This window comes from Paenibacillus naphthalenovorans, assembly GCF_900099895.1.
GTDB lineage: Bacteria > Bacillota > Bacilli > Paenibacillales > NBRC-103111 > Paenibacillus_G > Paenibacillus_G naphthalenovorans.
Map to the genome: position 1 here is coordinate 53473 of NZ_FNDY01000007.1, position 56344 is coordinate 109816.

Consider the following 56344-nt stretch of genomic DNA (forward strand, 5'->3'; position numbering starts at 1 on the left):
ATTTTCGGCACCCGGCCGGCATGCGCTTTGCTTGTTTGTCCCCTTAATCTTTGATCTTAGCATAAACTTATGCAGAACAGCTTTCAAGAGTCTGGTCCCGATCGGGAATACAAAAAAAGCATAACTGCGAAAGCCGCAACAGCTCCCCGTTATGCCCCATGTATTAATAAAAGCCTGATTCTGCTTGTTATTTACCCGTTAACAATGCTTAACCGGTGGGCCGTCCGGGAAAAATCGGTCGATTGGTATCCGGCCTTTTCATAAACCGGAAGCACTACTTCGTTATGCACATCAACCGTTACCATAATACGGCGCACCTTGCGTCCCAGGAATCTTTGCCGGAGCGACTCGATCAGCGCTTGACCGATTCCACGCCGCTGATGCTGCTGCTCTACCGCGATCCGGTAGTAATAGCCATTGTCATTGTCGATCGTTCCTACGATCACTCCGACAATCTTGCCCTCTTCCTCGGCCACCAGGACGAGTTCGCTATCCCACGACAACTGCCGGGCGAAAGCTTCCATCGTCTCCTGATAACAGGGTTCGGACAATACATTCTTGAAAAGCTCGGTGACCGAAACGTAATCAGACAAATAAAAAGTACGAACCTGATAGGAATTTACAAGCATATTAAACTCCCCCACCTTGTGTGCTATTTATACAGAATACCACAAATATCGCAAAATTCCTTCTAAAATTGTATAAAAAGACACATTTATTTTCATTTTCTCGGTAAAGCGCTTTATATTAAGCGGTTTCAAGGAAATAAACAAGAAGATTAACATATTTTTACTTTCATTTCTTACTACGATAGATATGCCGTTCATAGGATTCGTATTCAAAAGAATAACAAGCCTTTCCGGCTCATTATTCCTTTTTTTTCTATTCCTTCCATAAGATTAAGGAGATTTATAGACATAACGAAATGAAAAAACAAAACCGTCCTCTGCCTATGCAAAGAACGGTCATTGACATTTCTTATCTTACCCCAAACAAAATTTCGCAAGTGAGCTGGTCCAGCCTCTCATACGGTATGCCTTCCGCGCCAATGGCTGTACGGTCCACCTGATAGCTCTGGAGAGCTTTGAGGCTTTCCGGCGAGAATTTGAAGTCGAAGTCCGGAAGCTCCAGCTTCTTGCCGTTCATTTCTGCGATGAGCGCTTGAATCTCCTGGTCCGCATTAAATTGCGCCACTTTTTCCTTGAGGATCAAGTAGGTTCTCATGCAGCCCTTGGCGAACTCAATGACGCCTTGACGGTCTTCTGTACGCAGTGCATGGGCGTCAAAATGCTTCATTCCGGTGTATTGATAATCCTCCAGCAGTTTCACGAGAAAGAATGCTTCCTTAATACCGTCGGATCCGAAGCGCAGGTCTTGGTCGAAGCGGCTCATCTTCTGATCGTTCAAGTCAATGTGGAACAGCTTGCCGGCCTCCAACGCCTGGGCTACCGCATGATAGAAGTTAAGTCCGGCCATGCGCTCGTGCGCCACCTCCGGATTAACGCCAACCATGTCCGGATAATCAAGTGTGGCAATCATGCCGAGCATAGCCCCCGTCGTCGGCAGATAAATGTCGGCGCGCGGCTCGTTCGGCTTGGCTTCAAGCGCAAACTTATATCCGTACTTTTGCGACAGGTTGTATTCACACAGGTAGTTCAACGCTTCACGGTAACGCTTCATAGCCTCGACGGCATTCTTGCCTGCATCGACCTCGGAGCCCTCACGCCCGCCCCACAGTACGAACACTTCCGCTCCAAGCTCGGCGCCCAAATCCATGGACTCTATCGTCTTTTGGAGCGCATAAGCGCGGACGCGCGGATCGTTAGAGGTGAAAGCACCGTCTTTAAAGATCGGATCGGTAAACAGGCTGACCGTAACCATCGGGACCTTCAAACCGGTTTGTTCCAAAGCACATCTGAATCCGCTTACAATCCGCTGCTTTTCAACAGGCGTCGCATCGATCGGAACAAGATCGTTATCGTGGAAGTTTACGCCGTAAGCTCCAAGCTCCGCAAGCATATGTACGGCTTCCACAGGAGAAAACCCATCGCGTACGGGCAGGCCGAACGGGTCGCGCCCCGGATTGCCGACAGTCCATAAACCAAATGTAAAGCGGTCTTCTTTGACGGGGATGAATTTACTCATAAAGCGCACCTCCGGATATACTTTGTTTATTTAATAAACAATCTTTCGGATTTAGTGTACCATCGAACATAAGAAAAGAAAAGAGAAAAAATTTGCGGAATTCGAGCTGATGATTCATGTATAAAAGCTGACGCAAGGTGAAACGATAATCCGGAAAACGCTGAGTATCCGAAAGGAGGAGACCGATGACGGAGCGGCTGACCGGCGGACCAGTACGCCGGATTCATGAATTGAATGACAGGAAGACGTCCGAGTGGACCTCTGAAGAACTGCATTACCATCAGAGGGCCATGAGCGACTTATCCCCATGGCTGAACGCGCAAGGTACGGCCATGCTCGGACAAATCATTACGGAAATCGAACATCGGGGCGGCGTGCAGTCTCAAGGGCCGTAACGAGACTGTAATCAATACTTAATATACATAAATGTTGATTTTATATAAAAAATAGGCGTATAATAAAACTTGGAAATTTATATATCCTAGGAGGTAGATTTGAAGATGGCACACCAATTACCGGCACTTCCTTATCCAAACAACGCGCTCGAGCCTTACATTGACGAACTGACCATGACGATTCACCACGATCGTCACCACAACACATACGTAACGAACTTGAACGCGGCATTGGAAGGGCATGCTGACCTTCAGTCCAAAAGCGTTGAAGAGCTCATTGCCGACCTGAACAGCGTACCTGAAGCTATTCGTACCGCAGTTCGCAACAATGGCGGCGGCCACGCTAACCACTCCCTGTTCTGGGAAACGATCGGCCCTAACGGCGGCGGCACTCCAAGCGGCAAGCTGGCTGACGCAATCAACAACGAGCTCGGCGGTTTCGATAAATTCAAAGAAGACTTTACCAAAGCGGCCACTACCCGTTTTGGCTCCGGTTGGGCTTTCCTTGCCGTATCCAAAGACGGCAAGCTGAAAGTATACAGCCTGCCAAACCAAGACAGCCCGATCATGGAAGGCGACACGCCGATCCTCGGACTGGACGTATGGGAGCACGCTTACTACCTGAAGTACCAAAACAAACGCCCTGACTACATTGCAGCATTCTGGAACGTTGTCAACTGGGCTGAAGTAGGCAAACGTTACGAAGCTGCTGTAAAGTAACGTTCTTTCATAATAAAGACCGCTCGGTATTTTCTCCGAGCGGTCTTTTTGCGCTGTCTTCATTTTTGGGCAAACATCAATCGCAAACCAATCACCGCATACAAAAGGGCCTTGGCCCTGTTGATCCATCGGATGGTTCCGGTTCGGGCACGCAGCTTGCTGCCGACAAAACCTGCGCCCAAGGACACCAGACTGAAAACAACGATGGCCTGGACCATAAAAATAACTCCCAATACCATCATCTGCAGAGCCGGATGGCTCCCGTCGGGCGTCACAAATTGAGGCAGCAGCGCCAGAAAAAAGAGCGACACCTTTGGATTGAGCATATTCATCAGAATGCCTCTGCGATACAGCGCTCCCGCACTTTGACGCGGCACCCGTTCAAGCGACAATTCACCTGCTCCTTCCTTAAGAGCCTGCCAGGCCAAATATAAAAGATAGGCAGCTCCCGCATATTTGACAAGCTGGAAAAGCAGCGCAGAGTTATAAAGCAAGGCAGAAATGCCCGCTGCTGCGGCAAAGGTATGGGCAAGCACACCGGTACATAAACCCAATGCTGTGGCAATCCCCGCCTTACGGCCGTTGGATACGCTCTGTGCGGCAACAAACAGAATGTCCGGCCCCGGCGCCAGCGTCAGAAGTATGGATGCCGCCGTAAAATACAGTACGATGTGAATATCCATAAGGTATGAGTCCTCCCTTAATCAGAAATCGTTTTATTCCGATATATACATCATGATGCTTCAGGGCAGCATGGACGAGTTGGCGCACAAGGCTAATCGTGCTATCATTTAGGCCGGCAATTCCGCCTATGGTGGAGAAATCAGGAAAACCGTATGAGAAAAGAGTGAGATAATGAATAGATTGATCTCTCTTCTGCAGAATGTGCCGTTGTTTCAGGATTTATCTGCAGCTGAGCTGGAGGAGATCTCTCCGTTATTTGCCGAACGCACATTTAAAAAAAATACTGTTCTGTTTGTTGAAGGCGATCCCGGCGAAGAATTTTTTCTCGTACAAACCGGGGCTGTCAAGGTTTACCGAATCGATAATGCCAAGGAAATTATCCTCTCCCTGTTCCGGGAAGGTGATTTCTTTGGAGAGATGGCGCTGATCCAGCAAGGGATGAGACGCTCCGCCAGCGTCGAAACGCTGGAGGATTGTTCCATGTATACGCTGACGCGATCCGATTTTCAACAATTCATGGAACGAAGTCCCAAACTGTGCCTGCGTCTGCTTGAAGTTACGATGGAACGACTTCGTAAAGCCAATGAGCAAATTTACGATCTGACCTTTCTCGATGTCCGTTCGCGCACCGTCAAAATGATTTGCCGGCTGTCAGAACAATACGGTACGCCGAAGCCGGGCGGCACGCTCATCAATATGAAGCTGACGCATCAGCAGCTCGCCAATATGGTAGGTACCGTGCGCGAGTCGGTCACCAAGGTCCTTCAGGATTTGCAGGAGGACGGAATCATCGCCATCGACAAGAAGTATATTCTGGTCAAAGAGCCCGAATCACTGAAGAAGCAGATTTATTAAAGAACAGATTGTCTTGAATGGAGGCTGCGCCGCTCTTTTTCTTTCAACTGGAACGTACCTTTAAAATAGGTGTTCAAAATACGAAGGAATACATTCGGAAACGCATACTGCTCCATCTCCTCGCGGCTGATCCAACGATAATGTGACGGCAGCAGCTCAGGCAGCTCCGAAAGCAGCGGCGAAGGCTCGGGCCGGCATACGTATACCTGCATATCCCAGCGGATATGGCTGAATACGTGCTCCGCCTGCATAAGCAGGTGAAGCGAGTCGATGCCCAGTCCGTCGGCGGCCAGATGCGAGGCCAACGCCTCATGCGCGGCGGCCGGATCTCCGGCAGCGCCAGTGGCAAGCGTATGCGGCAGCTCCCACATCCGGGCGAGCAGCCCTTCCGCCGGACGCTGGCGGATCAATACCTTGCCGGTATGCTCACCGGTACCCTCGACCAGCGCTGTGTATCTGCTCTCCGGACGCGGGGGCTTCGCCTTCTTTTTGATCGGGAGGGAGTCCTCCATTCCGGCGGCTCTTCCCGCGCAGTGCGCCATCACCGGACAGGTCAGGCAGTGCGGTGATTTGGGCGTGCAAACCAGCGCGCCGAGTTCCATGAGCGCTTGGTTGAAATCCCCGGCCTCCCCTTCCGGAATCAGTTCCTTTGCCAGCTTTTCCATAAGCACGCGGGTACTGCCTTTCATGATGTCCTCTTCAATGAGAAAATAGCGCGACAGCACACGCATAACATTGCCGTCTACCGCGGGCTCCGGTTTATTGTAGGCGATGCTGAGAATCGCTCCGGCCGTATAAGGTCCAACGCCCTTCAGCGAGAATACGTCCTCCTTCGTATCCGGCACGGTACCCCCGTAGCGCTCCTGTACTTCCCGTACAGCGGTTTGGAGATTGCGGGCACGCGAATAATATCCGAGTCCTTCCCACGCCTTGAGCACCTCTTCTTCCGGCGCTTCCGCCAACGCCTCTATCGTCGGGAACTTGTCCATGAAGCGTTCAAAATAAGGAATGACCGTGTCAACGCGAGTCTGCTGCAGCATAATTTCCGATACCCAGATATGATATGGATTACGGCTGCGCCGCCAAGGAAGATCGCGTTTATGCCGCTTATACCAGGACATCAGCTCTGCGCTGAAATATTGTTTTTGTTCTAAACTGTACATGATGTCTCCTTCTCTTTGCACACGTTTTCGAGATATAATAAATTTAAAAACATGAAAGGACCGATGCCGATGCTCACCCCCGGAGAGTTGGCCTCTCGCTTGAATAAGCTGGTGATATCCATTCTTATTGTCGGCCATAGAAAGTGCGAGACGGACTGGTACCAAAAAGCGCAGCCGATCAAACATCATTCCGTCTGGCTCATCATCAAGGGGAAGGGCACCTTCACCATCAATGGAACCCATTATCCGGCGGAGCCCGGCAAGCTCTTTTGGTTTGCCCCCGGTATGGTCGTGGAGCGCACCACCGATCCGGAGCATCCCCTGGAATACTATTTCATACGTTTTCATTATACGGAATGTTATGAGGATAAGGAACAGTGGGTTTACAACAACGCCTCGGAAACGCGTTTTCCCTTGGAGGGTATGTATACGGTAACCAACACCCCCCAGCTGATCTATCTGTTTGAGCAGCTGGATGTGCTGTGGAAGCGGCGGGGGCACATGACGGCGATGCGCCGCAAAATCTTGCTTCAGGAACTGCTGCTGACGCTCGTGACCGATTTTCGCGCACAAAAAATTGCGGGCGATACCACCGCCGCCATTGAGTTAACCCAGGATTATATGATAGGCCACTATCAGGAGCCGCTCACGCTGGAAGGATTGGCCCAAATGGCGGGGCTGAGCGTCAGCCACTATTCCCGGTTGTTCAAAAAATATATCGGCTACAGCCCCATCGATTACTTGACGCACCTGCGTGTTGACCGGGCCAAGGAGCTTCTCGTGCTTTCGGATTATCGTCTGAAATCGATCGCAAGCAGCGTGGGCTATACGGACGAGTTTTATTTCAGCCGCATCTTCAAAAAAGTGACCGGCGTCTCCCCTCGGGAATACGCAAAAAATCATCGGATTACTTCGGGGAACTGAGCCCTCGGAGCAACTGGCTCGTCAGGGTATACCGGCACGTTTGACTTCACTACCGAAAAAAGTGTACTCTCTCTTTAGAAAGCGCGAACTTACCATGATTGTTTAGCTGCCCTTATGACTTGTTGATCATGAGATGGCACTTCGTACGTGCGGCCGCCGGTTTTTTCAGGCGGCTAAAAAGGTTAAACCGGCTGCGGCCAAAGAGGTGTAACGATGAGTATTAATCAAGTGGAAGCCGCCTATCAAAAGGCTGCGCCATATACCGCTTTTCTGTATATCTGGGGCCTGCAATGGGCGCTGTCGGCCGGGTTGCGGTTTTTTGCGCAATGGCGGGATCTCGATCCGCTGCAGCCGGTCGTGATGTGGACGGCACTTGCGGCATCCGCGGTCCTGCTGTTTAGGACATTTCGCCACTATGGCGGGACAAGCCCTGCCTTAAGCGGAGCCGGTATAACCCTGTGCGCCGCAGTAGTGCTGGTTGTGTCGGGGCTCTATGCGCTGGCGCGCTGGAAAAGCATCGACCCGTTGGTTTGGCCGCTGTTTAAGGGCATACTGCTGACATTGGCTTACGCTTGGTTTAGCCGCTGGTTAGGACGCCCGCTGCTGTATCTAAGCTTATGGATGCTGGCTTTAACCGTAACCGTGGCTTGGTCATATTTAGGCTTTGCGCAGGTAGCTCTCGGAGTCTTCGGCGGACTCAGTATGATGGCTCTCGCATGGATGATCGGTATGTGGAACAGGGGGACGAGGTAAGAATGAAACGTATGAATACTTGGGCCGCTTTTTCAATGGCGTTAATGATGGCAGCCGTTCTCGGAGCATGCACGCCCCAAAATAGCCCTGCGCCGTTTGGCGGCGGTAAATCCTCCGGCGGCATGACGGAGGAGCAGGCGATGGCCGGAGCGAGCGATACGGTGCAATCGCTCTATAAGCAGAACTGTATGTCATGCCATGCCTCCAACCTGGAAGGAAAAGTAGGGCCAAATACAAACCTGCAGCAAGCAGGCGCACGACTGACCAAGGAGCAAATCGTCGAGCAGATCAATCGGGGCGGCAACGGCATGCCCGGCTATCAAGGCAAGCTCAAAACCGAGGAGATTGATGCGCTCGCCGATTGGCTGGCAAACAAAAAATAATCCGATGCCGGCCGACGTTAGACGGTTTTTCAGCGTAACAGCGACCTGAACGCTTAATCAAACAAGCAGCCCCTCTTAAGAAGGGACTGCTTGTTTGCTTTTACACTGCCGTTTTCATCCGGCCGCGCCCTCTCTGCGCTCCACAATCGCGTAAGCCATCGCGGTCGTCTCCGTATGAGTGACGCTCAGGTGAATCCAAATAGAGCCGCTTGTCCCCGCGCCCGGGAGTAATCCGGCCGCAATCATCCGCTCCATCGCTGTCTCCGATAACCGGCAAACCGGTTTGCCCTTCGGATCAGGCAGGATCTCTACATCCTGAAATGAGAGCTCTTTGCCGATGCCGCAGCCGATCGCCTTCGATACCGCTTCTTTGGCTGCAAAGCGGCCTGCCGTAAATTCAGCCAAGCGCCCCTGTTTGCCCTCAGCCAGCTCGCGCTCGCGGGGTGTGAGAACCCGCTCCAAAAATCTTCCGCCCGCGGGCTGCTCCAAAATTTTGCGCACGCGCGCGATATCCAGTAAATCGGTGCCGATGCCGATAATCATAGCGCTTGTTCCTTTCCGGTTTCGCGTTTTGCTTCTCTTGGTGGTACAATGTGGTGTGGATTAATAGATTAATCGTATCCGATCCGACCATGAAGTTCAAGGAGGATGCAGTGGATGAAAGCAAATGAAAAGCAGTTGCTTTTGCAAATGGACCGTCAGCATGTATGGCACCCTTTTACCCAGATGAAGGATTACGCTGATACGGATCCCGTTCTGATCGAGAAAGCGGAAGGCGTCTACTTATATGATGCCGACGGGAATCGTTACTACGATACCAACTCTTCCTGGTGGGTTAACGTGCACGGTCATGCGCATCCGCGTATCCGGGAGGCCATAAACCGGCAGCTTGCCCAAATGGATCACGTGATGTTCGCCGGCCTTACGCATCGGCCCGGTATTGAATTGGCTCATCAATTGGTTGAGCTTACTCCGCCCGGGCTGGACCGAGTGTTTTACTCCGACAACGGCTCCACTTCCGTGGAAGTGGCGTTGAAGATGTCGTTTCAATATTGGCAGCAAACCGGACGGACCGGCAAAACCAAATTCGCCTTCGTGGAGAACAGCTATCACGGCGATACGATCGGAGCGGTCAGCGTCGGCGGCGTAGATCATTACTTCTCCGTATTCCGGCCCCTGCTGTTCGCGGCCAGCGCGGTACCGTCGCCGGACGTGCGCAAGGGACCCAGCGCCGAGGCTTGTGTGGCGGAGGCGCTGGAGGGCGCACGCAAGCTCTTTGAATCATCGGCGGACGAGCTGGCTGCGCTGATCGTCGAGCCGATGATTCAGGCCGCGGGAGGAATGATCATATACCCCGCCGCGTATTTGCAAGGATTGCGTGAGCTGTGCACGCAATATGAAGTACACCTTATCGCCGACGAAGTGGCGGTCGGGTTCGGCCGGACAGGCCGGATGTTCGCTTGCGATCACGCAGGGATCTCGCCGGACTTCATGTGCCTGTCCAAAGGGCTTACGGCGGGCGTGCTGCCTCTGTCCGCTACAATCACGACGAATGCGATCTACGACGCATTCTATGACGACTACGTGAAGCTGAAGACCTTCACGCACGGTCACAGCTTCACCGGCAATCCGCTCGCTGCGGCTGTAGCGCTGGAATCGCTTCGCATCTTTGAGGAAGAACGCGTCTTGGACCACGTCCAGGATGCGGCGGCTCACCTTAAAGAACAGCTGAAGCGATTTGAGGCATTTTCCGGCGTAGCGAACGTGCGCAGCCTCGGCATGGTCGGCGCCTTCGAGCTGTATAAGGACCGCGCCGCCGGAGTTCGCTTCGATTTTGCCGAGCGCATCGGCTTCCGCGTATATCTGGAAGGGCTGAAGGAAGGCCTGTTCCTGCGCCCGCTTGGGGATACGATCTATTATTGGCTGCCGCTGTGCACCACCAAAGAGCAGATCGACGATATCGTCGCCCGGACGGAAACCGTGCTGAAGCGGATGGGCTTCCGAGATTTCTAAGTCTCGTCCCTGCATAAATCTCTCCTTTGTTTCATACAGCTTAATGGAGCCTTGCGCTTTAAATGCGGTTTGGGATAAGGAGGGGTTTCTTCTGTTTACACGCATCAATCAACTGTTGATCGAGCTGCCGCAGTCCCCGTATGCGGATCCGAATGCGGCGCACGGACGCACAAAATGCGCGTCTACGAGATGACCAATCATCCGGTTGCCCGTGAAATGATCGGTTACCTGCTCGTTCGAGGCGGCGTACATATCCTGGCGTATGCCAAAGCCCTGGAGGTGGCCACCGGGACGACGAAGGTGTCCCGCAAGGGGCTCCGATCCCCGAACATGCGGAGTTCCCGAAGAATTCGCCCCCGGCGTCTCCCAAGAGGATGTTCTGGAAATCGCAAAAAGGCTGCAAAATGCCGCCGGAATAAAGTAAGGCAGGCACACAGACAAACCACCTTGCAGCCTAAAGGGGCATGCTCGTACTCATACATGCCTTTTCGGTTACAAGGTGGCTATAAAGTCAACGGCCCGCCCTTAAATACCGGGGATCGGGGCCCGCTTATGCTCGGTCTTTAAATACTGCTGTTCCAGCTTGGCCTGCGCTTGCGGCGAAATGGTCTTGCCTTCCAAATAATCGCTGTTGTCGTCATAGGTGATCCCCAGCTCGTTCTCGTCGGTCTGACCTTCCCACAGCCCCGCCGTCGGCGCCTTATCCAGAACGCTTTGCGGCACGCCCAGCTTACGCGCCAGCTCGCGTACCTGACGTTTGTTCAATGTGCTGAGAGGGGTAATATCGACTGCGCCGTCGCCGTACTTCGTAAAGAATCCCGTAATGGCTTCCGAAGCATGGTCCGTTCCGACAACAAGCAGGTTCAACTCAAATGCAAGGGCATATTGGATGACCATACGCGTTCTGGCCTTCACATTTCCTTTGCCCGCGCGGCTCAAATGCCGGTGAACCCCGATCGATTTCAAACCGTATTCGGCCTCGAGCGCGATTTCGTTCACCGCCTCTTCGATATTCGTCTCCACCCGGTACTTCAGGTTAAATGCTTCCGCTACGGCATAGCTGTCGTCGATATCCTCCTGCTTGCCATAGGGTTGGAATACGCCCACCGTTTTGTACTCCCGGCCTTTCTCCGCCGTAAGCTCATCGGTCGCCTGCTTGCATAAGCCAGTCGCCACTGCGCTGTCGATACCGCCGCTGATCGCGATAAGCAGTCCGTCCACCCCGGACTTGAGCACATACTCCTTCAAAAAATCCACTCTCTTGCGAATTTCCGCATCGGCATCAATCTTCGGCTTCACTCCGAGCTTAGCGATAATATCCTCCTGCAGGCTCACGCATCAACACTCTCCCACTTGTTTTTTTTATCAGTATACCATCAGCCCCGGTTCACGTAAAAACTCCCACCAAATGTCATCTAGACACTGGCAGGAGTTCAGAGCTAAAACCGTTATTTCTTATTTACAGTATTCTTCAAAGGCATTGATCAAATCGTTGGCGATCATCTCAGCCGAACGGTCTTCAATCTGGTGACGTTGGATAAAATGTACCAGTTGGCCATCCTTCATCAAAGCAATGGATGGAGAAGACGGCGGATACGGTGCAAAATACTCACGCGCCTTAGCTGTCGCTTCCTTATCCTGGCCTGCAAATACCGTGAACAGGCGATCCGGTTTCACTTCATGCTGAAGTGCTTTGGCTACGCCTGGACGGCATTGGCCTGCTGCACAGCCGCATACAGAATTGACGACGATCAATGTCGTCCCTTTCATATCATCAAGCGCCGCCGATACTTCCTCAGGTGTGCGGAGCTCCTGCACACCGATCCGGGTCAGTTCGTCTCTCATCGGCTGAACCATATCCTTCATATAATTCTCAAACGACAGGGACATGTCACGCTTCCACTCCTTTTACCCCACATAAATGGTTATTGTACTTCATACAACCATTATACATCGGCATCGGAGGAAAGCAAAGCACACGATCGCTATCGTGATCGAATTCCGCTATTCCGCTTGGTCGTCCTTTTCCTCCGCCCCGCTTTGGAACGCCGGGTATGCTGCGTCCTTATCAGGATGCATGAAAGGAGCGCCTTGCGGTATATTGCCTTTTTCAAAAAGCTCTTTATTTTCCGTCGTATGAAAGCCTATATCCTTGTAAGGATGGACCCAGCCATCTCCCGACATGATGGCAGGATCGGTGTTCTCAGTCCACTGCTCCAGCGGCGAGTGTTCCGACTGATACTCATGATCTCCGATAAGCACCCCGTGCTCATTCACGAACGGTTCTCTTGGTCCCCGGTTTCGATCCAATCCCTTACGAAAATTGATTTCAAACGGATCAAGCTCCGAATCATTTTTCCGGTTATACGAAATATCGGTTTTCACGTGATCATACGTGGCGTCTTTCGTATCTTCAGGCTTGTCGCTCATGTATGCCATCCTCCCTCAGGTCCGCATTAGACGGACGGACGGTTCGGTCCGCTCAGCTTTTTGTCCGTGATGCCGCCGGCAGGATCGGTATGATCCGTCCCCTTATTCCGAACGGCCTGTATGCTCTGTTCTTTCGATGCGTTGGCGATGTTTTTTTGCTTAGCCACATGAATCATCTCCCTTCCTTAGGCTTTAGTATGCTTTAGCTGAATAAAAATCAGTCAGCCCCCGGGACGACGAATCAGGGAATTGAAGGAAACCAGGTGCCTCACGCGAATCAAATCATGAAAAAAGACTCCATCGGTGATTAGCCTGAACGGAGTCCCTTTTCTAAACTTTACTGCCGCCTTACCCCAAACGATATGGTAAATCCTTGCATGAAATCTGGTGATGCTGTGCAACCAAGACAATGAAAGCCCTACCTCTCTTTCATCCTTGCGGCTCCGATGACCGCGCCAGTGTGAATCAGTATTACAACAATGTCCAATCATGGGCTCCTGACGATCACGATTTGCGGGAAAAAACGTTCTTTTCGAGGAAAATCCGATGTTAGGGGTTATGCGGGGTGAATTACTCAAATTGAGTATCATAACATTATACTATGATATATAAAAAAAGGCAAGAACCATCGCCCTGCTTCGCTTGCTGCCGCGGCTATAACGGCCAGTCCTGTGTTACCCGGCGCGGCCGCCCCGAAAGATGTATTGCCTTTTTTTAACGGCTGCCCAAAAAACGGTTATGGATAACCTTCCAACTTCCTGTTCAAAATTCATGAATATTCCAACTAATCCCACCCTGATTTACACAAAAAACGGCGAAATTGAAGCATACAGATTGAAATCAGCCATTAATGCTTACAAATATAGCCCCTGCACAGCGTGCATACCCCTGAATACCCCGGCCGATGTTTGAGCGGTTACTTTCGTATCGTTTATAATACATATTATAAATTATTAATAGTTTTGACAATTTTGAACGTCTGGAGGAGGTGTACCTATCTGCCCTCACGCAGGGGATAGGGATTGATTGAGTAGTGACCCGTTACCTTTATTATTTAACGCGGTTTTGATTATTGTGTTGGTGCTGCTGAACGGTTTCTTTGTTGCTGCCGAATTTGCTATGGTCAAGGTTAGAAACAGCCGTCTCGAAACGCTCGCCCAAGGAGGCAATATCCGAGCCCGTTTTGCACAGAAGATTACGGGAAACCTGAACGCGTATTTATCGGCCTGCCAGCTTGGGATTACACTTACATCCTTAGGTCTGGGCTGGCTCGGAGAACCGGCCATCGCTGCTTTTATCGGACCGGTATTGAAGGATTGGTTTCAACTCAATGACGTTGTCATTCATACGATTTCCTTTCTGATCGCTTTTTCTCTTATTACGATATTGCACATTACGCTCGGCGAGCAGTTCCCCAAAACGTACGCGATTCGCCAATCGGAGAACGTTACCCTGTGGTCCGCGGCGCCGATTATCTTATTTTATAAGCTGATGTTTCCTTTCATATGGCTGCTGAACGGAATATCCAACTGGATGCTCAAACGTGCGGGAATCGAACCGACGACCGAGCACGAATCCGCTCATACCGATGAGGAAATACGCATACTGATGAAAGAAAGTCACAAAAGCGGATTCATTGACAACACGGAATTGACGCTTTTTGATAATATATTTGAATTTACGGAAACGAATGCGCGCGAAATCATGATTCCAAGGACAGAGATGGGATGCTTGTACGCTAACCTCACGTTCGAGGAAAATATGGATATTGCGCTGAATGAAATGCGTACCCGCTACCCGGTGTGCGATCCGGACAAGGACAATATCATCGGCTTCGTGCATATTAAGGATTTGATGAAAGCCAGCAAGGACTTGACCGATATTCGGCTGCTTGCCCGTCCTATTACCAAAGTGCCGGAGTCGATGCCAATCAGCCAACTGCTGAAGCTTATGCAGAAGAAAAAAGTACAGATCGCGCTGCTCATCGATGAATATGGAGGGACTTCGGGCATGGTAACGCTCGAGGATATTCTCGAGGAAATTGTAGGTGAAATCCAGGATGAATTCGATCCGGATGAACGTCCAAGCATAGAGAAAAAGGACGAGACCACCTATTCCATCGACGGGCGTCTTCTAATTAATGAGTTGAACGATTATTTCGGTTTGGACATCGGAACCGAAAACTACGATACGGTTGGCGGCTGGATTTATTCCCAGGTGGAAATCCCCCCGACAAAAGGGCAGACGGTGCTTTACGATGATCAATATGAGTTTATGATCGAAGAGACAGACGATCTGCGCATTGCCCGAATTACCGTTCGTAAACTGCAATCCCAGATCCAATCGGCATAATTGATTTCTTCACGAGGCCTAAGGCCTCTTTTTTTTCGGCGGTTAGAACAACTCAGTGAACATCCTGGCCCCGTACAGATATTTTTATTTTACCAGCTGGAGGGTATAATGAAACCACAAGTTTTCATTGGAGGGGCCGCAAATTGTATGATGTCATTGTGATTGGTGGAGGTTCGTCAGGACTCATGGCAAGCATTGCCGCAAGTGAACATGGCGCGAAAGTCCTGCTGATTGATAAAGGAGATAAACTTGGCCGCAAGCTTGGGATCTCTGGTGGCGGACGATGCAATGTCACTAATGCCAAGGAGATTGACGAGTTGATTAAGCACATACCGGGGAACGGCCGTTTTCTTCATAGCGCTTTGGCTAATTTCAGCAATCGTGATATTATCTCTTTCTTTGAGGGGCTGGGGATTCGCTTAAAAGAGGAAGATAACGGACGCATGTTCCCCGTTTCAGATAAAGCCAAGACGGTTGTTGATGCTCTTGTCAATAAGGTAAGAGAGCAAGGGGTTCATATTAAGGTGAATAGTCCTGTAAAGGAAGTTCTTTACCATCATGGGCAAACTATAGGTGTTCGTCTGCGGTCCGGTGAAGAAATCAGGAGCAGCGCTGTCATCGTAGCGGCAGGAGGTAAATCCGTACCGCATACAGGCTCGGAGGGTGATGGATACGAGTGGGCGGAGAAGGCGGGTCACTCGATTACCGAACTTTACCCTACCGAGGTTCCGCTGACGTCTAATGAATCATTTATCCGTACCAAGGCATTACAAGGACTTTCATTAAGAAACATCAGTCTTACGGTCTGGAACCCGAAGGGTAAAAAGATCATTACCCATGAAGGCGACATGATATTCACTCATTTTGGGATTTCGGGTCCAACAGCATTGCGCTGCAGCCAGTTCGTTGTTAAAGCTTTGAAGCAATTCGAAATCAAGACGGTAAATGTAACGTTAGACCTGTTCCCTTCTAAGACAATTGATGAAATCTATAACGAAACATTGGAGCTTGCCAAGCAGGAATCGAAAAAAGCTGTAAAAAACGCTTTGAAGGGCTACTTGCCTGAGCGCATGATTCCAATTCTACTTGAGAAAGCCGGTTTACGTGAGGATGTTACCTATGACCATATCCCAAAACAACAATGGATGGATTTGTCCAAGCTAATCAAAGCTTTTCCTATCGCTATAAATGGAACCCTCTCGATCGAGGAAGCTTTTGTTACTGGCGGGGGTGTAAACCTTAAGGAAATTGACCCTAAGACGATGGAATCCAAGCTGATGAAGGGATTGTATTTCTGCGGCGAAATTTTAGATATTCATGGCTATACGGGAGGCTACAATATCACTGCTGCATTTTCAACTGGTTACACCGCAGGCAAAAGTGCTGCAAATGCTCAGCTGCTGTAAATGAAAAGAGCCTAAAGATTTTGAAGTCCACAGGCTCTTTTCCTTGTTCAACTCGTAGAGCAAAATCTACAGCACCTTCAGTCCGGCTATCCTTTCTTCGGCAACCTTTTTATTCATTGGCGGCAGTACGACAACGGTTAAGAAGCCTTCCGGATTTTCCATAAGCCCTGCATCCCGGATAGACGGGAATCCTTCATTAGCTAATTGCCGAAGACGCTCTTCAGGGCCTTGCAGCACGACTTTCTTTTGCCCGTTGTTCAGCCAGGCTTGAAACACCTCATAATACCTGCTGTCATTTAACAAATAGTGCAGCGTCATTGTAGCAGCCGCGTGGGCTACCTGCACAGCCAATTTCCCGGGATTCGCAACGAGCTGTTCATTGACGGCATAGTATTGCACAATATCCTGATCAGTTTGTTTCATGGCACTAAAGCTCCTTCCTCAGATTAGTGAAGCCTCAAGCTTTTTATCTCCCTATATCTATGAATCTTCCAATTCAAAATATGCTTAGAAAATAATCCATGGTTGAGAAACTTATCTTGAGCCGCATACGTTAATATATATGCAGGTTGCACATACAACTGGATACATCAGATGAAACGGGGGAATTTCCCATGCCGGGATCGCGTTTACACTTCTTCCCCTCCTCCCGGGATGCTTGGTCTACGGCCCGGACATCCTGCAGAATCCGCCGCGCTGCGGTTGGAAGCTACGGTTCGGTCTCTTACTGCGCAGGCGACAGCAGCGGCAACGGCGGGGGCGGTGGAAGCGACGGAGAAGGGTCCTCCTGCGGCTCGGGATGCTCTTCGGATCCCGCCTCTCACACTGGCCGCTGCGCTGAAAATCAACCTTACAGGGGGCATTTTACCTCGCTCGCTGTTACGCTGATTTTCAGCTTTACAGCAGCCTCTATAGTGACTCCATAAAAATTTCAAATAACCTCAATCGATCGAGGCCATTCATGGATGAACGGCCGCAATTCAGAAGCGGGTAATCTTGCATAACAAAAGCCATAAGGCTGCCTTCCGGGCAGTCTTATGGCTTTTGTTCGGAAAAAGGTTCAATATGCACGTGGACGTTCCCGATCTGGTGCTCGTCCAACATTCTTTTCTCGATCTCGTCGCTGATTTCATGGCTTTGTCCAACCGAGAGCTCGGAGCTGACCTCCACGACGACATCCAGCAGAACGCTGCTGCCGTGAACCCTGGCGCGGATATCCTTGATCCTCTTCACGCCCGGAGTCTCTTTGACCGTTTTGCGGAATACCCGCAGTCTCTCATCGTCAAAGCCGTCGGTTAAAGCGTGCGTAGCATCGGAGAATACGCTCCACGCCGTTTTACAAATCATAAGGCCTACAACGAACGCCGCAGCCGCATCGAGAATCGGAAAGCCGAGTCGGGAGCCGATGATGCCAACAGCGGCCCCAATGCTCACGAGCGCATCCGAACGGTTATCGTAGGCCGCGGCCATCAGCGCTTGATTGCGGATGCGTTTTGCAAGCCTGCTGTTATATACGTAGACCCCCCACATAATGATCGCGCAGCTCAAGGCAATCCATGCCGCAAGCATATCAGGCGCCGTCCGTTCGTCCGCCAGGAAGCTTTTGCCTGCTTGAATCACGACCTGCAGTCCCGCAACCGCCATAATGAAGGAAGCGACCATTGAAGCGATGGTTTCTGCCCGCATATGTCCGTACGGGTGATCCCGGTCCGGGGGTTTTCTCGAAATTCGCAAGCCGATCAGCACGGCCAGCGAAACGATAATATCCGTTGTATTGTTTATTCCGTCTGCCGTAAGCGCTTCGGAACCGGTCACAAACCCCATGCTGATTTTAAAAGCGGCTAACAGGATATATGCGACGATGCTGACCCATGCGCCCTTCTCGCCCTCTTTTAAATGTTCATAGGTTTCCACAAGCCGCTTCCCTCCATCATCCTCAATCCATCCGCATCTCATACCTATCTTCTATTTAAACCTCACTTATCATAACAAACAAAAACCGTGTGGGTCTAGAGAAACAGTGTTTTCCCCGCTTATAAAATTAGGGGTGAGGCAAATTTGTTAGTCCGGTCAAAAGTTATAGCCCTTGTCCAACAACAAAAACAGCGGCTCCCCTGCCTCGCAGGGATCCGCTGACTGGTGGACACAGGGGCTGTCGGCTCCTGCGGATGATGAGGAAGGAACGGCCTTTTGCTACATATGGATACCGGCGTCAAACCCGTTCACATCATCTCCGGACGGATCGAACTGCTCTCTTTCATCATCGTATGCTCCGCTGGAACGGTTGTCGTATGCCGAAGCGGATACGTCGGGCTGGCTATCGATTAAATCCTCGTTCACTAAATGAGCAGGAATCGGCACTTCCATGTCGTAGGCCATGGCAAAGCCTTCCGTTTCATCCGGAGAATTCCCCGCCTGAACCATTCTGCCGCCATGCGCCTGTGCGATTTCAAGCGCCGACGCTAAATCATGGCGATCCACGATAACATGAAGTACAGGCTTGTCCGAGTGCGAATGACCGCTGATCCGGTAACCGATCTCCTCCAAGGTATCCCGGGCAAGAACGGCCTCTTTTTGAGAATTAAATTGAAAACATAACGGAGTGCTGCTCATAAACACATTCCTTTCCAGTCTCAGTAAATGGGATGATATACCGCATAGCATGCCCAGACGCAGGACGCTTATTCCGCCTTTCACACCTTTTGCCCCAAGTTGCCGGCCATAAGATCACACCTCGCGGCTTGGCTTACAACACAACCTCTTCCAACGGGCGGACCTCACAGTTCAGCAGCTTGCCCTCTTGAAAGGTACACCGATATTCCGCACAATCCCTGCTTTCCAACATGGGAGGCAAAAAATGTTTGACATGTCCCGCTACACCGTGATTGTCCGGATGGATGACCCATTCCAGCGCCTTCCAGGCCAAAATACCGTCTTCCGTTTCGACGGGAGCCTCAGCTAATGCTTCAGGAGGCGCTTCACCGATAAACACATACATGCCCCCCGCCTCCCGTCCGTCCACTTCCCATGTGACAATGCCCGAGAAGCGAAGCGCCTCCTCGGCCAGCCGCAGCCCCGTTTCCTCCCTGATTTCGCGAACAACGCTGGCATAAGGTGTTTCCCCCGGTTCAAGCTTGCCCCCCACTCCGTTCCACAGCCCAAGCAGAGGCGCTTTGCTCCGGTTTAACATCAATATCCGATCTCCCTTGCAAATAAACGCAATATTATATTTCAGCATCCGCTTCACTTCCCCCATGGCTTCATTCATATCCGCCTAATTAACGCTTAAGCTACTTTTCCACACCGCCACCGAAAATCCTGCTTCCCCCTATTCTTTCCATCCCGCATGAAATTGTCACACTTTTCGTAATTTGTTATCATTGACAAAAAGACAATCGGTATGTATTATTATTAATTATTGAAGATACTTTACCACTGAAAAGCTTAAAAGCCACAAAGTACAAAAGGCCCCATTTGGGAGAGGAGCAAATGAACATGACCAGGGAAAAACACAGCATTGTAGACTGTACGATCCGCGACGGCGGATTGGTAAACAATTGGGACTTCAGCGTCCAATTCGTAAAGGACATGTACTATGGACTGAGCGAAGCCGGCGTCGAATATATGGAGATCGGCTATAAAAACTCCGCCAAGCTCTTAAAAGGCGCCGATGCGGGACCATGGCGTTTTTTGAACGAGGATTTCCTGAAGGAAGTCATTTCGCAGAAAACCGATACGAAGCTTTCCGCTCTTGTCGATATCGGACGTGTGGACGAGAACGATATCCTTCCCCGGGAGCAAAGTCAGCTCGACTTGATCCGTGTAGCTACTTATATCAAAGACGTAGACAAAGCGCTCGATCTGGTGCAAAAGTTCAATGGTTACGGCTACGAAACAAGCATCAACATTATGGCGCTGACCCATGTGATGGAGAACGACTTGAACGAAGCGTTCGAAGAAATCGCCAAAAGCCCGGTAGATGTCGTGTATATCGTTGACTCTTACGGCAGCATGGATTACAAGGATATCGATTACCTCGTTACCAAATTCCAGCGTCTTCTGCCTGACAAAAAGCTGGGCCTGCACATGCACAATAACATGCAGCTCGCTTTCTCCAACACGATCATGGGCGCAAGCAAGGGCGTTGAATTTCTGGATGCTTCCGTATACGGCATGGGCCGCGCTGCGGGCAACTGTCCTACCGAGCTGCTCGTCAGCCATCTGAAGCATCCGAAATACGATGTTCGCCCGGTGCTCGGCATCATTGAGAAGCATATGATCGCCATGCGTGAGAAGTGGGAATGGGGATATGTCATTCCTTACATGATCGCAGGGATATTGAACGAGCACCCTCGTGCAGCCATGGCGCTTCGTTCAAGCGAGGACAAAGACAAATTCACCGAGTTTTACGACAAGCTGACATCGCCGGAAGTTATGCCTGCGGGTGCGGCCGAATAATACCGCCTGTACGGTCGAGAGCCCGGTTTCCTTGGATGCGACAAGGAACCGGGCTTCTTCGTACCCTTTTCAAGCAAGCCGAAAGAAAGGAGGAGATCCGTCCATGCATCCCCGGATGTCCCTAACTGCTCCGAGGAAGCTGCTGAATCCGGCCAGTGGTTATTTGGCCGGTTACAGCCATACGCTGAATCCGTATGTGGGCTGTACCTTCGCCTGCTCTTATTGCTATGTGCGAGAGATGCCCGTAGCCAAATTCCGCAAGGAACCTTGGGGCCGCTTTGTGGACGTGAAATCGACTGCGGCCAAGCTACTCTCCGGCGAGCTTACAAGAGCCAAACGAAAGGGGCCTGTCACGATCTTCATGTCGTCCAGTACGGACCCTTATCAACCGGTCGAATTCCAAACCGGATTAACCCGGTCTCTGCTGGAAATTATGGCTGGCGCCGATTCTAATGCAGCGATTGACTTCCTTCTTGTCCAAACCCGCAGTCCGCTTGTCACACGTGATATCGACCTTCTTCTGAAGCTTGGGCAGCGCGTTCGCGTGAGCCTGACGATTGAGACGGATCTTGAAGAGATCCGCAAGACCTTCTCTCCCTCCGCTCCTCCTATTGCTGCCCGGCTTCAGGCGCTGCGCCGGCTTGTTCAAGCCGGCATCCCCGCCCAAGTCGCGATATCACCCATGCTGCCTTGCAGCGACCGTTTGGCCGGCCTGCTTGCAGAAACCGGCGTCAAGCGGCTTGTCCTGGACGACTTCTTCATGGGCGACGGCAGTCAGGGCAAACGAACGGAACGGCTCGGTATCCGCCGCATCTATGAAGCATGCGGGCTCGAAGCATGGTACGACCGTTCCGCCTATCTCAAGGTGCTGGAGCAGCTTAAAAAGACATTTGCCGCGCACCAAATTTACATCAGCCAGGCCGGTTTTTTACCTTAATGCTCCTTTGCATCGCCTATGCAAATAGCCGCTCCTTTCGTAAATCAATTTCACGAAAGGAGCGGCTTATTATGCCGGAACTTTTTGGCTTATCTTATCTGAAATCCCGTGGAATCCGGCGGGCCTCGCCCGTCAGGATGGCGGCTTCGATGATGGCATGACGGACCTTCGAAACGACATGCTCATTAAAGATACTTGGAATAATATAATGCTCATTCAGTTCGGCTTCACTGACAACCGAGGCGATAGCGCGTGAAGCGGCAAGCTTCATCGGTTCATTGATCCGCCGAGCCCGGCAATCCAAGGCCCCGCGGAAAATGCCGGGGAATACCAGGACGTTGTTAATTTGGTTCGGATAATCGCTCCGGCCTGTAGCGAAGACGCGCACGTGCGGCAGCGCTTCTTCCGGGTCAATCTCCGGATTCGGGTTAGCCATGGCGAAGACGATCCGGTCCGGCGCCATCGTTTGTACATCCTCGGCCGTCATAATGCCGCCTCTGGACACGCCGATAAACACATCCGCATCGCGAAGCACATCCTTCAGGCCGCCCGGCTCCGCCTCGACCTGCGGCTGCTCTGCAAGCCACTGCCACATCGGGTGTGAATAGGTCCCGCCACGAACGATCGCACCTTCCCGATCCACAGTCACAAGCCGCGTGACTCCTGCAGCCAGCAGCATTTTGCAGATGGAGACGCCCGCGGCGCCAATACCATTAACGACTACACGTACTTGATCGATCCGCTTGCCTACTACTTTCAATGCATTCAAAAGCCCTGCAATGACGACGACAGCCGTACCGTGCTGGTCATCATGGAATATCGGAATATCCAATTCCTCCGCCAGCCTTGCTTCGATCTCAAAGCAGCGCGGAGAGCTGATGTCCTCCAGATTGATTCCGCCGAAAATCGGGCTGATCGCTTTAATCGTACGAATGATTTCTTCGGTATCCTTCGTATCCAAGCAAATCGGAAAAGCATCCACGCCTGCCAGTTGTTTGAACAGCATTGCTTTCCCTTCCATGACCGGAGCCGCTGCATGCGGTCCGATGTCGCCAAGGCCGAGTACCGCGGTTCCGTCGGTCACAACAGCTACCGTGTTCCGTTTGATCGTCAATGAGTAAGCTTTCTTGGGATTTTCATGGATGGCTGTACATACGCGCGCCACACCGGGAGTGTATACTCGGGACAAATCGTCGCGATTTTTGATCGGCAGCGTGGGCTGCGTCGTTATTTTTCCGCCCAAGTGCACCAGGAACGTCCGGTCAGACACGTTAATCAGCTTGATGCCGTTATGCTGCTTCAGTGCCTCCACCACTTGACTTTCCGCAGATTCCGCCACATCCACCGTAATGTCGCGCACCGAAGACTCCTTGCCCGGACGTATCACGTCAATCGATGTGATATCTCCCCCGGCTTTACTGATAGCCGCAGCTACGTCACCAAACGTGACTTGATCATGATTCAATTCCACACGCAAGATAATACTCGTCTGTGCCATGCTGTTACCATCCTTTTAAATAAAATAATATAATAAATAAAGTAATATGACCTTTTAATAATTTCATGTTACACGATGAATCTCGCATGCGCAAATGAAAAACACTAAGTGCCCTTATATATTTCTTTTATCACATTCCATGATCTGCTTTCTTCTTCGCTTCCTTCAGCATTTGCATATTCATCGGTCCGGGATGCTTGTGCCGGATCACTCCGTCTCTATCAATCACAAAAGTAGCCGGATAAGAGTTTACACGATACCTGTTGATGACCTCGCCCTGTTCATCCAGCACTACGGGGAATGTGATTCCCCACTCCTTCAGCCAAGAGTCTACCACAGGCACGCTAATCTCCGTAGAGGTCGCATTGACTCCAAGGATCACCACTCCATCCTTTTCGTATTCCGAATAAAACTGCTGCATATGCGGCATTTCCTCCCGGCAAGGAGGACACCATGTCGCCCAAAAATTAAGCATGACGGTTTTTCCCCGATAGTCCGATAGTTTGACCGTTTGGCCATTCAGCATCTTCAACTCAAACTCCGGCGCTTGCTGTCCAATCTTCAGGCCGACGGACGCATCACCCGCCTGGGCTCTCCCCGCCCCATATTTGTCCCAAATATTTACAGATAAAGTCCAGATCAACGCATAGCCGATTATAAATATTGTGAACTTCTGCAGCATCGGCCGCAAATGGTTCGCTGGCTTCTTCAACATCCATGCCGCCATAAAGCCTCCCGCAAAAAGCGCGGTCATCCCCCATGTTAGCCGATTGACTTCCCCCGCCGTATACATGACGGCTCCGTATACTGCGTACCCCCCCATAATCGAGACAAGCATCGAATCTGTATATAGGGCTCTATCCATACGTTCTTTTAGAACGGTGTACCATACATACAAACCGGAAAGCAGCACGGCTAGCCAGATTCCTTGAATGCCGCCGTTATAATAGAGCAGCGACAAGGGATTCTTCAGTACACTGCGCGGTTCGAAGAGCAGCAAGCTTAGCTTCCAGCTAATGATCCAAATGACAACGGCATTCAAACCGATCGTGCTGAATGCTGTCCCCATAGCCGTTCCCTTTAAACGCAGTCTACCTATTCCGAACCCCGCCGCTACTGCAGCTATGACAAACAACATGCTTTTTTGTATGATGAATGGTCCCCATACCCAAGTGTCCATCTGATGCTCACCGTTCTCCCATTTGAAATTCTTCATTCTATTGTGAATTGAAGGGAACATGTTGTCAAATGGTGTCCCGAACACAGGTGCGGCTTCAATGATGAAGCTGTCCGCCCTTGTGTCTTGACATAAATACAACCAGAATCTGCAGGAGGGATTATCATTTTGAAAAAGCCATTTACAGCCATTCTTCTCGCCACTACAGTCACTCTGGGTTTAGGAGCATTACCGGCCAAACCAGCCCAGGCAGCAACCGATGCCGTCATTGTCAGCAGTGTCAACTTTCGGAGCCAGCCGGATGTGAACTCTAAAAGTTATGGATTCCTGAAAAAAGGTGAAAACGTCGATATCCTCAGCAAAGTGAACAACTGGTGGTACAAGGTTCGGGACGACAGCGGAAGGATTGGATATGTTTCCACCAACAGCAAATATATCCGCACCACGGACTCAAGCTCCGGAGGAAGCTCCTCCAAACCTAGCAGTACCAGCACATCCAATGGTTCAAGCAGCACCAGCTCTACCGTGAACAAGGTGATTGCAGCCGGCAAAAAATACTTGGGTACCCCTTATGAATTTGGTTCGAGCCGTTCGAACACACGAACGTTCGATTGCTCCGATTTTGTCAGACAAGCCTTTAAAGAAGGAGCAGGCATTACTTTACCAAGCGATTCACGCGGACAAGCTTCATATGTAAAATCCAAGGGCGGAACAACGACCAACTGGCGCAACCTGAAGCCGGGTGATCTGATGTTCTTCATGGAATACCGCGGTACCAGCGCTTCTTCCTATCCCAGCAACAAGGCAAATCAACGGGTGACCCATGTCGGAATCTATTTGGGAGACGGCAAAATCCTTCATACTTACTCTAAAGAATCCGGCGGCGTGCGCATCGATTCCTTTGCCGGCAAGCATTGGGAACACCGCTTTATCTTCGGCGGAAGCGCACTGTAACCATATCGCTATCAACTATGGGTGCTTTCGGCTCCGCTCACATATATAGACTTTCTCATTAAAAAAGCTTCGGCTGCTCACGTAAGAGCGGCTGAAGCTTTTTACTTCCCGTAGTCCGAAATTTATAAGCCAAAAATGGCATCGATCATCGGCTTCGTCTCTCCACCGGGATACAATAGATACAACAGAACGTAAACCGCGACGCCGGTAGGCGCCGTAAGCAGCCATATGACGGCTGTCCAGCGTCCAATTTTTCTATGCTTGGCGAATTTTTGTTTAAACGCTAACGTTAAGGTCACTATACCGAATACCGCGGCCGTTGTTGCCAAAGTAATATGAAAAAATAAAAACAAGTGATAGGCCAGCTTCAATTCCTCTGGTCCGCCAAAAGACGTATTTCCGACGAAAACGGTGCGGCTCGCATAGACCAGAAAGAAGGCCAGAGCAAAGCCGGCGCCCCACAGCATCACCTTTTGGTGCTTTTCCCGGTTTCCTTTGATAATGTGATACCACCCGATCGCAACTAGTATGGCGCTGATGATAATGAAACTGGTACTGATAGTCGGCAATATCGCCACTTTCACATCCCACCCGTTCGTTTCAGTAAAATATGATTTTGTATGAAACACTTAAGCCCGATTCGCATGTTCCGGAGAGAAATAAGCGCTATTTGTCAAATCATCTTCTTCCTTGTTGCGTTCTTTTCGGTACCATCGGAAGAAGACATACGCAAGAGCTATACCGTAGACGATTTCTTGAACGATTTTCATAATAACCCCGCCGAGCTGTTGATCATCGATCATCGGCAGTGCCCAAAAGTGTATAGATACGGAGGCATACATATCATATAACGGTTCTTTGGCGAAGATGATCAAGGCACAAGCCGGGGTCAGCAGAATGCCGTTCAGGAAAATGTACGCCATCTTCTTCAATTCGGACATCGTATTGTACTCCGGCACCGGGCAGAAGATCGGGAACCACGCCTGAAATGCAGCGAACAGGAAAATGGCCTTATATACGGTAAGAATATAAGGGTTAGCCATCAGCCAGTCCATCACCATCGGAATATGATACATAGAGAAGATAAAATTGAAGAAGAACAGGGAAAACAACGGGGCGCTCATCCAATGTAACATACGTTGGGCGCCCTTGCCTTTGAGCCCCGCCTTGAGCAGCCAGCCCGGTGTACCCAGAAGGAACATCGGCGGCATAATCAAATACAAGATCGACTGTTGAAACATATGCACACTGAACAAGTAATGGTGTCCATAATAAGAGATCGGACTTCCGTCTGCAGCATACCAAAGGGCCAGTCCGCTCCAAAACCACAGCTTCTGCTTTAGCGTTACAGGCTCACTGTCGGCAAAATCCTTGCGCCAGCGTCCTACGCATAGTGTATATAAAACACCGAGCACAATGATAAAGAGCAAAAATCCGGGACTCCACAACTGTATGAACGTAGGGACATTCCCATGGCCTGCATGGGAGACGGTAGGATCCATATCGGATAACGACTCCTTTCTGTTTCACTCTATACCGGAAGTTGTGTCGAATTCGTGAAAATTTTCCCATAGTTATACAAAAGAGAGCGGCTTTCTAAGAATAAGCCGCCTCTCTAAACCTTTTACCACCACATCCAAAATACTGCTGCCGCCACTACGGTCAGTGCAATAAAAGTACCGAACGCGAGTCCGATGATTGGGAACATATGCCCGCGATCTTTCATATGCATCCAATAAGCTAACTGGAATAAAATCTGAACGATCCCTAAACCGACAATGAAGATGATAATAAATGTACGATCCAATCCGCCGTAAAGGACAACCGCAAAAGCAAGCATCGTAAGCAGGATGGAAACGATGTAGGACAGGTAATGATTTTTAGGACCTTCTAAACGGTGACGTTCACCTGCAGATGTCTGGTGTTGGTTGCTCATGTTAAGGACCCACCTTCCCCATCAGATACACTACCGTAAAGATGAATACCCATACGACGTCGATAAAGTGCCAGTATAAGCCAGCCACATAATATTTTGGCGCAGTAACTGTAGTAAGACCTTTTTTGAAGCCCATAATGATCAACAGCGAGATCCACAGTACCCCGAACGCTACGTGCGCTCCGTGAAAACCGACCAAGGTATAGAACGATGTAGCGAAGGCGCTCTTGGAGAACGTGTGTCCTTCATGTACGTAATGTATAAACTCGTAAACTTCAATACCCAAAAACGCAAGGCCAAGCAAAACGGTTACCGCCATCCAGGCTTGCAGCTTCTGGAATTGTCCGCGATGCAGCGCCATGGTGCCGAATACGCTTGTCAAGGAGCTCGTAAGCAAGATAAACGTCGAGAGCGCGATAAGATCCAACTGGAATAGCTGCTGAGCTGTCGGTCCATCCGGCACCTGATTGCGGAGCGCGATGAAGGAGGCGAAGAGCGTACCGAAAAGCACGCATTCGCCGCCAAGGAACAGCCAAAAGCCAAGAACTTTATTTTTACCTTCCAATGTTGCTGTTTCTGCGTGAGGTGGCAGGGCACCGCCTACTTCATGATGTGCTGCACTCATGCCTTAACCCCCTTATCATTTAACTCTTCTGGTTCGATATGGAATCCGTGATCGTCAATGACGGATCGGAAGAACATAGCGATCAGAGTGATACCCAGACCGATAATGGCCACCGCATAATGATGGTACATAAATCCGTAACCGGCAACAAACAATCCTACGGACATAATAAACGGCAGAATGGAAGGATTCGGCATGTGAATCGGGCCGATCGGTTCGGCCGGCGTCATCTCTTTGTTGCCTGCCATTTTTTCTTTCCAGAATGCATCATAACCGCGAACGAGCGGAGTTTGCTTAAAGTTATATTCCGGTGGAGGAGAAGGAATCGTCCACTCCAGTGTCCGGCCGTCCCAAGGATCGGCAAGCGCGTCAACCGGTTTTCTGGCTGTGACAATAATGTTGATTACGAATACGATCGTTCCGATACCCATTAAGAACGCCCCGATCGTACTGATCAAGTTCCCTTGTTCAAGACCTACGCCAGGCTGATACGTAAATACCCGTCTCGGCATTCCCATAAGACCAAGGAAGTGCTGAGGGAAGAAAGTCATATGGAAACCGATGAAGAAGGTCCAGAAATGAATCTTGCCCAAAGTTTCATTCAGCATGCGTCCGAACATCTTCGGCCACCAGTAATAGGAAGCGGCGAACAGAGCAAGAACCAGACCGCCGACGATAACATAGTGAAAGTGCGCCACGACAAAGTACGTATCGTGGTATTGAAGGTCAGCCGCCGGTACCGCAAGCATAACCCCGGTTACGCCACCCATAACGAACGTCGGAATAAAGGACGTTGCAAAAATGTTAGCTGTCGTAAAGCGAATTTGTCCGCCCCACAGCGTGAACAACCAGTTGAAAATCTTAATCCCCGTCGGAACGGCGATAGCCATCGTTGCGACCCCAAAGATCGCGTTACCGACAGGACCAATCCCTACAGCAAACATATGATGGGCCCAAACCATGAAGCCCAGGAATCCGATCAACGCTGTCGCGAATACCATGGAGCTGTAACCGAACAAACGTTTTTTCGAGAAAGTGGCTACAACATCGGAAATGATGCCGAATGCCGGCAAAATCAAGATATATACTTCAGGGTGACCAAAAATCCAGAAAATATGCTCCCAAAGGATCGGATTACCGCCCTTGGTTATATCGAAGAACGCGCCTCCGAAAAGCCGGTCAAACATCAATTCCACAAGACCTACCGTAATGGCAGGGAAAGCAAAAAGTATAAGTAAGGATGTAATAAAAGACGCCCAAGTAAACATTGGCATTCTCATGTAAGTCATTCCCGGCGCACGCATGTTGATGATCGTTACAAGGAAGTTAATCCCCGCGATCAGCGTGCCCAAACCGGAAATCTGAATTCCGAGCACGTAGAAGTCTACACCTTTAAACGTTCCGGTGGGATCTATAATTCCGGAAAGCGGTGGATATGCCGTCCATCCGGCAGCCGGCGCGCCCCCCAGAAACCAGGATGTGTTCAGAAGTACGCCTCCAAAGAAAAACAACCAGAAGCCTAATGCATTAAGGAATGGGAACGCTACGTCGCGAGCCCCGATTTGAAGCGGGACGATAGCATTCATAAAAGCAAAGATAACCGGCATGACCGCAAAGAAAATCATGGTCGTACCATGCATTGTAGTCAATTCGTTAAACGTGTCGCCAATAAATATTTTCTGGTCGGGGTAAGCCAGTTGAATCCGAATGAGAATCGCTTCAAGACCACCGACTAAGAAAAAGAGACCGCCTGCGATCAAATATAAAATTCCGATCTTTTTATGGTCCACCGTGGTAAGCCAATCCATCAGACCAGTGTACCGTTTTGCCGAGTGTGCGTGAGCCACCGTTTTAACCTCCTTTTTCCCTGATGCTCGTTACTTCAACGAATTCAAGTATTTGATGATATCGTCGATCTCCTGATCCTTGAGAGGAGTCATTGGATTCGGTGCGTTTTCACTAAAGGCCGGCATCTTGTTGCCCGGTTTCACGGACTGCGGATCCGAAATCCATTTTTTCAAGCTCTCGTCAGAATGAGGGAGAATCCCGGCAACGAGCTCACGGGAAGCAAAACCGTTCAAGTTCGGACCGGCGCCGAGCCCTTGTGCGTTAACAGCATGACAGGCCAAGCAGTTGTTTTTGAAGAGTTCTTCTCCGCGTTTTGCTTCTGCAGGAACAGCAGCCGGCGCCTTCATCTTAGCCACCCATTGGTCGAAATCGGCTTGCTCCATAGAAACCACTTTAAAGTCCATTAAAGCATGGGATGCGCCGCAAAGCTCCGCACACTTTCCTTTAAATACATCGACATCGGATGCTTCCAAGTAGTAAACGTTCGTCGAACCCGGGTTTGTGTCCATTTTACCGCCGAGCGACGGTACCCAGAAGGAGTGTTTGACATCGGAAGCGGTTAATTCAAAAGCAATTTTTTTATTCGTAGGAATAACAAGATCCTGAGCTGTAGCGATGCCCAAGGTCGGGTATTCAAACTGCCACCAGAACGCATGCGCCGTAACCTTGACGTGAAGCGCGTCCTCGTTTTCTCTGTGATCCTCCAGCACTTTGAAGGTATACTGCACTGTCGGAACCGCCAAAATCAGAAGCAGGATGATCGGGATAACCGTCCATATGATCTCCAGCGTATGACTGCCTTCAACTTGTTTTGGAATGATATCTTTGTCGCCTTTTTTCTTTCTAAAGCGGACCAAGACATACAAATAAATAACAAATACGACCACAACAACCAGCAGCATTATACCGAAGCTGAGTTTCATCAAGAACAGCTGGTCTTCGGCTACCGGACCTCTTGGCTTCAAGGCGGAAATTGTTTCGTCTCCACACCCTGTTAACAGTGCCATCAACCCGAAGAGAGGGATGAAACGCCACAGATTTTGCCATCGAATCATCTTATTAATCCCACCTTATAAAGCAAATATTTTTCGATCAAAAAAAGGTCATTTCTTGTCAATGAACCTAATCACCATATTAACTATAAATTCGGACCTGTTTTTTGTCAATGAATCTCAGGAAGTTCACAAATTGTTCGGAAGTCAAGGTTTTTCAGAGGTTTTCCCATACAATCCCTATTAGGTTATTTCCATTTTGCGGTGTATTTATGCATGTTTTTGGCTTGCCGCAAGGACGCATAAATGCTTCTATATAATCAATCCTAAGATGAAGAAGGGATACCATGATTCGAGCGCTAACCGGGTCCCGAATTCGTCGTTGAATATGAGGAGGAATCTTGATGCGTACATTTCGTTTATTCACAGGTGTACTTGCACTCGGCATCGTCACGGCGCTGACGGGCTGTTTTTCATGGTACGATTACAACAGTGCCAACAACTACGGCAGCAAAAGGGATATGCCCAGGCAGGATACGTCGCGCGCTTACCAGACTCAACAGCAGTATGCCCCCGTTTCCCATAAAATAACCAAGCTGGAAATGAACCAGTTTCTTTCGGATCAGGTGGCCGCCATGTACGGCGTCAGCAGTGCGATCGTAATGATGGGCGATAATGTCGCCTATACGGCCATTACCATCGATAGTACGGCGAGCGGAACGCGCGGCGGGGAGGTGCGAGGCACGGAAACGAACAATTACGGACTGGTTAGAGGATTATACAATACGTACACGCCGCAAAGCGATTACGCCGACCCAAGTCAGCTCATCAGCGGAGCAAACGGAGCGGAAACCGAAATGCACCACCAGCATTTAACCCATCTGTTCAAACAAAAGATCGGAGAAAAAATCCGATCTCTGCAGCCAACGGTTACGGATGTGTACATTACGGCGAACCGCAATATCGTGAATGAATTTACCCGTTTGGCTCAACAAAGCTGGCAGGGACGTTCACTTGAACCGTACAAGGGTCATTTTACGGAATTAATGGAAGCGACCTTTGGAACAGCGCCAACCATTCCAAACCAATCGGAATCCAACGGAAGGGAATACTGAGGTTCTTTGCATAAAGCCATGATCATATATGTTCAAGCTTTTACCCGGCTGCCTGTGCCGGGTTTTCTTTGGTTTATGCAAAAAATCTCAAGCACTCATTCAAGCCTTGGTTTCTTTTTGGTGTTACTTCCTGTAGAATGCAGTATTAATAAGTAGAATAATTCAAGCATTGAGGAGATATTATAATGAAGAAAAATGAGTTTGCTCTGCTCGGCGTCAGTACAGAATTGGCTAAGTCGCTTCAGAAGCACGGGCTTACGGAACCTACCCCTATTCAGCGGGAAGCGATTCCCACAGCACTAACCGGCAAGGACATTATTGCCCAGGCGCAGACGGGTACGGGGAAGACCCTTGCTTTTGTACTTCCGATTCTGGAAACCATTGACCCCGGTCGGCCGCATGTTCAGGCTTTGATCGTCACACCTAGCCGGGAGCTGGCCATACAAATTACGGAAGAAGTTAAACGGTGGTCCCCGCTCAAAGGGGTTCGCGTGCTATCGGCTTACGGCGGGCAGGACGTCGAAAGGCAGATTCGGAAGCTTGAAGGAAGCATACATATAATTGTAGCAACACCCGGACGCCTGTTGGATCATCTGCGGCGGGGTACGGTTCAACTGCACAAGCTTTCGATACTGGTTCTCGATGAAGCTGATCAAATGCTGCATATGGGATTTTTCCCGGAAGTCGAGGAGATCATCTCAGCCACTCCCTCCCGTCGGCAGACGCTGCTTTTTTCGGCCACCATGCCTCAGCGCATCCGGGAGCTGGCCAAAGCGTATATGCGCCAGCCAGTGGAAATCGAAGTGAAAGCCAAGCGCATCACGTTAGATGAAATCGAACAAGTGGTGATCCAAACGACGGACCGCGGCAAATTTGAAGCGTTATGTAAACTCATAGAGGAAGAAAACCCTTATTTGGCGATGATTTTCTGCCGGACGAAGCTGCGGGCAAGCAAGCTGAACCATGAACTCCTTGAACGCGGCTATGCATCCGACGAACTGCATGGGGATCTTACTCAGGCCAAACGGGAGCAAGTCATGAAACGGTTTCGCGAAGCCAAGATCCAGTTATTGGTAGCTACCGATGTGGCTGCAAGAGGGCTGGATGTCGAGGGCATCACCCATGTGTTCAATTACGACATTCCGCATGAAGCGGAAAGCTACATCCACCGAATCGGTCGAACGGGCCGGGCAGGTCAAAGAGGAAAAGCGATTACGTTCGCCGCCCCTAGAGATACCACTTATCTTGAACTGATCGAAAAAGGCATTAAGAGCAGGCTGCCGAAACAATCGGGCAAAGCGCGGGACAATGAGCCCGGCGAGTTCGGCACTCCCACTCACGGGCGCAGCACGTCTGCTGCCGAAGGCCGCGGACGCAGCACAGCGGCGGGCGAACGCTCTGCCCGGAAACGTGGTCGCGGTTCAGCTTCCGAGCGCTCGACGCAAGGACGCGAACGAAGCCCTGCGCCGGGTGACCGTCGCCAGTCCCGCGGCCGTACAGCTGCAACGGGCGAACGGTCGGCCCAAGGGCGCGGGCGCGGACGCGGCGAGCGCGGTCAGGCACAGCAGCCGAAACCGCGAAACGGCGGCAGACGGCGGGGACGCTAAAAAAACGGCTGACGGCTTGGAACTTTACCTTGCATCCTGGAACATGTAGAATATGAAGTAGGCATGTTAGTATTAATTACTTTCACCTGAAGGAGGGTTTCCATGTACGAGTTGAAGGATAAGGAACTTATTTTTGTTTTTACCGGCCCTAACGGTGCCGGAAGAAGAACCGTAGCCCAAATGTCCGGCAGCACGCTGGGGATGAAGCAAGTTCTCTCGTACACGACCCGCCCTCCGCGTTCTTCTGAGGTTGACGGACAAGATTATCATTTTGTGTCGCGTGAGCAGTTCGCGGCGGCCGAGGCCAACAATGAGTTCATTGAGGTTGTGGAAATTGACGGCAACCGATATGGGATCAAAGAAAAGGATGTCGCCCAAATGCTGCAAAAACACGGGGCCATTTACCTTATTCTGAACCGGTACGGTGCGGAAATGTTAAAGAAAATTTATGGAGACCGCGTTATCCGTATTTTTATCTACGCCGACAGGGATACCGTCATGCGCAGAGAGCAGGAACGCGGGGATTCGCCGGAGCTGATCAACCGGTACATGTCGCATTATGATGAAGAAATGGCATATAAAGACTCCTGTGAGCATGCGTTCGAGAACCTGGACCTGGCGCACACCGTTTTCGATTTGACGAAGACGCTTGACGACAATTACCTTCACCGTAATTTGCTTGATCTTGACTAAGAACACCGGAAAGAAACGGAATAACAACAAAAGGACCGATTTGTCCCCGAGGGCTGACGGTCCTTTTTGCTAGTCCAAACGAGAATAGACAGGAGGAAGCGTTCATGAACATTATATCCATCGAACCTACACCCAGTCCGAACACGATGAAAATTAACGTAACAGAAAAGCTCCCCGACGGGGTGCGCCAGACGTTTACCCGGGATAAAGCGGCAGAAGCCCAGGCTCCGAAGCTGCGGCAGCTGCTTGCCATAGAAGGAGTGAAGTCATTATACCGGGCAGCGGATTTTATCGCTTTGGACCGGACTCCCAAAGGGGATTGGCCGAGCATATTGGCTGAGGCACGGGCGATCTTGGGCGAGGCCGATTCCGGTATATCCCCCGTAAGCGCACCGTCGGGCGCAAACCAGCCTGGCGAACGTATCCCTGCTAATGATGCGGAGGAGGCCGCTTTCGGCGAAGTGAAGGTGCGGCTGCAGCACTTTCGCGGCATCCCGCTTCAAGTGAGGGTGACCAACGGCCTGGAAGAACGACGCGATGCTCTTCCGCAGCGTTTCAGTGACGCTGCCATTCGTGCCGCGGCGGCCTCGCCCAACCTGATTAAGGAACGGTCGCTCGACGACTGGGATACCCGCTACGGCGAGCTACAGGAGGTATTGAATGATGTCGTTCAGGAACTGGATGCCGCTTACAGCGACGAGCAGCTGGAACAGTTAATCGCTCAAGCGCAGGAAGGACCGGCCCAAGGTGAAGCACGAGAGCTGGCCAAAACCGGCCGGAAAACACTGAGCTATGAAGAAACGGAGCGGCAGTTGAATGCACCCGATTGGAAACAGCGTTACGCTGCCTTGCAGCAGATCAAACCTTCCGACTCCACGCTTCCGCTGCTGCTGAAGGCGCTGGAGGATGAGCAAGCCAATGTCCGACGCTTGGCCGCGGTCTATCTGGGCGATCTGAAAGATCCAAAGGTACTTCCTTATCTGTATCGCGCTTTACGCGACGTCTCCTCATCCGTACGCCGAACAGCAGGCGATACCCTGTCCGACTTGGGAGACCCCGCTGCTCAAGAAGCGATGATTGAGGCACTGCAGGATCCCAACAAGCTGGTCCGTTGGCGCGCCGCCCGCTTCCTGTACGAGGTTGGCGACGAACAAGCCCTTCCAGCGCTGCGCGAGGCCCAGGATGATCCGGAGTTTGAAGTCCGGATGCAGGTACGCATGGCGCTGGAGCGCATCGAAGGCGGCCAGGCGGCGGAAGGGTCCGTATGGCAGCAAATGGCTCGCCGAAATCATTCATAACTGCGGGGGATCATGCCGGAACGTCTCTTTCTTTCCTGATGCAAGCATGATAAGGCGTTCCGGCGAAAGCTAGCCCCCGTCTCCCAACTCTGCCTGCAGCCGTTCAACGACTCGCGAGGCGGGTCATCCGATTTTGCGGAAGGCGCCGATCCTCTACGCTGTGGTGGGCGGCGCCAGTCCGCCGGATTGTAGCTGATACATACGATAATAACGACCCTCCAGCTGCATTAACTGCTCATGCGTGCCGCGCTCGACGATTTCACCGCGTTGCAGTACCAGAATTTGATCCGCATCGCGAATCGTAGAGAGCCGGTGCGCGATAATAAAGGTGGTCCGGCCCGCGCTGACGATTCTCAGCGCCTCCTGGATCAAGCCTTCCGTTTCGCTGTCGATGTTTGCCGTCGCTTCATCCAGGATAAGAATCGCCGGATCGAATGCCAATGCCCGTGCAAAAGAAATCAACTGCCGCTGCCCGGAAGACAACGTGCTCCCCCGCTCCACTACCGGCTCGTCGTACCCTCCTGGCAGCTGCTCTACAAAACCCGACGCGCCGACGTCGGCCAGCGCCTTGCGTACCTGTTCAGGGCCAATGGCCTCATTATACAAACTTACATTAAATTTGATATCACCCTCGAACAGGAAAGGGTCCTGCAGCACAATCCCCATATGCTTGCGCAGTGCCTGCTTGGACATGGATCGGATGTTGATGCCGTCGATACGAATTTCCCCCGAGGTTGGCTCGTAAAAGCCGAGCAGCAAATTCATGATCGAACTTTTGCCGGAGCCGGTATGTCCGACCAATGCTACGGTCTCCCCTTTTTTCGCTTCAAAGGAGATTCCCCGCAGGACGGGCTCTGCCTCCTGATAAGCAAAAGAAACACGGTCAAACGCCACATGCCCTTGCGGTCTGGGAACCTTCTCTGTCTCCTCCACCTCCGTCCCTTCCATATCCATCAATGCGAATACCTTTTCTGCCGACACGACGGCTCTCTGCGCATTCAGCAGCTGATCGAAAATTCCGATAATCGGCTGGAAGAAACGGCCCGTATAGTCAATAAAGGCATAAAACACACCGAAGGAAATCGAAGAGTGAAGCGACTGCCCGCCGAAATACCAAAGCACCCCTGCGGTAAATAACGCGCCGACAAGCCCGGTGAAGTTCCGTGAGGACAGGGAAAATACGCGGTTTTGCCTGATGTTGCTGCGATACCGGTCTTCATTGAGCGCATCGAATTCATCAAGGCGCCTTGCTTCCTGCCGAAAGGCCTGCAGAATCGGCATAACGGCGATCGATTCACTGATCATCGCATTCATGTCACTGAGTCTGGCCCTCATAATGGAGATGTACTTTTTGGAATATTTTAGATGAACCAGCATCACGATTGTAAATAACGGAATAAACAAAAGCGTAACCAGGGCCAACCTTATATCAAGTAAAAATAAAGCAATATAAATCCCGATAATGTTGATCATGCTGACCACAAACGTAGCCATAAAGCTCATAAACAAATCGCGGATCGCTTCCGTATCGTTAGCTATCCGGGATACGACCTGACCGATGGGCGTGTTGTCGAAATAGCGGATCGGAATCCGTTGAATATGCCGCATCAGATCCATTCGCATCCGTTGAATAATCCGTAGTGCAGTGGCTTGCAAAGTGTACCCCTGGATGTAATGCAGCACGCTTCCCAGGGCAAGAAGGCAGACAAACAACAGCAGCCAGCGAATCACCGGCACGATGTCATGCTGATAAAAGCTGCCGGCCTCCGCAGCAGTGAGCTTGCGCGCGGGAAACCGCTCGGATTCGCCGCCGGCCCCGGTCCATCTGACCTGCGCTCCCGCCGGACCGTCGCCATCCGTCTCCAGCGTCCAGGTTCCTTCGCCGCCCGGCACGTTACGAACCAGATATAGCCCGCGCTCAAGCTGTAGAATTATTGCTTCCCTCCACATCCCGTGTTCCAGATGTTCACTTTTCACCCAGTCTTCGCGAACATAGATGCGGCCGTCCAACTCGACCTGCGCCATCGTGCTCCCGAGCGGAGCTTCCGAAACCTTCTCATACCAAGGAAGCTGGATGCTGCCAATATGACGGTCGATGATGGTTTTCGCTATAAAAGGTCCGGCAAGCTCCGCGCCTACTGCGCAGCAAAGTACGAGCAGAGCCGCGGCAATGCGGTATTTGAACAGCATCGCATAACCGAACAGCCTGCGAAACACGGGTGTTTGTTCCCTCTCATCCATATAAGCCCGCGCACTTCCTTCCTGTTCGCCTGTCAGACGCTAATTTGATGAATCGAGCAGCTTGGCCTCCAGCTGCTGCCGTTCAAATTGATTCCTGTACCATCCGCCCTGTTTCATCAACTGTTCATGCGTTCCTTCTTCGGCAATGCGTCCGTCCTCCAGCACAATGATCCGATCCGCATGCATGACCGTAGAAAGGCGATGCGCAGCAATCCATGTCGTTTTTCCGGTACGCTCCCTCCGAATCGCTTGAAGAATGGCGCTTTCCGTCCGAGCATCCACAGCCGACAACGCATCGTCCAAGATCAGGATATCCGGATCGGCAAGAAGGGCCCTTGCGATGCTAACACGCTGCTTCTGGCCTCCGGATAGCATAACCCCGTTTTCTCCCACGATGGTCTGAAGCCCGTGCGGCAGCAGCTCCGCATCCTTCGTGAATGAAGCCAGTTCAATCACCCGACGAATATCCCCCTCAGAAGCATAGGGGCGTCCCAGAGCAATATTATCCCTGACGGATTTGGAAAGCAGAAGATGCTCCTGCGGCACATAGCCGATCCATTCGCGCACGCGCTCCATGGCCAGTTCCTCCAAGGGGATCCCGGAAATCCGAATACTGCCCGGAGGCGCCGGGTAAAAGCGGAGCAGCTGCTTTAAAAGCGTGCTTTTGCCGCTGCCGGTCCGACCGACAATACCCAGCGTCTGCCCGCGGTCCACCCTTAAAGATACAGCGGTGAGGCTGTCATACGCAGCGCCGGGATAACGAAACGTAAGCCGGCAAAACTCAATCGACTCCGGACTCTCCAGCGGCTTGGGATGAACCGGATTCCGAACATCCGGCTGCTGTTCAAAGGTCCGGCTCAACCGGTCAACCGATGCGGTACCGCGCTGCAGAACATTAATGAATTCGCCAAACGCAATCATCGGCCAGATGAGCATCCCCAGGTATATATTGAAGGACACCAGCTGTCCCAAGGTAATTTCATTATGGAACACCAAATAAGCCCCATACCCGATGCCAATGACATAGCTCATGCCGACAATCAGCGTGACGGTCGGATGGAACATCGCGTGAATTACCGCAACACGCATATTTTTCTCCATCACGTCGCTGGTGATCCGGTCAAACGCACGCAAATCATACTGCTCCTGCACATAGGAACGTATGACGCGCATGCCTGAGATCGATTCGAGCGCCTGGTCGTTCATGCGTCCGAAAGCGGTCTGCGCGCTGGCAAAGCGCCTGCGCGTCTGCCTGCCAAGGATACTGATGACAAGCGTCAGCAGCGGCAGCGGAATGAGCGCCGCCAGCATGAGCTTCCAACTGATGAACGAAACCATGGTTACAATCACTACGGTCGTGCCGGCAATCGTGTTGACCAGTGTCATGACACCGTACCCCGCCGTCTGACCGATTGCCGGGATATCATTGGTGGCCAGCGCCATCAGTTCGCCCGTGCTGTTTCTATGGAAAAAGGAGGGCGACATCCGCGTTAAATGCTGAATCAACCGGGTGCGCAGCCGTTTCTCAAGAAGTATCGAATTGCCGAACAGGGTTGTAATCCACAAGTAAATCATGAGATAAATTAGCAAAGCCAGGCCGACCAGCAGGAGCACGCCTTGCCGCAGCTCCGCACCCGTCAGGGTCCCCGTCCGAATTTGGTCGATAATACCGCCAATCATGCGGGGCGGAATCATGTTCAGCACATTTACCGCAGTCATGATCATGATAGCCAGAGCATACCTGCTCCAGCGTTCGCGGAAAAACCAAGAAAGTCTGCTGGCAAAGGACAATGCGCCCACCTCCCGCAAAATGAAATCCGGTCGCTGTTCATCATGAAGCATACTTCTTTACCATACCATATTTTGGTTGAACGGCAATGGAAAATTTTCATGATAACGGGATTCTGCGGGCATACTAAGGTGCGAAACGAACACAAGGGAGGATTTTGGCAAACATGGCAGAAGACAAGAGGATGAATCCGGTATCCAGCGAGGAAGTCGAAACCGACGGGATTTACGAAAATGAATGGGGACGCGAAGAGACGCTTAAACGCGGGGACGAATTTCCGTATGATCCGGCCATGGGGCAAACGGAATGGGAACTGGTGAGCCTGCCGCTCGAAAGCCAGGAGGAAGAAGTGTACAAGGATACGACGTATAAAAGAAAACCGCGCTTGCACATTGATCGGCAAGATAAATAGCACGAAAACAAGAGCGCCCATTCCTTTTGCAGGAGCAGGCGCTCTTGGCAGTTTCAGGTACTCATTTTCTCCCGTAATCGGCTTTGATCTCGCCCCACGCCTTCGTGTTCCACTTTACGATTTTATTCGGGTAGCTGTTGTGCTTCAGCCACGCTTCCGCACGATCGACCAGCGTCCAGATTTCCTTGGTGGATGCGTCCCGCACCAATGTAGAGGCGACGGCTTTCTTCCGCACCCAGCTGATGGCGGTCATCGAATCGCTGTAGATGGTCATGGCGCTTCCTTGTTTCTTGAGGTAAGCCAGTCCGTGCACGATCGCAAGGAATTCCCCCATGTTATTCGTCCCCTTAGAGATCGGCGGATGCTGGAACAGCACTTCGCCTGTCCGCGTATAAACGCCTTTGTATTCGACAATACCGGGATTGCCGCTGCAGCCAACGTCCACGGAAAGGCTGTCCAGTTCGATCTCGGTCGGCAGCTCTCCCGCCGCCGCTTGTCCATCGGCGCTCTTGGCCGCCCCGCTCTTGGCCGCCCCGTTCGCTTGAGCCCGGGCTGCAGCGCCAAACGCTTTTTTCCATCCGGCCTCAAACGCCTTTTTTGCATCCGACTCGCTTTCATAAGCTTTAAACTTTGCCTGCGGATATCCGTTCGTTTGTGCCTGGCATTCGGCCCACGTCTTGTATATGCCGGGCCGGCGCCCTTCCCAAACCACATAAAACTTCGATTTCGCCACGCTGCTGCGCCTCCTTTCTCCCGTCCAAACTCATCCCATCATACCTTCTCACTGCGGCTGCTCCTGCCGCCGCTTGAAAAATTCGATAAAATAAGCTCCGTATTTGAAAAATTTCGCTTCCCCGACACCCTTGATCTTCAGCATCGCCGCCGGGTTGGTAGGCTTCACCCCGCACATTTCGCGCAGCGTGCTGTCCGGGAACACAATATAAGGCGGAATCCCTTCCCGCTTTGCAATCTCCATACGCAGCTGCCGCAATTCGTCGAACAGCTCCGTCTCCACGTCCTTGACCGCCGGCGCCGCAGATTTTTTCCTCACCCGCTGCACAACCCGGTCCGCCCCCGCAAGTACGCCAGACGCTTTCGCCGTCAGCTTCAGCACCGGATACTTGCCCTCGGTCAGCTGCAGGTAGCCTTCTGCGATCAGCAGCTGGATCAGATCAATGATATCCTTCTCCGTCCGGCTTTTCATCAAGCCATACGTGCTCAGGCTATCGAATCCAAGCTCCAGCACCTTCTTGTTCCTCGATCCCTTCAGCACCGACGCGACCAGCGTCATGCCGAACCGTTCACGCATGCGCCGCACACAGGAAAAAATTTGCTGCGCCTCCAGCGTAATATCGGTCAGCTCCAGATCCGGGCTGACGCAGTTGCTGCATTGCCCGCAATCCTCCGCCGTGTCGCCGCCGAAATAGCGAACGATGTACCGCTGCAAACATTGCGGGGTATGGCAGTAGTCCGCCATCTGCTGAAGTTTGCGATATTCCTGGGACTGCCGCTCGGGATCGCCGACAGATTGCTCGATCAAAAACTTCTGGATATGAATATCCTGAGGGCTGAACAGCAGCAGACAATCGCTCGGCTCGCCGTCACGGCCCGCCCGACCGGCTTCCTGATAATAAGCCTCCATGTTTTTCGGCATGTTGAAGTGGATGACGTAGCGCACATTCGATTTGTCTATACCCATACCGAATGCGTTGCTGGCCACCATCACACGCACCTCGTCGTAAAGGAACTGCTCCTGGGCTTCCGCCCGCTCCTTGTCCGTCATACCGGCATGATATCTGCCTGCCGCCACGCCCTGACGGCGCAAAAATTCACACAGCTGGTCAACCTCCTTGCGCGTAGCTGCGTAGACAATGCCCGCTTCCTCGGCGTGTTCGCGGATATATCTCATCAGCACATCCCGCTTGTTCTCGCCCTTTACGACAGAGAACGACAAGTTTTCCCGCGCAAACCCGGTGACGAACACTTGCGGCTCCCGCAGCTTCAAGTGCCGGACGATATCCTCGCGAACCTGGTCGGTCGCCGTCGCCGTGAAAGCCCCAAGCAGCGGCCTCTCGGGCAAGTGCGCCACAAGCTGGTTAATCCGCATGTAGCTCGGCCGGAAATCGTGTCCCCACTGCGATACGCAGTGCGCTTCATCGACAGCCACCATCGGCACCACCAAGTTCGACAGCAGCTCAAGAAACCGTTCCGACTCCAGGCGCTCCGGCGCTACGTAGAGCAGCTTGTATTCCCCCCGCTCGGCTTTACGTATGCGAAGCTCCACCTGCGCATAAGAAAGCGAGCTGTTGATGTACGCCGCCGGTACGCCAATGCTGTCCAGACCGTCCACCTGATCCTTCATCAAAGAGATCAGCGGCGATATAACGATCGTCGTTCCGCTCATGAGCATCGCCGGTATCTGATAGCAGATCGATTTTCCGCCACCTGTCGGCATGATGCCCAGCGTATCGTTTCCATTCAGGATGCTGGCAATCACTTTTTTCTGACCCTCGCGAAAATCGGGATACCCATAGTACTTGCGCAGCAGTTCCCGCGCTTCCTCCATTGTGGCGGAAAACACAGGCTCCTGTCTGTCATTCATCCCCAGCATAAGTAGTTATGCCTCCTTTTGCCTGCCGGCCCGCCTGGACACGATCGGCTTCCCGTCCCACAGTATTTCCGTAGCTGCCTTTCGCGCCTTCATCTCCGGCTCCTCCAACAGCAGAAAAAAGTTTTTGGTCGGCAGTTCTCCCAGTCCGTGCTTGGCCGACAGCTTGTCCAAAAACGGGCGCATATCCTCCAAATCCCCTGACATATTGCTGCCGCCGCTTTGTGCAAAAGCATACAACGCGCTGGCCACCGGCACCCTTTTGACCCGATAATGCTCCGCCGTCCGCAAATAAAAATCCCAATCCCAATAATGATACATCTCCGGATCGAATAAGCCCAAACGGTCCTGCAGCGTTTTCCGATAGAGACAGCCGGACGAAAAGAAGGTCGAAAACCGGCGCATCCCGGCGGCATCATACTCATAGGCGAATACAAACCGGTTCGTCGGCCAGCGCACACCCGCTTCGTCCACCACGTAATCGAAAATTTCAACATCGGAATAAACCAAGTCGCTGTCTTCAAGCTCCTGGAGCATCCGTTCCACATGGCCCGGCAGCAGCAGGTCGTCGTCGTCGCACAGCATAATATACTCGCCGCGTACGAATTCGAGCCCTTTGTTGCGCGCATGCACATGCTTTTGATTGCTTTCCAAATGGACAACCGTAATATCCAGCTCCGGATACAGGTCTTTTACAAAATCAACGGATTCTCCGCAGTCATTGACAATAATAATCTGCAGCTGCCGGTATGTCTGCCGCCACAGCGACTCCATCAGCTCGCACAAAAAGTCCGGCCGGTTATAGGTCGGTATAATCACGGATATCAGCGGCTGCCGATCCATTTCCTGCTCGCCTCGCTCTCCCATTTCTTCCTACAGACACTATACCGAAAATTGAAGTCAAGGGAAACTCCAATATCAAAACATTGTTAAATATACTTGTCAAAATGTTAAGTATACATTACAATATGTAATGTGAAATTAACAATGATATGAGGGATGACTCGAAAGGAAGAATGCTATGCTGCGAACCAGAGTCAAAGAGCTGCGGGCACGTTTCGATTGGTCCCAGGAGGATCTGGGGCGCAAGGTCGGGGCAACCCGTCAAACGATCGGTATGATCGAAAAGGGGGATTACGCCCCGTCTGTCGTGCTGGCGCTGAAAATTGCCGCCGCCTTTGGAATGCCCGTGGAAGAAGTGTTTTATTTGGAGGATAACATGGTTAACGAACAGAAAGGGAGGGATCATCAATGACACCGATGCTTTATTGGCGGGAGCTGCGCAAATGGCACAGAAACAATGAGTAAACCGCATTAGAAAGGATGATTAACTAAGGATGGATATGATGCAAAACGATTGGGGAGCGGCGTGGCAATATGTCGTCGTGTTTCTGATGGCCGCCGCACCATGGCTTGATGTATTTGTAGTCGTGCCGCTTGGGGTGGCCTGGGGCTTGAATCCGTTCGGAGTATCGATTGTCGCGTTTGTCGGCAACTGGATTCCGCTTTTGCTGCTGGCCTTGTTTTTCCGTGAGTTTACGGCATGGAGAGCGCGCGTCAAAGCCCGTAAAGCATTAAAGCGGCAAATGGCCGCAGAAGCTTCGGGCGGCGGAAGCACTGCAATTGAAGAAGGCTCGGGCGAAGCCGCCTCGTCGGATCTGGCCGGCAGTCCGAAAAAGTACCGCCGCGCCAGACAAATATGGGAAAAATACGGGGTTCCCGGCCTCGCCTTGCTGGCCCCGGCTCTTGTCGGCACCGACATCGCCACCTTACTGGCGCTTTCTTTTGGCTCCTCGCGCCGCTGGGTGATGTCATGGATGACGGTCAGTCTGCTGGTGTGGACGGTACTCATGGCTGTCGGTTCCGTTTATGGTCTCGGCTTTATCGGTTGGTTTGATCAGTCTCGCGTATCTTAGGCTATATAATAGATTACTCCTGCCCTATGTTTATACGTCATACCTGTGTTACAATATAGAAATGCACCGCCTATTCTGAGTTGATCAAGGAGGTATTTGAAATGCCGCCACAAGAAAAGCAGCTCGAAGGCATGGTTACGACGGAAACGGCAGTGATGATGCAGGAAATACCCGCTTCAGACCGGAAGGGACTCTCCCCGACAAAGCGATCCCGCCGCAAAACGGCTGCTCCAGAAACGGAAGCGCCCAAGGCGGGCGAGACCAAGCCCGCCTTGGAGGTGAAAGAATCCGTCGCTAAGCTGCGCAAGCGCGCCAAATCGGCTGTTGCTAACGACGGCGAAGCGGAGCAAGAGCCAGGAATCGCCTCACCAGTCGTTATTACGGAGGACATTCCCGCTGCAAAACCGGCGGAATCGCCAATGGGGACCCGCAGCGCATTGCTTCAGGTGCTGGAAGGCACACTGAAGAAAAAGGAACGTAATGAAACCCACGAACAGTACCGCGTCTATATCCGCAAGGATCTGAAAAAACGATTGGACGCGCTCGCGGAGCATCAGAACAAGGGCTTCAAAACACTGCTTCTTAACTACGGTCTGGAAAAAACATTGGATGAACTGGAACTGGCCTTAAAGAACGATGAAGAATAATCTGCCTCATATGAAATAGCGGACTCGCCTCTGAGTCCGCTATTTCACGTTTAATCTTATTTAAATCGGCAGCAGCCGAACCGTCTCACGCTGCTTCAGCCGCTGCACCATCTCGTACCAGGCATCCGGCTTTTGAGGCAGGACGGCATAATATTTCTCCAGAAAACTGGATACCAGAGATGCCGGTACAGCCTCTATCTTTTCATCCGCGATCGGCATAAAACAAAGGTCGAGTCCGTGAACGGCTTCACCGTCATTGTGCCAGGAAGGGTGTATGTAGTCAAAATCCAGCTTCCGGTAACCGAGATGGGCAAGCACTTCGCGGCGCACGAACGGATTCATGGCTTTGACTCCTCCGAATTCCAGCCGGTCGGACAAATAAGGATTGTAAATTTCGGCGAACATCCCCAGAAGGGTTCCTCCGGATTCCGAAACCACTGCACGCAAATCCTCCATACGGCGGTTGGCCAAGAAAGGCCCGACGCCAAGCCCTTCCTTGCCGATAATGGTGAAATCCGTCATGGCCACTTGAAGATCCTTGTAATAGCGGTACTCCGTAGCGCCCACAACCTCTCCGTCCTGAATGGCGACAAATACCCGGATACCGGGGTCGCGGAGCGGTTCTGCCCAAAGCTCATATTCGAGAACCTCTTCCGGCGGAAACACATTTTGCATCAGTTGATGCATTTGGCGGAAATAAGGATCTTCAATATCGGTTATTCGATAATATTGCATAGTGTCTACCTCCTGTTAGGAACGATCGCTTGCATAAGCGAGTTTTTTTAATTATAGCAAACCGGGCCGCTTCTCACCAATGGACATGAACGCTTTACGGCTTTTCCTTCATGAGCTTATTATCCATGCGCTTCGGAAAACGGCCAATGCCTCTTATCCCCAATCTCTCTTGACCCTGATCTTTGTTTCCGCTACGCTGATACCTGATGGATTCTGCAGAAGGGGTGTTGGCAGTTGTACAAAAAACAGCCTGAAAACCATAACGTTTCTAACAGGAACAGGGAGGATCATGAACGGCCGATCATTCCCTTGCCTAAAGAAACTTTGGAGGACCGGGATGTGATTGCCGTCGCGCAAGCGGAAATACAGCGGAGAGTGGATGATGCTTACGAGGAATTCGTCCGCAGCGGAGGTCTTGAGCGTTTGCCGGGAATAGGCAAGCCGCTTGAGGTCCCTACGGGAGATATTCTGTCGTCGATCTTGCGGCAAGCTAACGTTCAGCCTCCTTGGCTTGTGCTGCTCAAGGAAATTCGCGCTAATATGGAAGCCGCAATGGAGCTGATAAAGAAAAGCCCCGGCGATCCTGAGATTGATGCTCTGCTTGCTGACACGAACAAACAGATTGCAGAACTGAACCATCAAGCTCCCAGCTTGACCCTGCACCGTAAGAAGGTCACTCGCGCCAACCTTAGGGAACAGTATGAATGCTGGTACAGTCCATAAAAAGAATAAGCCCCGCCTCCGCGGCAGCTTGCCTGGAAAGCGGGAGCCTTAAGTAGATGGAACGGATTGCTTAGAAGCTTTCCCGGATAACCAAACTATCGAGCGGCAGTCGCTCTGTAGGACGCGCCGGGCTGGCGGCTTTACCGATCGGAATCATCATCACGGGCACATAACGCTCCGGAATGTTAAACTCCTGAATCAGAGCCGCCTGGTTGTACCCACCCATGGGTACACTGTCATAACCTTTGGCTTTGGCGGCCAGCATCAGCTGCATGGCAGCCAGTGAAGCGTTGCGGATCGCTTCATCCCGTGCGACAACCGGATTATTGGCATAAGCCCCTTCAATTTGCTTCACCATCATCTCACGAATGTCCTGAGAAGCCTTCTCATATACGACAGGAGCAGCCAGATTAGCCTGGAGATCCCCAAGCACTATGACGACAACAGAAGCGTCCGAAACTTGCTGCTGCCCGAAGGCGATCGGAAGCAATCGGTCTTTATTCGCTTGCTCGCTAATCACAAGAAAACGCCAATGCTGCAAGTTCCAAGAGGACGGAGCGCTCGCTGCCGCCTGAAAAATTTCATTCAGCTCAGCCTCCGGAATGACGAAGCCTCTTTCATATTTACGAACGGAATGACGGGAAAACATCACTTGCAGCGCATCCTGTTTTTGTTCCAGTTGACTCATGATTCTCCACTCCTGCTATTTTTTATATTGTATATATTACAGCGGCTTACTTACTTTTGTAAAGCATATGCATTGAAGCCCTGCCCGTCCGAGTTTATTTTTTCCGCTCAAGATGCGGAGCATTCGGTTCTGAAATAAATGTTGAAAAAATGCCTCGAAACGGCCGCCTCGGAATTTCAAATTCGATGCCCTTTTGCCCGGTTATTCAATGAAGTTGATAATGAAGAATTTGTGAACGCTAAAAAAGCGCTTACAATTCAAGTTCTTTTGCAGTATAGTAGAGGTATCATGAACGAAGGGAATGATTCGCATGCTGATGCGTTCAACCGAGTTTTATGAAAGTTTGCCTTTGAAATGCTGCGATACTTGCGGAGAGACGCTGGAAGAAATGGCCGACTGTTACAGCTGTATATGCCCTTCATGCAAGGGTGTTACATTCTACCCGCTTAGCCCCGTCACAGGAACGACAAATGAATAATCCACACGCATTAAACATAATTTAACGCCCCTGAAACAGGGGCGTTGTTTGTGTTATGTGCCGGCTTGCGCCTCCCTGACAGCAAGCGTCTGCCGAGTTTCTCTGTTCAGCTGATCTGCGGGCTGGAGCTTCATGATCGCATCCCATGCCTGTTCCGCCGGCCGGTTGCTTCGAAACTGCCTGGCCTTGGCTCTCATGGCCGATAAAGCTGCGCGGTTTTCCACCAGCTCCAGAAGCTGATCCCGGAGCTTCCGTTCCTTTGAAGCGATAACGGCGATCCCCGCCTTCTCCAGAACGGACGCATTGTCCTCCTCTTGTCCGGGAATGGGCTTGTACAACAGCATCGGCAATCCCGCGGTAGCCGCTTCCGATGTCGTTAAGCCCCCGGGCTTGGTTACCAGCAAGTCGGCCGCTGCCATCCACTCATGAATATTATCGACAAAACCGGTAATCCGGATGTTCGGCGTCGGATTCTTGTCCAGCTCCTTTTCCAGCCGAAAACGGGCCGCATCATTACTGCCGCAGATAAGGGTAAGCTGTACGTGCCGCCGCAAAACGGACGAACGAATCAATGCTCTGGTCTCCTCACTAAGCAAGCCGCAGCCGCCGCCCATAACCATGACCAGCGGAAGCTCCGGGTTTAACCCTAATCTCCGCTTCAAAGCCTCCCGGTCTGATTCTGAAGCCTCGGAAAAACACGAACGCACCGGAATGCCGGTCACACACAAGCTGGTTGCCGGGATGCCCCGCTGCCGCAAGGCTGCGGATACCGACTCTGAACCGACCAAATACAGGTCCGTGTGCGGATTCAGCCACAGGCTGTGATCGGTATGGTCCGTGATCACCGTAACCAGCGGCGTCCGTAGTCCGGTTCTCGACTTCAACAGCGATACGGCCGCTGCAGCCAAGGGAAAAGTACATATAATGACATCCGGCTGCTTTTCGTTCACCAATGCGGCCAGCCGCTGCAGCCCCATCCCCAGAAGGCATCGAAAAGGCAGCGACAGGCTTTGGCTCGCTCTCGTTTTCTTATATAAATATCCGTATACGCCCGGCGCCTTCTCCACTCCTTTGAGAAAGCCGTATCTTACAAACGGATGAAGGTTGGGATGAATCCGCCGCAAAAAATCGACCGTTTCCGCCTCCACCCAAGGTACAGTTCCCGCACTGCATGCTTCCGCCAAAGCGCGTGCGGCTTGACGATGGCCGTCCCCCAGATCTCCCGAAAGCACCAAAGCCCGGGCTCCCGTATTCCATTTGTTATTTACCGCCATGGTAAAGCCCCCCATATGAGGATTGGTTTTTTCTCTGTCTATTTAGATCTAATAATAAACAAAAGTGATTGGAAATCCCTTATGTTGAGCTTAAAACTTTCTTAAAAATGGCAAGCGGCGGCCGCCCTCTATGGGGCTATAGCTTTAACCGCGTTTTGCATATCGTCATTTATTCGAGTCAGGTCAGGAAACGGGGCCTGTTCATCGCTCAGCCGGTACTTTTCCTTCAAGCGGAGAATACGGGCGACGCTTTGGTCAATCTGTTCCATTGTCAGTATACCATCACGAACCGCCTGCTGTACGGCATCATATACATGCTTGGCCTCGTCAAAACCGTGGCCTACGAGCAGCACGTCGCTTCCTGCGTCAACAGACCGTACGGCCGCCTGGCCGATATTGTATTGTTTAATAATCGCGCCCATCGTAAGATCATCGGTGATCACTACTCCTGTGAATCCGAGCTCCTTGCGCAGCAAATCCGTAACCACTGGCCTGGACAAGGAAGCCGGTGCCTCTTTGTCCAGCTTTGGCAGTAACATATGCCCTACCATGACTGCCTCGGCACCGCTGTGAACCGCCTCGGCAAAAGGCTTCAGCTCGAGCGCTCTCAGCCGGTCCATGTCATGATTCACCACCGGCAAGCCGATATGTGAATCTACCGTTGTATCCCCGTGGCCCGGAAAATGCTTTACAACCGGGATCACCTGACTTTTCTGCAAGCCCTTCATCACCTGAATCCCTATCGCAGCGACACGTTCGGGCCTGGAGTCATAAGACCTGTCCCCGATCACCGGGTTGTTCGGGTTGCTGTTTACGTCGAGCACCGGTGCGAAATTCATATTCATTCCGAGCGCGGTCAACCCCTTACCGAGCGTTTGTCCAATGTTTTGTGCCAGCTCCGGGTTGTCTGCTTTCCCGATCTTTTCCGCCGCGGGCACTTTCACAAGCTCCGGCGGCATCCTGGTTACACGACCGCCCTCCTCATCTACACTGAGCCAGAGCGGCGGTGCACCCGTTGCCGCATTGGCTGCTTTTAACGAATTGGTCAGCTCTATCAGTTGCCTGCTGTCCTTTATATTGTCCTTATAAAAAATAAATCCGCCCACATGGTACGTACCGATCATCGCTTTGGCTGTCTCGCTTATCTCGGAGCCGTCCAGTCCGACAATCATCATCTGTCCGATCTTCTCATCCTGCGTCATCCGTTCAATTCGTTCTTGAACCGGATCCTTGGTCGGCCGCTCTGTCTCACGCTCCTTCTCGGCAGACGGCTCGCTCTGCTGGTTGGAGGATATACAGCCTGTTATCGTCAAGAGCAGCATGACGCACCATACCGCAAGGACGAACACCCTGAAGCGGTTAGTTCCTGAATAGCGCACAGTCCTTCATCGCCTCTCTTTGCCCAGATGAACCCCATAACGTTATCATTACCCGAAAATAGAGGGAGGTAAACCATGTTCGGGATGTTCCATGGGTTTGCTATTTATTGACAGTCTGCGAAACCGCGGCGCGAGAACCGACGTCCCAGGCAACAAAAAAGGCCGCATCCTTCTGGGTGCGCTCCTTTTTTCATTGCCCGCACAACCTCTTCGCAACCGGAAAGAATCAGACGGCATAAATCCCTGTTCGGCAACCGATACGTGCGATAATGCATTCCGTATCGTCTATTGACGACACCATCGATATCTCCTCCGTGAAATCCCGGAAGGACGCCGCTTGCTGCAAATAGAAAAAATTCGGGTATGTCGCCTCATCCAGCAAGTAGGCCGACACTGTGCTTCCCGGCTTCCGATACCGATTCAATCTGGAGATGATTCCCTCCGCATTCATAATACCGATTCCGTGGCCAAAATAGAGGTCGCCGTTTAGCTTAACGGCGTTCTCCCCCTGCCAATGGATCATTTCCGGATCCACATCAGGGTTTTTGAAATACACGATATCCCCCGGAAATGCCAGCCGTTTTCCATACACCGTAATCAGCCGGAGATCACTGTCATGATGCCAAGAGTACAAATATAAATTGGCAAACAGCCGATCGAAAGCAGCGGTACCGATCGTTTCAAGCACTGCTTTATATAAAACGATGATTACCGCCGTTGCGCACTCAAAACCGTACAAATGACCGTTTACATAAATATCCCTTATCGCATCAGCAGGCCTCACAAACGGTCTTTGCTGAAATGCTCCGTTCTCGGTACGAATCCAATACGCTTCATTGCAAAATGATTTTTTGAACGATCTGAAAACGGCACCGCTCCTCTGCATAGCGACGGAAGAATCAACGATGGCCTCTCTCAGCTTAAGCTCGAAGCGCAGCGATTTCATGGATTCGTAATGGAACGGCGTCCCGCTCCTAATCTTTTGCTCCGCGATCTCCCGCTCCAGTGGAGTCATTCCATACAAGTCGACGGGGACGCTCCCCCCTGCTATGATAATCACGCCCGTTCCCCCTTTGGCCCTGTCTCGCGATTAGATCGCTCGATCCATTATATGCCTTGGAGGCCCTATGGCAGACCGACGAATCAGTCCATCTCGTATATCGAACCGGATTTGCTGGCGAACAGCTCGGCATACACCTTCTCGGCGTAAGCATCCGTCATCCCGGAGATGTAGTCGGCCACAAAACGCGGCCAAGACCACTGAGCCTTATGCTGCTCGTAACTGGCCACCCAATCGGCCGGGATGATGAGCCGACCGTGATCGGGTACCTTAAAGCTGTCCCACAGGCGCCGGATCATGATCTCGCTGCGCTTCTGCAGCCGCTGTACGCGAAAATCCTTAATCAATGTAACCCAGGCCAGCTTCTTCAAGATCTCCATCGTCCGCAGCAGCTCCAGATCCTGCTGTCCGTCCCGTACGAACGTGACCCGCTTCCAGCCCTTCTTAGGATCATCAATAATGCCGACGCGGCCCGCAAACGTGCTGACCCAGCGGGCTTTTATCTCTCTGCGGGTTCTGGAAGCTTCCTTACCGCATTCCGCATAAATCGTTTCCCACTGCTCCAGATAAGTATCCAGCACACGTCTGACCATCGCACCGATATCCACCTGCTCCCAACCGACCTCCAGATTGCCTTGGTCGTTGACGATCTCCTGAATGAGATGCTCCACAAGTCTGTCATCCTCAAAGAAGGTCCGATTCATCTGGATCTTCCCCGCACGAATGCCATCCTCAATGTCATGGGTGGAATACGCAATATCGTCGGACAAGTCCATAAGCTGGGCCTCTAAAGTCGAGCAGCCCTCGGGCATTTTCCACCGGTCCCGAAGTTCGGCGATTCTCCCGTCCCATTCCATCGAATATACGCCCTTATGCCGACCGGGGTCTTCCAAACGAAAAGGATATTTATTAATGGCCAGCAGTACGGCGGCGGTTAAATCGAGTCCGCTGTCGCTGCCCGCCCGCTTTTCAAGAAACATGAGGATACGGAAATTTTGCGCATTTCCTTCATATTCCAGACCGTATTCTTCATTGAGCAGCTGATTCAGCACTTCTTCGCCCTTGTGGCCGAACGGCGGATGCCCCAGATCATGCGCAAGCGAGGCGCATTCCACTACCGCCGGGTCCAGCATCAGCCCCGGATGTTCTTTACGGGCCAGAAAAGGGTACTGCTTGCCCATTCGGCGAGCTGTCTCACGGGCAATTTGCGATACTTCCAGAGAATGCGTGAGCCGCGTCCGATAGTAATCGCCCGAGCCCGCTCCGAACACCTGCGATTTGCCCTGCAATCGGCGAAAGGCCGGAGATTGTATTAACCTGGCATAATCCCGTTCATACTCGTCCCGTTCCTCGCTGAAAGTGCCGTGCGCCGGTTCGTCCAATCGAAGCTTTCGCAGATCCATATCCCTTCCTCCTCCTGATGTAATTTACTATGATCCGTTTCAACATCAGAAATGTGTCATCTTCAGGAAATTGTAGCATATTTGTTTTTCCAAAGAAAAGGTACAGGTGATCGCATAAAACACGCATCTCCGAGGTTCCCGGCCTCATAAGCGGCCGCAAAGAAACGCCGCTCATTGAGCGGCGTCGACTTCCTCTTCACTTGCAATATTCACATGGTCAAAGCCGTCAGGCTGTTCATCGCTGCGGGTAAACCCATTGGAATCCAAGTACTTGGCAAGATACTGCCCGCCGAACATTTCGTCATACTGCAGCTCGCGGTACTTCTCTACATCGCTTGCTACGGAAGACGGAGGCGAATTGTACAAAACTTGACCGGAATCGACCACCAAGCCGCGCAGCAGCCCCGGCACCTTCCGGGAAAGCTCGAAATTGTAAGCCCAGGCCGCCGGCTTCTCCATCTGCAGCCGGTCAAGGACATAAGCGTTCAAGAACGAATTGCTCAGAATCGGCACATGCTCCTTAGGCAGGTCCATATTGGACCACATCACAAACGGCACACTGTGAATCCGTTTCTGTTCTTCAAGCGACCACTGGTCGGACCTTCCCGTAGACACAAATCCGCTTTGAACATACACATCATAATCATAACCCAGCATCGGCAGATGGTCCCCGTAGAAGACGATGACCGTCGGCTCATCCGACTTCTCGAAATGATCGATCAGCATCTTCAGGCTGTGGTCCGCATTGTACACTCCCTGCGCGTACGTTTGAAGCGTGTTTCGCGCTTCTTCGGTCAGATTCCCTTCAACTTTAATGTCGGTCTCTCCGTAACGGTTATCATTGTAGGGCCCGTGATTCTCCATCGTTACGGCGTATATAAACGTCGGATTGTCGTTTGCTTCCACCTCGTCGATTATACTGCGCGACACTTCATCGTCGGAGATGAAGGCACCCCGATATTCCGGATTGTCAAAATCTTCTTTGCTTTTGAAATCATCGAAGCCCATATACTGATATACTTCTTCCCTATTCCAAAACCAGCCATCATAGGAATGAATCGCCACGCTCCGGTAGCCCTGGTTTTTAAAATAGCTGGCCAGGCTCGGAATCGGTTTTCTGATATACTGCTGGTATGGTATGGACCCCGCAGGCAGGTTGCTCATCGATTGCCCGGTCAGCACCTCAAACTCCACGTTGCTGGTGCCTCCTCCGAATTGGGGAGACAAGAGGTACCCCGACGTCGTTTTCTTCTGCAGACGGTGAACCGTCGGGAGGGGGTCTTTATTGAATTTAACTCCCGGAAGCAGCGTCGGATCCCAAAACGCTTCATTCATAATGAAGATCACGTTCGGCTTTTTGTCATTCGATACGGAGGCCTTCGACGCGCCGACCAACTCATTTAAGCCTTCCGCCATATTGGCAATGGAGAGCTCGCTGTAGCCGGACGGTTTGGGAACGATCGAATTTTTCACATTCATGGTAAAAGCCAACGAAATCCCGTTTTCCCCGTAATTCTGCTGCTGGTTCCAAACGATTTCATTAACGCCCGCCTGAGCCATGACCTTCTCCGCCCAAGGCGCCCTCACACCGAAGGAATACAGCGCGAGAACAGCCATCAGGCCCAGTGTCATGCGAACCCACAGCTTCATCGGCCATCGCGGCAGCCAGATCCTGAGCAGGAAAATACCGGCCGAAATCCCGAAGACGAGGACCAAGCGAACCAATGCCTCTTTACTGGTGACCAGGGGAATAATATTCATGCTCTCTTTTTTCAGGAAAATGTCCCACGGAAAAAATGGTTCCCCGATCAGCTTCTGCTTAAAAAAACTGATGAGTGACATCAGCATCAGCAGCAGGGTGCTGAATCCCATGGCAAAAAAGAGCGATCCGATCAAACAATAGATTAGTAAAAATACGAAAAAGGCAAGCAAAGCATTCACAGCAAAAAGCTTCGGATTGGCGGTGAGCCAATCCCAGGTTTCCTGCACATTACCCCTCTGTATCAGTTCCATCCCAAACACAAGCAGAAATGGAACAATAAGCAATGACACTAGGATCACTTTGTTTTGGATCGCGCGGGCTTGCGCTAATCGTGATGACTTTGGCTGTCCTCTGGATGCCAAGGGACGCATCGTTTCTCACTCTCCTATCAGCCCGCTTCTTTATACAGCGGAAATCAATATTAAGATATTGTAAAGAACAAACATTAAATTAACATGAAAAAAACATGAAAGTCTTAAAATAGCGCTTTAGTCGCAGAAAAAACCTTAAAAACGACAAAAAAAGACTTAGGAGATCGCCAACATTTCTCCTTACTCCGAGTTACGGGCGAAACCTTCCGGATTCTTCTTCGTAGTACCCACCAAACCAAGGGAGGGATCCGGTATGTTCAAAAATTTGCTGAGAAAAATGGTTTATTCGTTTCGCAAGCCTAAACACGGCGGCTACCGCTATGGGAACAGCTCGGACAAATACCGTCATTCGCGCAAGTATTCCTCTTCGCCGTCCCGATCCGGCTACGGTCATTCCCCATACGGGCATAAATACTACAAAAATAAAAACCGCTCCAGTTCATAACGTCCGGAGCGCTTGCTTCAAGTCCCGTATAAGCGATGACGCATCTTCATACGGCGGTTCGATTTGCAGCAGCCGCCGTACTATTTTTCTGGTATGTGACGTAAGGGAGAGCTCCTCCTGCCAGTCTTTCTCTAACTGGCCGGGCCGCTCTTCATAAGACGAATACAGCATAAAAAGCAGGAAATGGCCGACGGCGTACAAGTCGCTCTTTACCTCCGGCGTTCTCCGTATTCCCGATTGTTCATTCATGTCCGTGTCCGATCCGTCCACATCCCCAATGCGTCTCGCCAAACCAAAATCGATCAAAACGGGCTCGCCGTTTCTGATCATCACATTCGGTATCCGGATATCCAGATGAACATAGCCTTGAGCATGGACAAACCGGACAATACTCATCAAACGAACGATCCACTCCAGACTTTCCCTTTCGGAAAATCCGCGATTCTGTTCAAAGAGAAGGTCCTCCACCGTATGACCCTCCACCCAATCGACAGCCATACATAAGTGCTTGTTGTGCCAAAACGACCCGCGGCACCCCGGAATGTTCGGATGACGGAGCCGTTCCAGTATGGCCATCTCCCGTTCGAGCAGATGCCTGCTCCGCTTTCCTTTACTAGGCTTGGCCTGCTTTACGACAACCTTGTCGCCCCTGACCGTATCCTGGCACAAATAAGTCAAGCCATAGCTTCCTTCTCCGAGAAATTCAATGATTTCGTACCTGTCCGCCAACAGCAGGCCTTCCTTCCACGGATAATCGATCCAAGCCTGGTATACCTGCTTGATGTAGCCCAGTCCCAGCATGGTGCGCTCCTTTCACGATTCCGGATGGGAATGTTTTTCGGAATTCACGTCTTCTTCAGCCGCGGCTTTGCAGACGTAACAGTTGGAGCTAATTATAGCAGAATCTTCGAAGATTGGCTTGGAGGGGGTCTTTCACCGCTCTATACATCCGGCTGGCCGTCCATGTACAATGGATGGGAGATATCATGGAAACAAGGAGGAGCCATGGCCTTTAGAGAGATGCTGTACATAGGTTTGTTTCTTATAGGTTG

The 56344-nt window shown here is 51.4% G+C and carries 60 protein-coding genes and 1 pseudogene (2 of these 61 running past the window's edge); 26 read left to right on the top strand and 35 right to left on the bottom strand.

Annotated features, from left to right (window positions below):
- The 3 genes from BLT35_RS09235 to xylA all read right to left on the bottom strand — a co-directional run.
- Positions 1-2 carry a 2-nt sliver of a DUF402 domain-containing protein gene (locus BLT35_RS09235; RefSeq protein WP_082661025.1) on the bottom strand. The gene continues 571 nt to the left of window position 1, outside the view, so only 2 of the gene's 573 nt are visible here; its start codon straddles the left edge of the window (only 2 of its three bases are visible, at positions 1-2); its stop codon lies beyond the left edge, outside the window.
- Positions 3-191: 189 nt separating this feature from the next.
- Positions 192-629 (bottom strand): GNAT family N-acetyltransferase, encoded by a 438-nt coding sequence (locus tag BLT35_RS09240; protein WP_062409944.1) that lies wholly within the window; start codon positions 627-629, stop codon positions 192-194.
- Positions 630-978: 349 nt separating this feature from the next.
- On the bottom strand, positions 979-2145 hold the full coding sequence (xylA, locus tag BLT35_RS09245; protein ID WP_062409945.1) for a xylose isomerase: 1167 nt from the start codon (positions 2143-2145) through the stop codon (positions 979-981).
- Positions 2146-2330: 185 nt separating this feature from the next.
- Between xylA and yfhS the strand changes: the two genes are divergently transcribed.
- Both yfhS and BLT35_RS09255 read left to right on the top strand, forming a co-directional pair.
- Positions 2331-2540: a mother cell protein YfhS gene (gene yfhS, locus BLT35_RS09250; RefSeq protein WP_054819538.1), complete on the top strand. Its 210-nt coding sequence runs from the start codon at positions 2331-2333 to the stop codon at positions 2538-2540.
- Between the two features lie 105 nt (positions 2541-2645).
- Positions 2646-3260, top strand: a complete 615-nt coding sequence (locus tag BLT35_RS09255) for a superoxide dismutase (RefSeq protein WP_074727645.1) — start codon at positions 2646-2648, stop codon at positions 3258-3260.
- Positions 3261-3319: 59 nt separating this feature from the next.
- On the opposite strand, the gene BLT35_RS09260 is transcribed toward BLT35_RS09255, so the two are convergent.
- On the bottom strand, positions 3320-3943 hold the full coding sequence (locus tag BLT35_RS09260) for a LysE family translocator (RefSeq protein ID WP_054819537.1): 624 nt from the start codon (positions 3941-3943) through the stop codon (positions 3320-3322).
- A gap of 172 nt (positions 3944-4115) precedes the next feature.
- Between BLT35_RS09260 and BLT35_RS09265 the strand changes: the two genes are divergently transcribed.
- Complete coding sequence (locus tag BLT35_RS09265; protein ID WP_062409951.1) at positions 4116-4799, top strand: Crp/Fnr family transcriptional regulator; 684 nt, start codon at positions 4116-4118, stop codon at positions 4797-4799.
- Here the strand turns inward: BLT35_RS09265 and mutY are convergent.
- Complete coding sequence (gene mutY / locus BLT35_RS09270) at positions 4796-5962, bottom strand: A/G-specific adenine glycosylase (RefSeq protein ID WP_062409953.1); 1167 nt, start codon at positions 5960-5962, stop codon at positions 4796-4798. The genes BLT35_RS09265 and mutY overlap by 4 nt on opposite strands.
- A gap of 69 nt (positions 5963-6031) precedes the next feature.
- On the opposite strand from mutY, the gene BLT35_RS09275 reads away from it, so the two are divergent.
- The 3 genes from BLT35_RS09275 to BLT35_RS09285 all read left to right on the top strand — a co-directional run bounded on the left by BLT35_RS09275 (position 6032) and on the right by BLT35_RS09285 (position 8022).
- Positions 6032-6886 carry an AraC family transcriptional regulator gene (locus BLT35_RS09275; RefSeq protein ID WP_062411060.1) on the top strand — a complete coding sequence of 285 codons (855 nt, stop codon included), beginning with the start codon at positions 6032-6034 and terminating at the stop codon, positions 6884-6886.
- 213 nt (positions 6887-7099) lie between these two features.
- Complete coding sequence (locus tag BLT35_RS09280; protein ID WP_062409955.1) at positions 7100-7639, top strand: hypothetical protein; 540 nt, start codon at positions 7100-7102, stop codon at positions 7637-7639.
- 2 nt (positions 7640-7641) lie between these two features.
- Positions 7642-8022, top strand: coding sequence for a c-type cytochrome (locus tag BLT35_RS09285; protein WP_082660884.1), 381 nt, complete (start codon positions 7642-7644; stop codon positions 8020-8022).
- Between the two features lie 114 nt (positions 8023-8136).
- Here BLT35_RS09285 and acpS read toward each other — a convergent pair whose 3' ends face one another.
- Positions 8137-8565 (bottom strand): holo-ACP synthase, encoded by a 429-nt coding sequence (gene acpS, locus BLT35_RS09290; protein WP_062409957.1) that lies wholly within the window; start codon positions 8563-8565, stop codon positions 8137-8139.
- A 114-nt stretch (positions 8566-8679) separates the two neighbouring features.
- On the opposite strand from acpS, the gene bioA reads away from it, so the two are divergent.
- Entirely contained in the window at positions 8680-10035 is a 1356-nt protein-coding gene (gene bioA / locus BLT35_RS09295) for an adenosylmethionine--8-amino-7-oxononanoate transaminase (RefSeq protein WP_074727647.1), read from the top strand.
- Positions 10036-10185: 150 nt separating this feature from the next.
- Positions 10186-10459, top strand: a pseudogene (locus tag BLT35_RS26195) (manganese catalase family protein); the annotation flags it as partial.
- A 101-nt stretch (positions 10460-10560) separates the two neighbouring features.
- On the opposite strand, the gene nadE reads toward BLT35_RS26195, so the two are convergent.
- The 4 genes from nadE to BLT35_RS26885 form a co-directional block, all read right to left on the bottom strand.
- On the bottom strand, positions 10561-11370 hold the full coding sequence (nadE, locus tag BLT35_RS09305; protein ID WP_062409960.1) for an NAD(+) synthase: 810 nt from the start codon (positions 11368-11370) through the stop codon (positions 10561-10563).
- A gap of 120 nt (positions 11371-11490) precedes the next feature.
- Positions 11491-11925 (bottom strand): BrxA/BrxB family bacilliredoxin, encoded by a 435-nt coding sequence (locus tag BLT35_RS09310; RefSeq protein ID WP_062409961.1) that lies wholly within the window; start codon positions 11923-11925, stop codon positions 11491-11493.
- 114 nt (positions 11926-12039) lie between these two features.
- Positions 12040-12465, bottom strand: a complete 426-nt coding sequence (locus BLT35_RS09315) for a DUF3905 domain-containing protein (protein WP_062409962.1) — start codon at positions 12463-12465, stop codon at positions 12040-12042.
- Between the two features lie 26 nt (positions 12466-12491).
- A complete protein-coding gene (locus BLT35_RS26885; protein ID WP_171006001.1) occupies positions 12492-12632 on the bottom strand; it encodes a hypothetical protein in 141 nt (46 codons plus the stop codon).
- Between the two features lie 859 nt (positions 12633-13491).
- Here BLT35_RS26885 and BLT35_RS09320 point away from each other — a divergent pair.
- Together BLT35_RS09320 and BLT35_RS09325 are read left to right on the top strand one after the other, a co-directional pair.
- Positions 13492-14817 carry a hemolysin family protein gene (locus tag BLT35_RS09320; RefSeq protein WP_062409963.1) on the top strand — a complete coding sequence of 442 codons (1326 nt, stop codon included), beginning with the start codon at positions 13492-13494 and terminating at the stop codon, positions 14815-14817.
- Between the two features lie 143 nt (positions 14818-14960).
- Complete coding sequence (locus tag BLT35_RS09325) at positions 14961-16223, top strand: BaiN/RdsA family NAD(P)/FAD-dependent oxidoreductase (protein ID WP_256380570.1); 1263 nt, start codon at positions 14961-14963, stop codon at positions 16221-16223.
- Positions 16224-16289: 66 nt separating this feature from the next.
- On the opposite strand, the gene BLT35_RS09330 is transcribed toward BLT35_RS09325, so the two are convergent.
- Positions 16290-16646 (bottom strand): aminoacyl-tRNA hydrolase, encoded by a 357-nt coding sequence (locus tag BLT35_RS09330; protein ID WP_062409964.1) that lies wholly within the window; start codon positions 16644-16646, stop codon positions 16290-16292.
- Between the two features lie 231 nt (positions 16647-16877).
- On the opposite strand from BLT35_RS09330, the gene BLT35_RS09335 reads away from it, so the two are divergent.
- The gene (locus tag BLT35_RS09335) at positions 16878-17111 is read left to right on the top strand and encodes a hypothetical protein (protein WP_175471967.1); all 234 of its coding nucleotides are present in this window, start codon (positions 16878-16880) and stop codon (positions 17109-17111) included.
- Between the two features lie 147 nt (positions 17112-17258).
- Here the strand turns inward: BLT35_RS09335 and BLT35_RS09340 are convergent, their stop codons facing one another.
- The 3 genes from BLT35_RS09340 to BLT35_RS09350 form a co-directional block, all read right to left on the bottom strand.
- Entirely contained in the window at positions 17259-18137 is an 879-nt protein-coding gene (locus tag BLT35_RS09340; RefSeq protein ID WP_054820245.1) for a cation diffusion facilitator family transporter, read from the bottom strand.
- 279 nt (positions 18138-18416) lie between these two features.
- The gene (locus tag BLT35_RS09345; RefSeq protein ID WP_054820244.1) at positions 18417-18836 is read right to left on the bottom strand and encodes a hypothetical protein; all 420 of its coding nucleotides are present in this window, start codon (positions 18834-18836) and stop codon (positions 18417-18419) included.
- A 133-nt stretch (positions 18837-18969) separates the two neighbouring features.
- A complete protein-coding gene (locus tag BLT35_RS09350) occupies positions 18970-19491 on the bottom strand; it encodes an NUDIX hydrolase (RefSeq protein WP_235594172.1) in 522 nt (173 codons plus the stop codon).
- Positions 19492-19718: 227 nt separating this feature from the next.
- Between BLT35_RS09350 and BLT35_RS09355 the strand changes: the two genes are divergently transcribed.
- Positions 19719-20681, top strand: a complete 963-nt coding sequence (locus BLT35_RS09355; RefSeq protein ID WP_054820242.1) for an aldolase catalytic domain-containing protein — start codon at positions 19719-19721, stop codon at positions 20679-20681.
- Between the two features lie 103 nt (positions 20682-20784).
- Entirely contained in the window at positions 20785-21618 is an 834-nt protein-coding gene (locus BLT35_RS09360; RefSeq protein WP_062409967.1) for an SPL family radical SAM protein, read from the top strand.
- Positions 21619-21712: 94 nt separating this feature from the next.
- Here BLT35_RS09360 and BLT35_RS09365 read toward each other — a convergent pair whose 3' ends face one another.
- Both BLT35_RS09365 and BLT35_RS09370 read right to left on the bottom strand, forming a co-directional pair.
- The gene (locus tag BLT35_RS09365; RefSeq protein ID WP_074727655.1) at positions 21713-23116 is read right to left on the bottom strand and encodes an NAD-dependent malic enzyme; all 1404 of its coding nucleotides are present in this window, start codon (positions 23114-23116) and stop codon (positions 21713-21715) included.
- A 130-nt stretch (positions 23117-23246) separates the two neighbouring features.
- A complete protein-coding gene (locus BLT35_RS09370; protein WP_217634711.1) occupies positions 23247-24254 on the bottom strand; it encodes a peroxiredoxin family protein in 1008 nt (335 codons plus the stop codon).
- A 207-nt stretch (positions 24255-24461) separates the two neighbouring features.
- Between BLT35_RS09370 and BLT35_RS09375 the strand changes: the two genes are divergently transcribed.
- Entirely contained in the window at positions 24462-25247 is a 786-nt protein-coding gene (locus BLT35_RS09375; RefSeq protein ID WP_062409969.1) for a C40 family peptidase, read from the top strand.
- A 122-nt stretch (positions 25248-25369) separates the two neighbouring features.
- Here BLT35_RS09375 and BLT35_RS09380 read toward each other — a convergent pair whose 3' ends face one another.
- The 6 genes from BLT35_RS09380 to coxB form a co-directional block, all read right to left on the bottom strand.
- Positions 25370-25831 (bottom strand): DUF420 domain-containing protein, encoded by a 462-nt coding sequence (locus BLT35_RS09380; RefSeq protein ID WP_062411064.1) that lies wholly within the window; start codon positions 25829-25831, stop codon positions 25370-25372.
- 45 nt (positions 25832-25876) lie between these two features.
- Positions 25877-26749: a cytochrome c oxidase assembly protein gene (locus BLT35_RS09385; RefSeq protein ID WP_062409970.1), complete on the bottom strand. Its 873-nt coding sequence runs from the start codon at positions 26747-26749 to the stop codon at positions 25877-25879.
- 122 nt (positions 26750-26871) lie between these two features.
- Positions 26872-27183, bottom strand: coding sequence for a cytochrome C oxidase subunit IV family protein (locus tag BLT35_RS09390; protein WP_062409971.1), 312 nt, complete (start codon positions 27181-27183; stop codon positions 26872-26874).
- A 1-nt stretch (position 27184) separates the two neighbouring features.
- Entirely contained in the window at positions 27185-27808 is a 624-nt protein-coding gene (locus tag BLT35_RS09395) for a cytochrome (ubi)quinol oxidase subunit III (protein WP_074727657.1), read from the bottom strand.
- Positions 27805-29616 carry a cytochrome c oxidase subunit I gene (ctaD, locus tag BLT35_RS09400; protein WP_062411065.1) on the bottom strand — a complete coding sequence of 604 codons (1812 nt, stop codon included), beginning with the start codon at positions 29614-29616 and terminating at the stop codon, positions 27805-27807. Before ctaD ends, BLT35_RS09395 begins: the two co-directional genes overlap by 4 nt.
- Positions 29617-29685: 69 nt before the next feature.
- Positions 29686-30711, bottom strand: a complete 1026-nt coding sequence (coxB, locus tag BLT35_RS09405; RefSeq protein ID WP_062409973.1) for a cytochrome c oxidase subunit II — start codon at positions 30709-30711, stop codon at positions 29686-29688.
- A 341-nt stretch (positions 30712-31052) separates the two neighbouring features.
- Here coxB and BLT35_RS09410 point away from each other — a divergent pair, with 341 nt between their 5' ends.
- From BLT35_RS09410 to BLT35_RS09425, 4 genes are all read left to right on the top strand, one after another.
- Positions 31053-31763: a hypothetical protein gene (locus BLT35_RS09410; protein ID WP_054820232.1), complete on the top strand. Its 711-nt coding sequence runs from the start codon at positions 31053-31055 to the stop codon at positions 31761-31763.
- A gap of 185 nt (positions 31764-31948) precedes the next feature.
- A complete protein-coding gene (locus tag BLT35_RS09415; RefSeq protein ID WP_074727660.1) occupies positions 31949-33370 on the top strand; it encodes a DEAD/DEAH box helicase in 1422 nt (473 codons plus the stop codon).
- A 102-nt stretch (positions 33371-33472) separates the two neighbouring features.
- Positions 33473-34063 carry a guanylate kinase gene (locus BLT35_RS09420; RefSeq protein WP_062409975.1) on the top strand — a complete coding sequence of 197 codons (591 nt, stop codon included), beginning with the start codon at positions 33473-33475 and terminating at the stop codon, positions 34061-34063.
- A 104-nt stretch (positions 34064-34167) separates the two neighbouring features.
- Complete coding sequence (locus tag BLT35_RS09425) at positions 34168-35361, top strand: conserved virulence factor C family protein (RefSeq protein WP_062409976.1); 1194 nt, start codon at positions 34168-34170, stop codon at positions 35359-35361.
- A 153-nt stretch (positions 35362-35514) separates the two neighbouring features.
- On the opposite strand, the gene BLT35_RS09430 is transcribed toward BLT35_RS09425, so the two are convergent.
- A complete protein-coding gene (locus BLT35_RS09430; RefSeq protein ID WP_062409977.1) occupies positions 35515-37602 on the bottom strand; it encodes an ABC transporter ATP-binding protein in 2088 nt (695 codons plus the stop codon).
- Positions 37603-37641: 39 nt separating this feature from the next.
- Complete coding sequence (locus BLT35_RS09435) at positions 37642-39393, bottom strand: ABC transporter ATP-binding protein (RefSeq protein ID WP_074727751.1); 1752 nt, start codon at positions 39391-39393, stop codon at positions 37642-37644.
- A gap of 164 nt (positions 39394-39557) precedes the next feature.
- Between BLT35_RS09435 and BLT35_RS09440 the strand changes: the two genes are divergently transcribed.
- Positions 39558-39803, top strand: a complete 246-nt coding sequence (locus BLT35_RS09440) for a hypothetical protein (RefSeq protein WP_054820332.1) — start codon at positions 39558-39560, stop codon at positions 39801-39803.
- 61 nt (positions 39804-39864) lie between these two features.
- On the opposite strand, the gene rnhA is transcribed toward BLT35_RS09440, so the two are convergent.
- From rnhA to BLT35_RS09455, 3 genes are read right to left on the bottom strand one after another with little or no spacing between them, the layout of a single operon-like run.
- Positions 39865-40536, bottom strand: coding sequence for a ribonuclease H (gene rnhA, locus BLT35_RS09445; RefSeq protein ID WP_074727662.1), 672 nt, complete (start codon positions 40534-40536; stop codon positions 39865-39867).
- A gap of 48 nt (positions 40537-40584) precedes the next feature.
- The gene (gene recQ, locus BLT35_RS09450) at positions 40585-42414 is read right to left on the bottom strand and encodes a DNA helicase RecQ (RefSeq protein ID WP_254777533.1); all 1830 of its coding nucleotides are present in this window, start codon (positions 42412-42414) and stop codon (positions 40585-40587) included.
- 6 nt (positions 42415-42420) lie between these two features.
- Positions 42421-43278: a glycosyltransferase family 2 protein gene (locus BLT35_RS09455; RefSeq protein WP_074727664.1), complete on the bottom strand. Its 858-nt coding sequence runs from the start codon at positions 43276-43278 to the stop codon at positions 42421-42423.
- Positions 43279-43432: 154 nt separating this feature from the next.
- On the opposite strand from BLT35_RS09455, the gene BLT35_RS09460 reads away from it, so the two are divergent.
- From BLT35_RS09460 to BLT35_RS09470, 3 genes are all read left to right on the top strand, one after another.
- The gene (locus BLT35_RS09460; protein WP_074727666.1) at positions 43433-43666 is read left to right on the top strand and encodes a helix-turn-helix transcriptional regulator; all 234 of its coding nucleotides are present in this window, start codon (positions 43433-43435) and stop codon (positions 43664-43666) included.
- An 82-nt stretch (positions 43667-43748) separates the two neighbouring features.
- Positions 43749-44327 carry a small multi-drug export protein gene (locus tag BLT35_RS09465; protein WP_062409981.1) on the top strand — a complete coding sequence of 193 codons (579 nt, stop codon included), beginning with the start codon at positions 43749-43751 and terminating at the stop codon, positions 44325-44327.
- Between the two features lie 101 nt (positions 44328-44428).
- The gene (locus tag BLT35_RS09470; protein ID WP_062409982.1) at positions 44429-44974 is read left to right on the top strand and encodes a hypothetical protein; all 546 of its coding nucleotides are present in this window, start codon (positions 44429-44431) and stop codon (positions 44972-44974) included.
- A gap of 60 nt (positions 44975-45034) precedes the next feature.
- Here the strand turns inward: BLT35_RS09470 and BLT35_RS09475 are convergent, their stop codons facing one another.
- On the bottom strand, positions 45035-45709 hold the full coding sequence (locus BLT35_RS09475; RefSeq protein ID WP_062409983.1) for a hypothetical protein: 675 nt from the start codon (positions 45707-45709) through the stop codon (positions 45035-45037).
- A gap of 234 nt (positions 45710-45943) precedes the next feature.
- On the opposite strand from BLT35_RS09475, the gene BLT35_RS09480 reads away from it, so the two are divergent.
- Positions 45944-46432 carry a DnaJ family domain-containing protein gene (locus tag BLT35_RS09480; RefSeq protein WP_074727668.1) on the top strand — a complete coding sequence of 163 codons (489 nt, stop codon included), beginning with the start codon at positions 45944-45946 and terminating at the stop codon, positions 46430-46432.
- A gap of 70 nt (positions 46433-46502) precedes the next feature.
- On the opposite strand, the gene BLT35_RS09485 is transcribed toward BLT35_RS09480, so the two are convergent.
- A complete protein-coding gene (locus BLT35_RS09485; protein ID WP_062409985.1) occupies positions 46503-47120 on the bottom strand; it encodes a nitroreductase family protein in 618 nt (205 codons plus the stop codon).
- Positions 47121-47436: 316 nt separating this feature from the next.
- On the opposite strand from BLT35_RS09485, the gene yhfH reads away from it, so the two are divergent.
- Positions 47437-47598 (top strand): protein YhfH, encoded by a 162-nt coding sequence (gene yhfH / locus BLT35_RS09490; protein ID WP_235594366.1) that lies wholly within the window; start codon positions 47437-47439, stop codon positions 47596-47598.
- 53 nt (positions 47599-47651) lie between these two features.
- Here the strand turns inward: yhfH and BLT35_RS09495 are convergent, their stop codons facing one another.
- The 5 genes from BLT35_RS09495 to BLT35_RS09515 all read right to left on the bottom strand — a co-directional run bounded on the left by BLT35_RS09495 (position 47652) and on the right by BLT35_RS09515 (position 54847).
- Positions 47652-48872, bottom strand: a complete 1221-nt coding sequence (locus BLT35_RS09495) for an MGDG synthase family glycosyltransferase (RefSeq protein ID WP_062409987.1) — start codon at positions 48870-48872, stop codon at positions 47652-47654.
- Positions 48873-49000: 128 nt separating this feature from the next.
- Positions 49001-50251: a beta-N-acetylhexosaminidase gene (gene nagZ / locus BLT35_RS09500; protein WP_235594174.1), complete on the bottom strand. Its 1251-nt coding sequence runs from the start codon at positions 50249-50251 to the stop codon at positions 49001-49003.
- Between the two features lie 226 nt (positions 50252-50477).
- Positions 50478-51311, bottom strand: coding sequence for a protein-glutamine gamma-glutamyltransferase (locus BLT35_RS09505; protein WP_062409988.1), 834 nt, complete (start codon positions 51309-51311; stop codon positions 50478-50480).
- An 83-nt stretch (positions 51312-51394) separates the two neighbouring features.
- Complete coding sequence (locus BLT35_RS09510) at positions 51395-52714, bottom strand: deoxyguanosinetriphosphate triphosphohydrolase family protein (protein ID WP_062409989.1); 1320 nt, start codon at positions 52712-52714, stop codon at positions 51395-51397.
- Between the two features lie 171 nt (positions 52715-52885).
- Positions 52886-54847, bottom strand: coding sequence for an LTA synthase family protein (locus BLT35_RS09515; protein WP_082660888.1), 1962 nt, complete (start codon positions 54845-54847; stop codon positions 52886-52888).
- Between the two features lie 253 nt (positions 54848-55100).
- Here BLT35_RS09515 and BLT35_RS09520 point away from each other — a divergent pair, with 253 nt between their 5' ends.
- Complete coding sequence (locus BLT35_RS09520; RefSeq protein WP_062409990.1) at positions 55101-55292, top strand: hypothetical protein; 192 nt, start codon at positions 55101-55103, stop codon at positions 55290-55292.
- On the opposite strand, the gene BLT35_RS09525 is transcribed toward BLT35_RS09520, so the two are convergent.
- Entirely contained in the window at positions 55287-56093 is an 807-nt protein-coding gene (locus BLT35_RS09525) for a serine/threonine protein kinase (RefSeq protein ID WP_074727672.1), read from the bottom strand. The two genes, BLT35_RS09520 and BLT35_RS09525, sit on opposite strands and share 6 nt — an antisense overlap.
- Before the next feature lie 204 nt (positions 56094-56297).
- Here BLT35_RS09525 and BLT35_RS09530 point away from each other — a divergent pair, with 204 nt between their 5' ends.
- Positions 56298-56344: the 5' portion of a phosphatase PAP2 family protein gene (locus tag BLT35_RS09530; RefSeq protein WP_074727674.1), read on the top strand. The gene runs 793 nt beyond the window's last position; only the first 47 of its 840 coding nucleotides appear in the window; its start codon is at positions 56298-56300; its stop codon lies off the right edge, out of view.

What these genes read in the sequence shown, in the direction of transcription:
- BLT35_RS09510 (WP_062409989.1), bottom strand. Translation starts at nt 52,714, where the DNA reads ATGGATCTGCGAAAGCTTCGATTGGACGAACCGGCGCACGGCACTTTC.
- BLT35_RS09370 (WP_217634711.1), bottom strand. Translation starts at nt 24,254, where the DNA reads ATGTTGTTTGTCATAGCTGCAGTAGCGGCGGGGTTCGGAATAGGTAGA.
- BLT35_RS09345 (WP_054820244.1), bottom strand. Translation starts at nt 18,836, where the DNA reads ATGAGCAGCACTCCGTTATGTTTTCAATTTAATTCTCAAAAAGAGGCC.
- BLT35_RS09390 (WP_062409971.1), bottom strand. Translation starts at nt 27,183, where the DNA reads ATGAGCAACCAACACCAGACATCTGCAGGTGAACGTCACCGTTTAGAA.
- ctaD (WP_062411065.1), bottom strand. Translation starts at nt 29,616, where the DNA reads ATGGATTGGCTTACCACGGTGGACCATAAAAAGATCGGAATTTTATAT.
- BLT35_RS09525 (WP_074727672.1), bottom strand. Translation starts at nt 56,093, where the DNA reads ATGCTGGGACTGGGCTACATCAAGCAGGTATACCAGGCTTGGATCGAT.
- BLT35_RS09440 (WP_054820332.1), top strand. Translation starts at nt 39,558, where the DNA reads ATGGCAGAAGACAAGAGGATGAATCCGGTATCCAGCGAGGAAGTCGAA.
- coxB (WP_062409973.1), bottom strand. Translation starts at nt 30,711, where the DNA reads ATGATTCGATGGCAAAATCTGTGGCGTTTCATCCCTCTCTTCGGGTTG.
- BLT35_RS09465 (WP_062409981.1), top strand. Translation starts at nt 43,749, where the DNA reads ATGGATATGATGCAAAACGATTGGGGAGCGGCGTGGCAATATGTCGTC.
- BLT35_RS09470 (WP_062409982.1), top strand. Translation starts at nt 44,429, where the DNA reads ATGCCGCCACAAGAAAAGCAGCTCGAAGGCATGGTTACGACGGAAACG.
- BLT35_RS09415 (WP_074727660.1), top strand. Translation starts at nt 31,949, where the DNA reads ATGAAGAAAAATGAGTTTGCTCTGCTCGGCGTCAGTACAGAATTGGCT.
- BLT35_RS09310 (WP_062409961.1), bottom strand. Translation starts at nt 11,925, where the DNA reads ATGTCCCTGTCGTTTGAGAATTATATGAAGGATATGGTTCAGCCGATG.
- BLT35_RS09430 (WP_062409977.1), bottom strand. Translation starts at nt 37,602, where the DNA reads ATGGATGAGAGGGAACAAACACCCGTGTTTCGCAGGCTGTTCGGTTAT.
- BLT35_RS09365 (WP_074727655.1), bottom strand. Translation starts at nt 23,116, where the DNA reads ATGGCACAGACGAGTATTATCTTGCGTGTGGAATTGAATCATGATCAA.
- BLT35_RS09425 (WP_062409976.1), top strand. Translation starts at nt 34,168, where the DNA reads ATGAACATTATATCCATCGAACCTACACCCAGTCCGAACACGATGAAA.
- BLT35_RS09265 (WP_062409951.1), top strand. Translation starts at nt 4,116, where the DNA reads ATGAATAGATTGATCTCTCTTCTGCAGAATGTGCCGTTGTTTCAGGAT.
- BLT35_RS09240 (WP_062409944.1), bottom strand. Translation starts at nt 629, where the DNA reads ATGCTTGTAAATTCCTATCAGGTTCGTACTTTTTATTTGTCTGATTAC.
- BLT35_RS09515 (WP_082660888.1), bottom strand. Translation starts at nt 54,847, where the DNA reads ATGCGTCCCTTGGCATCCAGAGGACAGCCAAAGTCATCACGATTAGCG.
- mutY (WP_062409953.1), bottom strand. Translation starts at nt 5,962, where the DNA reads ATGTACAGTTTAGAACAAAAACAATATTTCAGCGCAGAGCTGATGTCC.
- BLT35_RS09520 (WP_062409990.1), top strand. Translation starts at nt 55,101, where the DNA reads ATGTTCAAAAATTTGCTGAGAAAAATGGTTTATTCGTTTCGCAAGCCT.
- BLT35_RS09495 (WP_062409987.1), bottom strand. Translation starts at nt 48,872, where the DNA reads ATGGCGGTAAATAACAAATGGAATACGGGAGCCCGGGCTTTGGTGCTT.
- yhfH (WP_235594366.1), top strand. Translation starts at nt 47,437, where the DNA reads ATGCGTTCAACCGAGTTTTATGAAAGTTTGCCTTTGAAATGCTGCGAT.
- yfhS (WP_054819538.1), top strand. Translation starts at nt 2,331, where the DNA reads ATGACGGAGCGGCTGACCGGCGGACCAGTACGCCGGATTCATGAATTG.
- BLT35_RS09355 (WP_054820242.1), top strand. Translation starts at nt 19,719, where the DNA reads ATGACCAGGGAAAAACACAGCATTGTAGACTGTACGATCCGCGACGGC.
- BLT35_RS09255 (WP_074727645.1), top strand. Translation starts at nt 2,646, where the DNA reads ATGGCACACCAATTACCGGCACTTCCTTATCCAAACAACGCGCTCGAG.
- xylA (WP_062409945.1), bottom strand. Translation starts at nt 2,145, where the DNA reads ATGAGTAAATTCATCCCCGTCAAAGAAGACCGCTTTACATTTGGTTTA.
- bioA (WP_074727647.1), top strand. Translation starts at nt 8,680, where the DNA reads ATGAAAGCAAATGAAAAGCAGTTGCTTTTGCAAATGGACCGTCAGCAT.
- BLT35_RS09350 (WP_235594172.1), bottom strand. Translation starts at nt 19,491, where the DNA reads ATGAATGAAGCCATGGGGGAAGTGAAGCGGATGCTGAAATATAATATT.
- BLT35_RS09485 (WP_062409985.1), bottom strand. Translation starts at nt 47,120, where the DNA reads ATGAGTCAACTGGAACAAAAACAGGATGCGCTGCAAGTGATGTTTTCC.
- BLT35_RS09475 (WP_062409983.1), bottom strand. Translation starts at nt 45,709, where the DNA reads ATGCAATATTATCGAATAACCGATATTGAAGATCCTTATTTCCGCCAA.
- BLT35_RS09285 (WP_082660884.1), top strand. Translation starts at nt 7,642, where the DNA reads ATGAAACGTATGAATACTTGGGCCGCTTTTTCAATGGCGTTAATGATG.
- BLT35_RS09360 (WP_062409967.1), top strand. Translation starts at nt 20,785, where the DNA reads ATGCATCCCCGGATGTCCCTAACTGCTCCGAGGAAGCTGCTGAATCCG.
- BLT35_RS09280 (WP_062409955.1), top strand. Translation starts at nt 7,100, where the DNA reads ATGAGTATTAATCAAGTGGAAGCCGCCTATCAAAAGGCTGCGCCATAT.
- recQ (WP_254777533.1), bottom strand. Translation starts at nt 42,414, where the DNA reads ATGCTGGGGATGAATGACAGACAGGAGCCTGTGTTTTCCGCCACAATG.
- BLT35_RS09395 (WP_074727657.1), bottom strand. Translation starts at nt 27,808, where the DNA reads ATGAGTGCAGCACATCATGAAGTAGGCGGTGCCCTGCCACCTCACGCA.
- BLT35_RS09260 (WP_054819537.1), bottom strand. Translation starts at nt 3,943, where the DNA reads ATGGATATTCACATCGTACTGTATTTTACGGCGGCATCCATACTTCTG.
- BLT35_RS09385 (WP_062409970.1), bottom strand. Translation starts at nt 26,749, where the DNA reads ATGGATCCTACCGTCTCCCATGCAGGCCATGGGAATGTCCCTACGTTC.
- BLT35_RS09330 (WP_062409964.1), bottom strand. Translation starts at nt 16,646, where the DNA reads ATGAAACAAACTGATCAGGATATTGTGCAATACTATGCCGTCAATGAA.
- BLT35_RS09335 (WP_175471967.1), top strand. Translation starts at nt 16,878, where the DNA reads ATGCTTGGTCTACGGCCCGGACATCCTGCAGAATCCGCCGCGCTGCGG.
- BLT35_RS09275 (WP_062411060.1), top strand. Translation starts at nt 6,032, where the DNA reads ATGCTCACCCCCGGAGAGTTGGCCTCTCGCTTGAATAAGCTGGTGATA.
- BLT35_RS09420 (WP_062409975.1), top strand. Translation starts at nt 33,473, where the DNA reads ATGTACGAGTTGAAGGATAAGGAACTTATTTTTGTTTTTACCGGCCCT.
- BLT35_RS09455 (WP_074727664.1), bottom strand. Translation starts at nt 43,278, where the DNA reads ATGGGAGAGCGAGGCGAGCAGGAAATGGATCGGCAGCCGCTGATATCC.
- BLT35_RS09460 (WP_074727666.1), top strand. Translation starts at nt 43,433, where the DNA reads ATGCTGCGAACCAGAGTCAAAGAGCTGCGGGCACGTTTCGATTGGTCC.
- BLT35_RS09315 (WP_062409962.1), bottom strand. Translation starts at nt 12,465, where the DNA reads ATGAGCGACAAGCCTGAAGATACGAAAGACGCCACGTATGATCACGTG.
- BLT35_RS09410 (WP_054820232.1), top strand. Translation starts at nt 31,053, where the DNA reads ATGCGTACATTTCGTTTATTCACAGGTGTACTTGCACTCGGCATCGTC.
- acpS (WP_062409957.1), bottom strand. Translation starts at nt 8,565, where the DNA reads ATGATTATCGGCATCGGCACCGATTTACTGGATATCGCGCGCGTGCGC.